Consider the following 57671-nt stretch of genomic DNA (forward strand, 5'->3'; position numbering starts at 1 on the left):
GCGTTCATCCTGAGCCAGGATCAAACTCTCTATAAAAAAATTCGCGTTATGCTCATCGCAACCGCTCATGTCGCCAACGAAATTTCTTCGAGTAAAACTCTCGAAATTTCCGTTGCTCAAAATCAGCGTTACGCTAAGCGTATATATGCTGGCTTAATTCTTACACTGTGTAGTTTTCAAAGACCAAAGTTTATTCAACCTGCCGTCAGCGTGTGCCGCCGACTCTTAATACTATATCATAACTCTTATATTCTGTCAACCACTTTTTCTCTGGTAATTTTTATTACCTTGTTTTTCGTGACGACAAAACATATCTTATCATGTTTCTTGTCCTAAGTCAACTGCTAATTTTTCCTAGCTGCTGTTCCTCACCCCTTAAAAAGGGGCGGAAAAACAATATACCACATTCAACGTCATTGGTCAAGCAAGAATTATAGACCATATTATGGAAACCAGTCTCAGTTTATAGGATAATCTCATGCCTTATTACATTTGCTCTATTTATGATTGATTAATAGCTACATATAAATCAGTCAAAATTAATCCTCCTGATAGACATAGGAGGATTAATAAGAGTCCTTATATGAAGGTACTATTTATAAACCATTGCAACAATATGCTCCGCAGCGATCTTCATTATATTGATCACAGGAATATCAATAGAATCTTCCTGAAAAGCCAAGGGGATCTCCGTACATCCCATTATAATCACTTGGGCCCCATTTTCTTTTAAATGATATGCCGCTTTTTTTAATCTCTCACTAGGCTCACCACTGACATAACCTGCTTTAATCCCCATTGTGCCATAGACAGCTTCCATTACATACTTCTCTTGATGATATTCATCGGGATATATAAGTTGAAAAGAGTCTAGGGTTCTGTCTAATATGCCGCTATTCTTGGTTCCAGTGGTGCATAGTATCCCAACCCGTTCCTTATCCTTATGTTGTACTTTTAAATATTGATGTACTATTTCAGGTAAACTTAAAATAGGAATACGAATGTTTTGTTGCACTTCTTCCAAGAAGTAATGAGCTGTCACACATGGAATAAAGATTCCATTTACGCCAAGCTTCTCAAGGGTTCGTGCAGTCTTCTTCATCTCTTCAACAGGACTTATTCCTTTCCCTAATATAGCCTGTGTCCTATCAGGTATTTGAGGATTGCTATATATAATCGTTTTGATATGATCAGAATCCTTCTGGGCAGGCGTTGCCTTGATGAGGTGTTGAAAAAAATAGGCTGTTGCTTCTGGTCCCATGCCACCGAGAACCCCTAATGTATAGTCTGTCATCTCCATCCCCCTTATTTTGTATATATACTGATATTTTAAAATATTTTATCATATTCTATAAATTCTGCCTATTCCCTTCTTTTACTCATCGTATTCCTATACTATAAAAAAACGGATACTGATGATCCAGTATCCGCCATAATTTATAGTTGTTCCATACCTCTTCTGAAAGCTTCCAGATTAATGTCTACAAGCTGTTCTTTCACATTGTTTCTAATAACCGCTTCCCAGTTCACTTCATCTATGCCCATGGCTCTTGCCATCGCGCCAACCATTACAACATTCATAGTCTTCATATTCCCTAATTCCTTTGCTATGTCTGCAGCTTTCAGCACAGTAGTATTTGCTTTCTCTTTCAGTATATCTACCACAGTCGTTGGATATTTTGCAGTCCCTACAAGAATCGGCGCTGACGGAATCTCATAATCATTTACAACCACTTTTCCTCCAACCTTTAAGTGATCCAGCCATCTTAAAGACTCCATTTTTTCGAAAGAAACAATAATATCTGCCTGACCTTTTCCAATAATCGGAGAATATACTTTCTTGCCAAACCGAACTTGTGTGGTTACGCTGCCACCACGTTGTGCCATACCGTGAACCTCTGACATTTTCACATCATAACCAGCACTAATCAAGCCCTCAGAAAGCAACTTACTTGCCAAAATAATTCCCTGTCCGCCTACACCAACCAATAATATATTTTTAATGTCAGACATATTATTCACCCACCTTTTCAATCGCATCAAAAGGACATGCTTGAAGACAAACTTCGCAACCCTCACACATATCTGCATTTATGTTAGCTTTTACATCAAATGCAATGGCTGGGCAGCCTGTTTTTGTACAAATCCGGCATGATTTGCATTTTGCTTCATCGACCTTGCAAATAATCTTCTTCATACCAAATTTCTCAATATCCTCAGGTGATGGTTTTTTCAGTACACAAGGCCACTCCGTAATGATAACGGTCGGTTCTGTTGCTTTTAAGGCAGTATCAATCGCTTTATTGCAAGCCTCTAGTTCTAAAGGATTGATTACATAAATATTTTCAGGTTTTACCCCTATAGCCTCGCAAAGTTTAGGAATATGAATGGCATGGGTCTTATCACCCTGTAGCGTATATCCTGTGCCAGGGTTTTCCTGATGCCCAGTCATGCCTGTAATTCTATTATCAAGAATTACTGTTACTGCCGTACCTCTATTGTATACGATATCCATTAAGCTGGTTACCCCAGAGTGAAAGAATGTAGAATCTCCGATTACATTTACCACTCTCTTGTCTATACCATTAAATTGGAAAGCCTTCTGAGCACCATGTCCAGCACTGATGCTGGCACCCATACAGATTACCGTATCCATAGCGTTCAACGGCTCAGCTGATCCCAGGGTATAACATCCGATATCTCCACTAATCATAATATTCTTCTTTTTTGTTAACATATAGAAGAAGCCTCTGTGGGGACATCCTGCACACAAGGTTGGTGGTCGTCCTACCACCTCTGCTTCACTATATTGAATGATCTCTCTTGACTCTCCCAGGATTGCCTTAGCAATAATGTCAGGATTCAGCTCGCCAATTCTAGGAATCACATCCTTACCAATACAGGGGATACCAGCTGCCTTTATTTGTTCTTCCATATATGGCTCTAATTCCTCAATCACATATAATGTCTCTACTTGATCAGCAAATTCCTTAATCTTCTTCATTGGCAGTGGATACGTAAACCCAATCTTTAGGTAGGATACATTATCGCCAAAAACTTCTTTGGCATATTGATAGGCAACTCCAGAGGTAATGATGCCAATCTTTTTGTCGTTCCATTCAATTCGATTTAACTCCGTTTCATTACTAAAATTCTCTAATTTTCTTAATCGTTCTTCTACCTTTACATGAAGCACCCTTCCGTTGGCTGGTGTAGCAACATACTTGGGCACATTCTTTGTATAAGGCTTCATACCTATATTTTCACGATCCCCAAGTTCCACAAGACCCTTACTGTGGCATACTCTAGTGGTTACCCTATATAGAATCGGTGTGTCAAATTCCTCACTAATTTCTAAAGCAATCTTAACAAAATCTTTTGCTTCCTGACTATCACTTGGCTCAAGCATAGCAACCTTAGAGAATTTTGCATAATATCGATTGTCCTGTTCATTCTGGGAGCTATGCATACCTGGATCATCGGCAGATACAAGGATGAATCCACCATTCACCCCCGTATAGGCATAAGTGAACAATGGATCTGCCGCCACGTTTACTCCTACGTGCTTCATAGCTGCAAGGGATCTTGCTCCTGCAATGGAAGCTCCAATAGCTACTTCAAGGGCCACCTTTTCATTTGGCGCCCATTCTGCATATATATGTTCCTTATAGGGTCCAATATTCTCTAAAATTTCTGTGCTAGGCGTACCCGGATAAGCTGATGCAAAAGATACGCCAGCTTCATATGCACCTCGTGCAATGGCTTCGTTTCCTGTCATAAACATCTTCATTGTTTACACTCTCCCCAATCTTATTCAATTAAATCTACTGATTGGCAGCGATCACACTACCCAATGCAATAGAATTCAGTTTCGCTTCATGGGTATCTGCCCGGGAAACCAATACCACTGGCGCTTTTGCGCCCATGATAATACCTGCAGAATCTGCATTGGCAAAATAGGTTAAAGCCTTTCCAATGCCATTTCCCACTTCAATGACTGGCACAAGAAGAATGTCTGCATCTCCAGCCACATCGCTTTTGAATTTCTTTATTTCAGCCGCCTCTTTTGAAATAGCTAAATCAAAAGCCAATGGCCCATCTACAATAACCCCCTGTCCGAAAGCACCCGCTTCACTCATTTTCTTAAGTTCGTCGGCGTCTACCGTAGCTTGCATTTTGGGGTCCACCTTTTCTTTTGCTGCCAAACAGGCTACTTTCACAGTCTCAATTCCCATGGCCTTTGCAACTTGAACTGCATTTTTTGTGATTTTTACCTTTTCCTCTATTCCCGGTGCTATATTCATACCTCCGTCTGTTAAGAAAAGTAACTTGTGATAATTTTCCATACCATATACCATGACATGGCTTAATTGGCTATCTGTTCTTAGACCAATTTCCTTATCTAATACTGCCTTAAGTAGGATTGAAGTATCTAAAATACCTTTCATAACAAAATCTGCTTTCCCTGAGCTAACAAGTTCTACTGCCGTCCTCGCTGCTTCATCCAAATCTTTTTTGTCTATGATTTGATATTCGCTGATATTTAAGTGATGTTCCATTGCTATTTCATTTATTTTTTCCACATCGCCAACTAAGATCGGCTCAACGATACCTAGCTCTGAAGCATTGCATACAGCTACTAATACTTCTTCATCTTGGGCCGCAGCAACTGTCAATCTCATTGTTTTCTGATTTTGAGCAACCTGAATTAATTCTTGGAAATTTGTTATCATACTATCACTCCCATGTAAAATTTTTGTTGAAGATTACAATTTTTTAATAATATCAGGGCAAAAAAAACCCCTTTTTAGGTTGAACGCATTCATTTATAGTATAAAAATTCTGTTTTATTCAGAATAATTATACTATACTTAAAAACCGAATACTAGTATAAAGGGGTAATTTATTTAATTCATTTCAATGATTACTCCATGGATTTCAGCTTAGCTAAACACATAATGGTTATCTCATCCTCAGGGTTCTCCCTTATAGATTGTTCGAATACTTCTCTTGCTGATTTGAGATTTCCCTGCTCCATATAAACCATGCCCAAATTGCATAAGATCTCACTATCATCAGGCTTGAATTGAAGGGCCTTTTTCAAATATTTTTCAGCATTTATATAATCTTGTAAAGATCCGTAGCAGATGCCCAGTTCATTTAATGTATCTACTTGGGTAGGATTAATTCTAAGTATTTTTAGGAAATACTCAATGGCTTGATCATACTGATTTAATTGTCTATATCCCAGTCCTATAAAGAACAGAAGATTCCACCATTCAGCATGTTTTTCCTCCAATGGTATCAATTTTTCTAATCCTCGTTTAGGCTCATTATTTAAAATCAAACTATAGCCTTCTTCATATTGGATGTGATTTTTCAAGCTATCTAATTGTACAAGAATTTCCCTCTCTTTTTCTTCATCAATCTGTAACTTCAATGCTTTTTCCCAAGTAAGCTGAGCCTTCTTAAAAAGTCTCTGATTTGCATAATAGAATCCCAAATGATAATAGCCTAGGGCAAAATCAGGGTGTTGTTCAACCAAAAGCTCCAGAGCTTGGTGAGCTTCATTGGAAAAGTCTTGTTCCACATCTCTTTCTTGGGACTGGTAGGCGATATCCTGGCAACATCTGGCATAGTTGAATAAGCCATTAATATTCTCCTCATTGAATAGCATCAATGCTCTAAAATAAATCAAAGCAGTATAGAACTCTTTCTGATCAGCTGCCTTCAAGCCTTCATAAACGATATAATCCTCAATGTGAGCGTCGAATGCATATAAGAAATCCTTATATTCCTGTATGTACTTAAACTGATTATCCAAGCCAAGCAAAAGGATCATAGCCCTAGCCATTGCAGCCAGAGAAATCGTCTGTTCTGTCTCTTGCTTTTTTACAATCTCAGCAAGCTCATTCACCAATATAGGTACGGGTATTCCTTTAAGCATTTTATATTGTTCATTTTTCATCGGTGTATTTTCTTTCAGTTCTATAAACACAATGCGCTCCAGCTGATTCTTTAAATATTTATCTACTTGTTGAAACATATCGATCGCCTCCTATTCACCTATCGATTATATCCTATTTAGAGATTTTATAGAAGAAAAAGTGTGAAGAAAATCCCACCGGTGGGATTTTCTTCACACTTTATAATAATTTATGAAAAATAAGGTCATCTATATATATGCCCGATGCTTCGTCATAATGATGCTGATAGACAGACCCTGCAAAAGTAAAACCACAGGACAAAACTGTATTGATAGAAGGTCTATTGTTACTATATACATAAGTCCTCACTAACTTTATTCCTGCTTCCTTCAATCGTTCAAGGCTATATAGGGTTATATCCTTCGCCAATCTGTATCCCCTATGCTTTTTTCCTACTGCTGCTGTTAAATATGCAGCATGATTTTTGTTCTGTTTTCCTCGTATTCCTCTAAATACAGCAAGCAATTCCTCTTCTCTTAAGGCTACATAGACAAATACGTCCTCATCTGTTAACCAATCTTTGATTTCATCTGCAGATAGAATCTCTGCAAAAGAAACCTCCGCCTTTTCCATCGCCAATTCCTGAAACAAATCGACTACCTTTGGTACATCGTTTAAAAACATTTCTCTGAACACGATCTCCATTTTTCGTCCCCCTATTTCTTAATTGTCCTATTATAATTCTTCATTAATAGTTCTCAATTCACCCTTATCAATAATCTTCTTCTTGAAATACTCAAAATAGTCAAACTCACCCATTCGTAGAACTTTCACATCAATATTCGCTATGGAAATCTCAATTTCAGCAATAGAATGATTCCCTAACTTTGCCCCATCATAGGCAATCATAATATCCCGAGTCAATGATTTAATAATCTCAAACTTCATTTTTGTATCCAATGGTATGATCATTGGCATTTTAAGCGGCCTATTGATGCTGTTGTCATTGGGATGAATGGGAATCAACTGGTATACTGGCAGTTCTGAATGGGTAGCCACACCACCTGCCCAAATGCCATATCCCGTCGCACCCATTGGTGTTGTTATAATAAATCCATCTCCAGTAAAATAATTAAAGGGTCGCCCATTCATAAATAATTTGGCTTCCATGAGTTTCGGCTCTAAGTGCTTGATAAGAATCTCATTAAAGGCATACTCTTCAATATACTCCCCACTGTTGGTTTTTGCGCGCACTTTGATTAAAGGGTAGTGATGAATATCATATTCTTTTGTATGTAAAGCGTTGATAAACCTATCGAAGTTCTCTATTGTAATCGTAGGTAAGAATCCTAGAGTTCCTGTGTTGATTCCAACAAATGGCTTCTGTAGAAGCTTATATTGACGAATTGCACTAAGCATGGTACCATCTCCGCCAATCACGATAATCACATCAGGATCTTCCTCTACCAGAACCATTCCAATTCGATTTAATTGTTCCTCCAGGCGTTTGCGGACTGCCATACTCTCTTGCTTGTAATTCTGATGTATCAAAACCTGTTTCAATCGATCACCTATTTTCTGGTTTTAGATATGTATTCTTTATTATGGTACAAAATTCCTTTTCCGAATCATAGCTTTTACTTATTTTTTTGCACCAAAGTACTCCAACATCCGGTCAGCCTGCAAATATTGCTGGGCGAGAAGTGTCATGCCTCCAGTCATGATCGTAAAAAGTATTAGCTTATAATTCGCACCATAAAAATTGCTAAAATAGATAGGTCCAAAGGCAATGCCTAAAAAACGACAGCTGTTATACACTGCAGTAATCACGCCGCGCTTACCTGGTGGCGCACAACTGGTCACAAGTGTATTTAAGGCCGTCAGTGCTGTTCCTGTGACAATTCCAATAATCTCTAGTATAATCAGTCTGCTCATAAATGATTTTCCATGGGGAATCCATAGCAATGCTACTATACATACAAAAAAACTGTAAGTAATCATCCTTTTATAAATTCCTCTTTTATGTTGAAGATACCCGCCGAGCCAATAGGATACAATTGACATGGTTGTTACAGGCAGGGCAACGATAAAACCTCTCTTTAAAAGATTACTTTTTAGTTCTCCACCAAGGATATCAGAAATATTTGCTAAAATACCATAAAGGATAAACAAAATACCAAAACCACCAAATAAGCACACAACCAAAGAAAGACCTTTTGCTCTGAGAATCATCCATATTTCACTGAAATAAATGCTAAGATTTTTTCGTTCTGCATGACTACGCTCTTCTTTGATAACAAACCATATCAAAATAGCTACGGGTATCGTTAGAAATGAATAGGAAAAAAATATAAAATACCAAGCAATCATGGCAATAAGGGATCCTAAAATTGGGCTTAAAACTTTTCCAATCCCATTGGATGCCTCTATAATGCCTAATGCTCTGCCTCTTTCCGTCGTGGAAAACATATCGCTCACCAGCGCCATAGCAATAGGAGAAGTGCCGGCTGCCCCAAAACCTTGAATAATTCTTCCCAATATAATTATCTTATAGGGTTCTCGGGCGAAAACACTTGCAAAACCTGATATGAGTCCTCCAATGCCATATAGAATCAATGCCGGAATCATGACTTTTTTACGCCCAATTCTATCGGAGATAAATCCGAGAAAGGGGATGATCAGTGCTGCTGAAAAAGAAAAATAACTGAGAATTAAATTGGCTTCCAAACTGGTAATGTTCAGTTCCCTCTTTATGTCTGTCAGTACTGGAATAAGCATTGAATTTCCTAAAACCATGATAAAGGGAACAAAGGATAGCGCCAACATTTTAAAAGACTGGTTCTTTATCACTATTTTCCACCCTATTTCATATCTTTATATTTTGCATAAATACTTCTTTATTTTTTCCTTATTTATGCTATTTCATGTTGAATTTGTATCACATATTTTTTCTGGGTCTACAGATAATGAAATTAAGAGGTGATATAATGAAACATACAATTGTGGCTGTGAGAAAATTTCATGATGGCCGTATTCAAAGCGTAAAGTTTAAGGATGGAAACGTCCTGGATATTGATCGTGCCGTGGATGTGGCAAAAGCAGGACTAATTGATAATGTCCGTGTTGAGCTTGATCCTACCACAGGCATTGAGCATTTGGAGCCAATCTCGCCTTCAGGTAAGCATGAAAAACTTCAAGACTTTCCTGTATTTTAATTTATATAGTTCTTAAAATGTAAGCAGGTGACCCGATAGATCACCTGCTTACATTTTATTATATGTATTTCGCATAAACATTCTTTTTCTTCGAGAAGTCGTGCTAAGAATATTAAACAGCAATCCTCTATAGACCATAATAAAGGAAAGCAACAGCTGGCCTACCGCATATCCTATAATAGATTGGGTAGATAGCGCAAACAATCCTCTCCCTAGTATAGCACTAGGATTTAATCCAGAACCAGTCAGCCAAACGAAGGCACCTAGCAATATGACATTGGGAAGAAGCCAGTCTAACCAATTTTCCTTTATAAATTCAAAAGAATAAGTAAAACTATCTGCCACATGACAATGCTTTTGATAGATCACCTCTGGCAGACAATTCAATAGAATAAAAGCTGCAATCAGAAGGATCGTCCAAAGAGAAATAAAACCCAGTTGAATATTTAGTAGTGGTCTTAGAAACAAACCTGCACCATAATTGACAAACCAAATCACCACAAGGATTCCATAGATTTTTCCTGTATATACCTTAAAACCATTTTTAAAATCCTCAAAGTCGATTTTCCCATATCGAATAATGTTTTCGATAAGGTAAAGATAGTTAGAGAACAATGCCCCTTGCACGAGGGTAATAATGATTCCCGCTAAAATTGAGAACATAAACGCCACCCGCCATAAAACGCCTAAGATTATTGCATAAACAAAACCTGTAAAAATAATGGGCCAATTGTTCAATGTCAGTTTTATACCTTTAGGTATAATTTCTTTATTTACTCCAATAATATCTTGAATGATGTTCAATGTCTTCACCCCTCCAAATCAATTTTATAAACCTTGGACTTTGCAAACACCTTATGATCCAATTCATAATCAAAGAGCAATATTGTAGGCTCCTTTTCTACAGGTGTTTTCTCTTTCTCTTCAAAACTCCTCAAAACATCATATCGAAAGCTTTCAAAGTGCACTTTTTTGATGATCTGCTTCGCAGGTAATCCTTCATATTGCGGTAGGTATTTTATCACATTGCCTTGGTCTTGCAGAAACTGGTGTATTTTATTCCTAAACCCTTCTTCGTCTATTGGATGAAAGAAATGGGGAACTGTACTTTTCCCTTGTTTCAAATAATCAAGCTTTAGGAGTTCGCAGAAATAGTCCAATTCATCCCATTTCTTCTCAGTATAAAAATTCAATAATATTTCATACAAAGCGTTTCTTCCATGGGCGGTATGATGATATCCTCTTGCTTCCCAGAATTGACCTAAATCTAAATAAAAACTTGCTGGACTATCGTAGAAACGATTAAGAATGAATTCGATGCCATGATCAAATCCATGGGTATTATAATAATGCTCTACCATTTCCTCCATCATCTTTATATGAAGCATTTCTTCATAGGTTATATAGCGATTGCCCAGTACTTCATAGGGTGGCTCCTCCCGATAAGTGTATTCATGGAGTTTTTCATCCTGCCTAATTCCTGATCCCTTTAATAGCTTCAGAAATCCTAATTGTAATTTCTCAGGCTTTAAATGATAAACCTCATCAAAGGACAATCTAAATCGTTGGAATGTTTCATAAGGTAAGCCTGCAATCAAATCTAGATGGAGATGAATATTCTTATATCCAGCGATTATCTTTACGGTCTGACTTAATTTACCAAAATCCACCTTACGATCAATGGCCTCCATGGTCATATCGTAGGTCGTCTGCACTCCCACCTCAAATTGAAACAAGCCTTCCCTGACGCTTGATAGAAAATCTAATATTTCCTCATCCAACAAATCTGCTGTGATTTCAAAATGGAAATTTGTTATACCATTGTCATTTCTATGGAGATACTTCATAATTTCTAAACAATGTGATTTCTTTGCATTGAAGGTTCTGTCCACAAATTTTACTTGTTTCACCCGCGCAGACAGGAAAATATCCATGTCCTTCTTAACGCGATCTATAGAGAAAAACCTAACGCCTTTTATGGTCGATGAGAGGCAATATCTGCAATTATGAGGGCATCCCCTAGAGCTTTCATAATAAATAATCCTGTTATCATATCCCTCCAGTCCATTGGCAAAGGGTGATGATATTGTATCAAGTTCTTGCATCAATCGTCTTTCTTCAGTCATAAAAATCGATTCATTCATACGATATGCGATCCCTTGAATTGTTCTTAAATCTCCCTGCCTTTTCGTTAAATAACTTAATAACTCTTTAAATGTAACTTCCCCTTCACCCATAACAATGTAGTCAACAAACGGATTCATCTGCAAAAGCTCCTGGGCATCAAAACTTACCTCTGGCCCACCTAGGATAATTGTGATCTTTGGATTAATTTTCTTCAAATTTCTTGCGATACTCATCGTTTGAGCAATATTCCAAATATAACAGGAAAAGCATACGATCTCATGTTTTCCCTTATAGATTTCAGACAGCACATAATCCAAATCATGATTAATTGTATATTCTTTAATGTCTATATTTTCCACCATATTTTGACAATAGTTTCTTAAATATTGTAATGCCAAAGATGAGTGAATGTATTTTGAATGCAGTGTCGTCAGCAGTATTCTCATGTTTTTAATCCTTCCATTCCTTTGTCTTATATTTTCAACGATTATCCAAGCTTTTAAACACATTATAACACAAAGTACACCAATAAATACCAAGAGATAGGATCTTTCCTATCTCCTATAGCCTAAAACATGCAGGAAGCGTATTTTTTTAAAGGCATAATTAGATACAGGATAATCAATACGGTCAATGGTATGGGCTGCAATCAATATTTTTTCTAAGCTCCGTCCTCCTGGCAACACATTCACCACCACAGGAGTATGGTTGTATATCCCATCATCTTCAAAGTCCAGTTGAATTAAATCCCCCACCTCAATCCCATATATATCCGTTTCCTCTATCACAGGTCCTGCGGATTTGTTATACATCAAAAATTGATAGAGATACTTTACACTGGTCCAGGCAGGAGAACGATCATTTATGCTTCGATAATACCATCCATACGGACTGTAGTTCATGAAACATCCTCCTGCATGGAGTACTTGAGAAGCAAAATTTGTACAATCTCCACCCATCTTTTCAAAATCGCCATAACGAGGATTTCGACCCATCGCCCATTTCCGAGCATAGGCAACTGCTGCTTCACGGTTATATGGATAAATCATTCTATCACTCCTTCATCTTGCTTCTAGGTTATTCCTTATACTATATATGTTTATTAATATATCTTTCAAAATGACCTCTTATTGTAAACAATTCTGTTAATTGTTTTTTAACATAATCATAACAGAAGTTACATTTCATCCCTTCCATCTCCATGGGAAAATGATAGTGTAAATAATTTGTTTCAGATCATCCGTGAAAGGTTGTGGTCTCTTGTTGATCCAAAGTCATAAAATGATCTCCGAGTATCTTCACAACAATATTCAAAAACACTGGGGAATTACCTTAAGTAAAAACTATTTAATTTATGGGAGTATTAAACCTGACCTCACACCTAGGCTGATGAAAATTTCCCACTACCCTGATGAGTCTTTAGATTTTCTTTGTAACGAAATCTATCGACTTGCCTCAACGCCAATTTCTCTAACCACAACAGGCATCAAGGATTTGTCTATCCAATTAGGTGTGACTACCCATTTCATCGCTGATTTTTTCTGTCAGGCTCATAACAATAAACAACAATTCAGGAACAATCTATTAGAGCATCTGATTTATGAAAATGCTCTTCATGGTCATTTTAAAAATGCTTATCACCTTCCCACAAGATTGACTAAATATACTTGTACAATGAATCAAGGTCTTATGACAATCCATGATATTTTTCAAGACTTAATGGGCATGTATATAAACAATGGGCACGGCTTTGAAAATGATATCTATTATTCATTAAAGGCTACAGCATCGATTACTCATTTCATACTGCACAATGCACTGCAATCAAAAAGACAATCACTTTCCGAAAAGGTGGCCTAAGCAATACCTAGAACTATCCCATATAAAATAAATTTCTATCAAAGCATAAAATTTCTTTGAAAAATATGGTATAATAGATAAAAGATGGTTTTAGGGGGTAGCTCAATATGGCAATTATGTCTTCAAAACAGCTTAGGCATACATTCTGTATGGAGGAACTGCGCAAGATCGGGGCACAGGTAATCAATGTTCAAGGAATCAAGTTTTATGTAAAATATACGATTGATAATCTGAACATTGAATATATCTATCATGTTAATCCTGATGATACCTATTTACTAGAACGTATCAAACCATATTTGCTCATCGTTGGAGTATATCCTACAGAAGAAGAAATTGTTACTCTTATAAAATTTGATATAGACCAATTTAAAAATGCAATGAAGAGTAAGAATTTTAATGATTTCGTGGCTATTGATCGAGATCTAACCGATATTGTACGATATTTCGAAGACTTATATCTGTACTATAATATCGATCGGGAAGACCTAACCTTGATGAAAGAAGAAATCAATCATGTGGTAGATCTAATTCAACAAATTAAAAATCGGAGCGATCGTGTTTATTATAAAAAAGATCCTGATAGCCTTCGAGAGTAAGGAGATGATAGTCATTTCCTTACTCTTTTGTTTGGATACATTTGGAATATATTTTGTAAAACATTTTATCATTTCTTGAAGGTTTTAGGCGATTTTTATCGAATATTTGAATATAACATGCTTAAGTAAGAAAGGTGGTTTATATGGAACAGTTTGACAGAATATCGATTCAAGAGATTTCCAAGACAGATATGTTAATGATTATTAAGGCCCTTGAATATACAGGTGAAAATACAAATATCCCTTCCTTCATTAGTCTTAAAAATAGTATTGTAAAACAGTTGAGCGAGTTAGCTGAAACAACAGAAGAAGAATTTTTATTGTACCTTCAGAAAAAGTAAAATTTATTTTGCTTAAACTGATTTTAAACAAAATAATAATCACAGCCCCCTGAAGGTGGCTGTGATTTCTATTTTAAACGGTGCTACTATAACCTTCTAAAAAATTCATCTCTATAGTCTTCCCCGTTCTCCATTGCTTTTTCAAGGCAGAACAGCAACTTTCTTTGATCTTGAGGCAAAATGCCATGTAAGGAGACATAATTCGATGGATGATTGCTTCGGAGCATACAATTCCCCACTTGAAGTCCCCCAATAAATAGATGGGTTTCCCTCATGATTTCTTCGGGGGTTAACAGCTGGAATGTGCCCTCTTGGACTTGATTGTATAGTTCAGTTCCTTCTTCAATCAGCAGCGTTAACAATCCTAAATATTGAGGATTAATAGCATTGATGACATGGGCTGATTCAATGGCATGCTCCCTCCACTTTTCTATACCGCCCAAGCCTGAGATGACAGTTGCTGATAGGGCAATGCCCGATTCAATAATTTTTCTTCCAGCCTCAATCATTTCTTCCGATGTTACACCTTTTTTTATGGCTTTCAGTATTTCGTTACTGCCCGATTCGATTCCCAAATAGGCAATGCCTAACCCCAGTTCCTTTAGTGTCTTTAATTCCTCTTTGCTTTTTCTGAGTATATCCTTCGGCGCGCTATAAATGCCAACGCGTTCACACTCAGGAAACAATTCATGTATTCTCATGAGAATCACTTTTAAGTCCTCAGTTCTCAACACCAAAGCATTGCCGTCAGCCAAAAATACTCTTTTTACAGACTTATAATGGCCCCTTGCAGTTTCTAAATCTCTTATAACTTCATGAACTGGTCGAATCCTAAATTTCTTTCCCTTATACATGCTGCAAAAAGTGCATTGATTATGGGAACACCCTATGGTTACTTGAACAATCAAGCTATAGGCCTCACTGGGCGGTCTGTATATCGTTCCTTCATAGCGCATGTTACTCACTCCTCTGTTTATAGTGGAAGTAGTCAGCTGACAAAAGCCAGCTGACTACTGAATATACTTACATTTTCTCTGGAGCCGCAACACCAAGGAGTGCCAATCCATTCTGAATCGTTTGTTTTACTGCATAAACTAGGGCAACTCTTGACTTCTGTAGGGCTTTGTCTTCCACAATAATCGGACAATCATGATAGAACTTATTGAATCCCTGAGCAATATCTACAATATGCCTTGAAATGATGGCAGGCTCATATTTTCTTGCCGCATCTTCAACAATGGTCGGGAACTGCTGAATCAATCTCACCAAGTTCATTGCATCTTCATTGGCTAACAAACTATAGTCAACCTTTGTATTTACTTCTACTTCAGCCTTTCGCAATATACTTGCTGCTCGCGCATGGGTATATTGAACATAAGGTCCTGTCTCGCCATCAAAAGATAAAGTTTTATCCCAAGAGAATACATAATCCTTGATTCGACTATTCGATAGTTCTTGGAATACGACAGCACCAATTCCGACTTGCTTCGCCACCTCATCTTTGTTCTCAAGATTTGGATTTTTTGCACTGATGATTTCTTTCGTTTGCTCCACAGCCTTATTAAGAACATCCTCAAGGAATACAACTCTTCCCTTTCTTGTAGACATAGTACCCTCTTCAAGGCTAACCATACCAAAAGGCACGTGAACACAGTCCTTAGCCCATTCATTTCCCATGAGCTCAATGATCTTCATCCATTGCTGGAAGTGAAGGATTTGCTGAGATCCTACTACATATACGTTTTTATAGAAATCATAATGTTCCTTTCGATAGATAGCAGCCGCAATATCCCTTGTGATATAAAGGGTAGAACCATCACTTTTTCGAATCAAGGCCGGCGGCATTCCATGGGGCTCTAGATCCACAATCTCTGCTCCTTTAGACTCCTTCAACAGCCCTTTTCCCTCCATCAGTTCCAACACCCTTGGCATTTTATCGGAATAAAAGCTTTCCCCCGCATAAGAATCAAACTTGATGCCTAGCATATCATATACTCGACCAAATTCCTTCAGGCTCTCATCTCTGAACCATTGCCACAATTTCAGTGCTTCTTCATCCCCATCCTCTAGCTTCTTAAACCACGCTCTTGCCTCATCCTCCAGTTCTGGTCTTTTCTCAGCCTCTTCATGGAATTTCACATAAAGCTTTAATAACGCAGGAATCGGTTCTGCTTCAACTTCCTTTGCATCTCCCCAATTATTAAAGGCAACAATTAGTTTACCGAACTGTGTTCCATAATCTCCAAGATGATTGATTGTAACCACATCATATCCAAGATACTCAAAGATATTGGCGATGGCATGACCGATCACGGTCGTTCGGATATGCCCGATGTGGAATGGCTTTGCAATGTTTGGTGAAGAGTATTCCACAATTACCTTCTTGTTCTCACCCATATCTGATGCGCCAAATTTCTCTTTTTTATCAAACACCTCCCCAATGACGGATTGAGCAAAGATGCTTTTGTTAATAAAGAAATTTACATAGGCAGCTGCATTTTCAACTTTCTCAAACAGTTCGATATCTCCTAGCTTTTCCGCAATTTCCTGAGCAATGAGATTTGGAGACTTTCTAAACTCCTTTGCCAATTTGAAACAGGGAAAAGCAAAGTCTCCCATCTGTGGATTTGGTGGAATCTCAATCATCTCCATTACTTGGTTAAACTCCAACTGCCCTGTTTTATCTACGAGGGCTTGCGCAATTTCCTTTTTAAAGTTAATCATATTCTATCTCCTCCAAAAATAAAATAAAAAAACCCCCATCTCCTTTATGCAAGAGACGAGAGTTATATCCCGTGTTACCACTCTTATTGATACAAATTGTATCCACTCTACACCCCGTTAACGGTGGGTATCCGTTTTACCTACTGGCTTTCAGTAAAAATCTCCGAGGTGCGCTTCAATCAAAGCTGTATATCGGACTTCCACCAACTCCGACTCGCTAAAATACTATGCCCAGATCTACTGTCCTCATCACAGATTTATATCTCATTATTGAGTATTAATGTATCATATATTTTTTACCAAATCAAGTTTTTTTATAAGCTTTTTTCATTTTCCCTAGCTTCTATGTGTTACAATAGAATAAATACAAAATTTGGAGGGTTTTTCTTGCTTGTAAAAACAACCGCGCTATTAATGAAATCCTTTATAGAACGAAAAGAGTTTTTTCTCTATCCGTATGGTTCCATCGAAGCCATTACTGATATTGTGCTGCATAAGCAGTTATGGTTTAAAGAATTTTTTATAGAGTTTATTGATGACCCTGAATTTCTGCAGAGTCCTCTGGAACATCAGAAGAATAGGATTTATCCATCCATTAAGGAGATTCAATTACGCAATCGTTATAAAAAGCTATTTTTTTATAAAATTCTACTGGTCGAACAAATCGAACATGAGGAACAACTGAATCAATTAAAAGAGCTTCATCAATGGATTTCAGAAGAGAAGGTCAACTTTCATCTCATTGTGCTAGACTTATCTACTCTGCAAGTTATTTATCACCAGTCAAACTTTGAGGATGATGAAAATATTCTTCCATCCATCCAGACATGGCTTCCCCAGGTCCCTGTTGAAAATTTGGATAGCATCGATTTGTTGGACATAGAGAGAACGACAAAACAGACAAAGGGTTATTTCTTCCCTAAAAAAAGATTCTATTTTACAAATGTGCTCTTAGCTATCAATGTTCTAATTTTCATTTATATGTCCATTACTGGAAGCACTACAGATTCTGAATACTTAATCGCCTTTGGCGCAAAATATAACCCGCTCATTGCAGCAGGTGAATATTACCGTCTGTTTACCAGCATGTTTCTTCATATTGGTAGTCCTCATTTGATGTTTAATAGCTATGCATTATATATGTTGGGAAAAGATGTGGAGGCTATTTATGGTACATTTAAGTTTCTTATCATTTACGTATTAGCAGGACTTTTTGGCAGTCTTGGCAGCTTCTTATTCAGTCATGCCGTTTCTGCTGGGGCATCTGGTGCCATCTTTGGTCTTATAGGCGCCTATATGTACTTTGGTGTACGCAGACCTGCTATCTTTTCAGCACGATATGGTCTGAATCTTGTATCAATGCTGGTAATCAATATTATTTTTGGTCTTACAGTTCCTGGTATCGATAACTTTGCCCATTTAGGAGGTTTTTTAGGTGGTTACTTATCCAGTTGGGCCCTAGGACTCCATAAAGAGAAACTTCTCCAAAAAAAACATATAGTTCCTCAGATGCTTATCATGCTTTTGATCGTGGGTTCCTTGCTAACGGGTGTAAAAATACAGCAGAGTACATGGGAATATTATTGGTATAAAGGTGTAAAGGAGCTTCAGCAAGACCACATTACAGAGGGTCAATCCTATCTTGAGAAAGGTGTATCCTTAAATCCTGAAGTAGGAGAATTCTACTATAATCTCGCCTATGTTCATTATCGAAAAGGTGATATTCCAACTGCTATAGAATATCTGAATCAAGCTATTTCTCTTGATCCCAAAGATGATAAGGCTCAGGAATTCTTACAAGAACTCATTCGTATTCAGCAATAGAACAATCAAAAAAGCAGCCCAACGGCTGCTTTTATCTACTATTTATCTGGATATAGTCCTTCCATATACCCAAATGGATGGGTCATATCAATACCATTGATCTTTTCAACGCTCTTGCCCTCCACAAGTATCTCTACTTCCTCAATTCCATCTAGTACAGTGAGGGTATTCACAATCGCTCCGATGGAAAGCAAAGTATCATTGCTGGTTCCTTTTTGGCCTACTAAAAAATCTTTAGACAAATTTACAATCACTTTTTGATTTTGCTTATCAATGGACAGTAGTTTCGTCCCCTTTGGTATTGGATTCACATAAGCTTGGAAATCTTTAAAATCAATTAATTCTTGAATGACAAATTTCTCAATAGAAATTCCCTTTAACCGTTCATCATTCTTTTTAATGCTATAGGCTTCATCTACGATATAGGGTTTATCTCTGTGTTTCAAATACAGCACATAATCAATTTCTTCCTCGTTTTGAATCTCTCCTGTGCCTTTTTCCTCTTGGCTGGTAGTTGGCGGATTGCTATTCTGAGGTGTTTTCTTCTGATCCCCTTTGCTGCACCCTACAAACAACATACTTACTACCAAAAGTCCCAATAATAAAAAGAGCATTCTTTTTTTCATTGGTATCCCCCTTTCTTGTCATTAGTACTCTTTCTCTATATATTCCCTAAAATCCTCTTCATCTAACACCAAAATTCCATGTTTTTTGAGTAAAGCTGCTGTAACACCGTCCCCATCGATCAACAACTTTTGAAAGCTTCCATCGTAAATTCTATTTTTTCCACAGGATGGGCTTCTAGCTTTTAATATAGCCTTTTTCACGCCATAAAGGGCTGCAATCTTCAATGTCTCCTCTGCCCCTTTCACAAAGGAATCCGTTAAATCCTCTCCCTCTTTATTTAAGACTCTGGCGCCTTTTTCCAATACTTTGCTTCCATCGCCATCCTTAATTTCACAGGGAATACGGGGTGTGGGTAACCCGCCCAGCTGCTCTGGGCATACAAGGATCGCCTTTCCCTCCTTAACTAGTTTTTCAATTTCATCTATTCGTTTACTGCCCCCATCATAGCGGCAGTCGACACCTACCAAACAAGCACTGATAAGAATCATAAACGCTTCCCCTCTCACTTCTTCTTTTTCTTGTTTAATATCTGGGCGATCTCATTTTGAATAATATGCTCATCCATAGGTAAGAGCGTTCTATTATCCCGCTTGCTCTTATAGTATTCTACTCCAGCAGCATGGGCTTTTTCCATGGCACCTTTATCATCAGGTTTTTTGGCTAATTCCCTAAGCTGAGCTTTATATTCTTCTAAGAGAACAAGATTTTGTTTCATTCTACTAATAACAATTAATATTGCCGATGCAACTCCTAGCAAAATTCCTAACATCGTCATCCATGAATTTTCCCAAACAGATCCCAGATAGAGTACAAAGAAACATAAAAGCAACAGAATAAATCCAGCCAATCTGCCAATCATTCCCCCACACTCCTGTCTATTTTAGTTCTACTACAGTTACGCCTGCGCCGCCTTCACCATAGGCACCTTCTCTGGAAGACTTCACATGCTTATGCCCTTTCAACAATTGCTTGATCCCATCCTTCAACACGCCGGTGCCTTTCCCATGGATAATGGTAACCTCTTGAATTCCTGCAAGATAAGCATCATCCAGATACTTATCCGTATTTAACAGAGCTTCCTCTAAAAGTTGACCCCTCAGATCAATGGAGGTTCTAATATTTTCCGCCTTACTCTTCACGATCTTGCCTGTTCCAGTTTTCTTTCCCTTTTCCTTTTCTTCTCTATCCAATCTCAAATTCTCAATATTTACATTGATTTTCATAATGCCAACCTGTACTGTTAAATCTCCATTGGCATCAGGTACTGTCACCACATTCCCTTTTTGGTTTAAAGTCAAGATCATTACTGTATCTCCTGGTTTTAACTGCTTTGGTGGTTTTGTATTTACACCCAAGGATACACCTAAGCCAAGGCCCTCATCTACTTGACCTAATTTTTCTCTTAGACCCTTTCTAGCCTCTTCAATTCTCCGATTTTTTTCCTTCTCCTCCACTTCTTGAGACAAGGTTCTCAGTTCCTTGATGATTTGATCTGCATCCTCTTTCGCTTCTTTTAATATCCTCCTTGCTTCTTCCCGAGCCTCCCGTAGCGTCTTCTCTCGTTGTTCCTCCAGCTTTTCACTTTTTCTATCATATTCCTCTTTTTGCTGTTGGATTGCTAGTTTCAGACGAATCGCATTATCTCGCTCCTGCTCCGCCTTCTGTTTATCTTTTTCAATGGTGGTTAGTAAATCTTCAAAAGCGATATCTTCATTGGAAATCGACTCTTTCGCCTTATCAATGATGTATTCTCCTAATCCGAGCCGCTTTGAGATTTCAAAGGCATTGGATTTTCCTGGCACACCGATTAACAGCTTGTAGGTAGGACTCAAGGTTTCCACATCAAATTCCACCGAAGCATTTTGTACCCCCTTGGTGGTTAGGGCATATTGCTTTAATTCCGTATAGTGGGTGGTGGCGATGGTTTTTACTCCCAGTCCGTATAAGTGATCCAAAATGGCAATGGCCAAGGCAGCCCCTTCCGTTGGATCTGTTCCTGCCCCCAGCTCATCCAATAAAATCAGAGAATTTTTCTCCACTTGCCCAAGAATTTCAACGATATTGGTCATATGGGATGAAAATGTACTCAAGCTTTGTTCAATGCTCTGTTCATCTCCGATATCAGCAAACACTTGATTAAAAATTGCAAGTTCTGTACCGAAGTCCCCAGGCACATTAAGCCCTGATTGGGCCATTAATGTAAAAAGTCCAACTGTTTTTAGTGTTACAGTTTTACCACCCGTATTGGGACCTGTAATAATCAATGTGCTAAATTCATCCCCATTCCAAATATTCGTTGGTACAACTTTTTTCTCATCAAGCAAAGGATGCCTTCCATTTTTGATCCGCAAATATCCTCTGTTATTCAATTTAGGTTCTATTGCTCTCATTTTTACTGATAGTCTGCCTTTGGCAAAAATGAAATCTAATCTCTTTAAAATTTCCTGATTAGAACGTATTTCAGTACTTTTATCTCCTACAAAAGCCGTTAATTCCCTTAAAATTCGTTCAATTTCAATCTGTTCTTTGATTTTCAATTCTCTCAACTCGTTGTTTAACTCTACAACAGCCATTGGCTCGACAAATAAGGTAGCGCCACTGGAAGACTGGTCGTGAATCAACCCTGGAACATTTCCACGGTGCTCTTGTTTTACGGGCACCACATACCGATCCTGCCGCTGAGTTACAATGGCATCCTGAAGATACTTTTGCATAGTACTTGATGAAGTAATACTGTTTAATTTATTCCGAATTGCTGTATGCTTCGATTCCATCTGCCTTCTGATGCTTCTTAGCTCTGGGCTGGCATGATCAGAAATCTCTTCATCACTGATAATACACTCATTAATGCGATCCTCAATGTTCTTCATGGTACTGATCTGCCCTACATACCCCTCAATAATAGGATACTTCCCTTCACCTTCCTTAGATTCCTTAAACATGGTCTTTAGCTTTCTTCCAGCCCGTAATGTATCGCTGACCTCTAGCAACTGTCCAGGATACAAGAAGGATCCGATTTCTGCTCTCCGCACATGATAAGATAGATCATGGACTCCACCCAAGGATACATTTCCTCTCTGAATCAAAACACTGGCAGCTTCACTGGTTTCCTTCTGCCATTCTATTACATTCTCCAAATTTACGGAGGGTTCTAATTTCTCGGCTAGTTCTCTTCCAAGGCTGGATTCAACCTTTTCCAGAAGCATATCTCTAATTTTTTCATATTCCAACACTCTTAATGTCCTTGTATTCATTTTCCTCTCCTCATACTTTCTATTTGCTATCAAAAGGGTAATTATTGTACGCCTCTATAAAAATGACCTTTCGTCAATCCACGTTCCCGCATTTCCTTTAAAAACGCTTCTGCCGCAGCAGTCATCATCCCCCTTTGAAGAACCTGTCCATAGGCTTCCATCATCTTCTCAATTTGATGTTCATCCTCTATCGTAAGATGAATTCTTAAATTTCCTACACCTCCATCTAATATCTCTTGGATATGCTCTATGAGGCATAGACTTTGAGAATTGAGTATATGAGTTCTACATTGACGATCCATCATGACTGGAAAAATCATACCCTTGCGATCCTTTAAGCCTAAACTACTATTTCTACATAGATTGCAGTTCTCCTGCTGACCCTTCTTGTTAAGAACAGCTGTCGTTGGACAATGCCGCATGATCATTAAAGGCAAATGACCTTGTACGATAACTTCCCCAGGGATAGGCACTTTCTCCATGATCTCTTTGATCTGCTTTAGCGTCAGTTCCGGAGATAAAGCAGCCTCCTCAACGCCCCATTCATGCAATAACATTAAAGCCCCATTATTAAATACATTTAGGGAGAAATCTCCATAGATGTGCTCTACCCCCATATCCCTGGCTACCTTTACGATTCCTAAGTTGGAGGCCATGATTCCTTTTACCTGATTTCGGTTTTTGGATAAAAACGTCTTGATATCTCTTAACTCCTCATCAGTAGTTATTCTTGAGAAGGAAGGTACGAGCTCCACCTCATGATTTTTCGCCAATTGACTGGCATCCTCCAGGGTGTCAAAATCCGTATAATAAATACGATTTACTGAAAACCGAAGTACAGCTTTAAGCTGCGTTAAATTATTAACGGATACCCTTAAGCTTACTTCAGATCTTTGTTCCCCTCTGGAAACGACAAACCATTGATCCATCTTCTTTCTTAACTCCCTTGTCTCAACTGGTTGTCTTCCATTGTGATTTGCTCTTAAATCATCCAATTGCTTAATAGCATCTCTTCGCAATCCATTTAATTCTCCTATGGGAATAATTCCATCTCCATCCAATTGAACTTCTAAACTTTCGAATACATAGGGCGTATTTCCAAGCTTCATGAGCTGTTCTCGAACCCTTTCTTCCTCTGTTGGCCTTTTTAGAGCCCTCTCTACCTGATATTCTCCCCGAATTTCCACATAATGCCCTTCTTGATCCCAAAGAGTCAGTAAAATATGCTCCCCTATTTTTCCATGAAAGGCTCCCTCAATAGGTATTTTTCTTTCTATTCTTTCAAAACTTTCCCTAGCCCGTTGGAACAGACTGATATCAGAGGTTTTATAAACGAATTGTCCCTTTGATACAGAATGCTTAAAGTTTACTTGGATAATTTCTTTTGCATTCCCCGTCTCTCTTTTTTCACCTCTTACAGTCAAGACTTCCACGATAGCCCCTGGACTATCGCCTTTTTCTGTCCATATCTCTATGCCATCGCCCTTTCGTAATTCATCGGTGAGCTTGATTTCAACCTTCTGCTTATTCTTATCATAGCCTACAACTTCTCCGATTTTTATTCCCCGATTGCTAGGCTTCTCAAAACTCATGATTTTCTTTCCGTAATCCCCCAAAATATAACCTTTGGTAAATTTACGGTTGAAAATTTGCTCCACATCTTTCAATGTAGCTGAATCAAGTTTAGGCTTGGATTTATTCATGGTATATTGGTCAATGGCCTTACGATAGGCACCTACAACAGTGGCTACGTATTCTGCTCTTTTTAGTCGCCCTTCAATCTTTAGAGATTTCACACCCGTATCTACGATTTGATGAATATTCTCTAATGTATTTAGATCCCTTGGGCTCAATAAATAATCTCCATCCTCATTCTTAAATACCTCTCCATTTCTCATATTGATGAGCTGGTAAGGCATTCTACAAGGTTGGGCACACCGCCCACGATTTCCGCTTCGCCCACCGATCATACTGCTCATCAAGCACTGGCCTGAATAACAAATACAAAGAGCACCATGAACAAATACCTCAATATCAGCTTTACAGTTATCCTGAACCTGTTTGATTTCTTCCACCGACATTTCCCTTGCCAGTACAACCCGCTGAAAGCCCAACTCTTCCAAGAGCTTTACCCCCTCTAAGTTGTGGACTGACATTTGGGTGCTGGCATGAATCTCAAAATCAGGAAAAAGATCACGGATAAGCTTTGCCGCACCAAGATCCTGTACGATGACTGCATCTACATCATGATTGTATAAAAATGATATATAGGTTGTGAAATCCTTTAATTCATCATTGGATACCAGGGTATTTACGGTTACAAATACTTTTACTCCTCGTATATGACAATAGCTTACAGCTTTTATAAGCTCTTCATCATCAAAGTTATTTGCACTTTGTCTTGCACTAAAGGACTTTCCTCCTAAATATATGGCATCGGCACCATTCTGCACTGCGGCTACCAATGCTTCCCAACTTCCCGCTGGCGCTAGCAATTCTATTTCTCTCAAGTGTTTCAACCCCTGTTTATAATTTATGTTCAATAAAAAAGGCACACTACGTGTGCTTCGCTAGGGGAACCTAGTTCCCCTTCGACGGCTGCCAAGCAGCCTGAGCACCCCTCTGACTGCGGCATGGGAATATTTCCCCTGCACCCCTGTTTTTTTATAGTATAAGAAAGTATACCTTCTTATACTATAAAAAAAGTAGCAATATTATTATATCACTACTTTTAGCATACTATAAAACCCATAGAATTATTTTTTCCCTTCTCCATCAAAGCCCTCTATGTAAGCTTCCAGTTCTTTTCTAGATTGTACATATTTAATCTGCATTTCAAATAGTTTGTTTTGTAAATCCTCATTCATTTTTCTAATCGTCTCAATCTCTTGCTCCTTTTCAGACAAAGCCTCTTTCAATTCTCTATTTTCAAAAAGCAGTTCCTGGCTCTCCTGTTCCATACAAGTGGCATTTCGTAAATCTTCTTCCAATCGTTGAATAATTTCAATATATTCTTGATTCTGACCTTCCGCCTCAGCTGTCGCAACCGCCAGCTGATTGCGCACCTGGTCCAATTCATATAAGGGTTGTAATGCTTCCTTTTCCAATGCTTCCAATTGAGATTTCGTCTTAAAATACTCATCGGCTATGTTTACGGAAGTTAATACTGCTGCCATAGCAGTACTTAGCTTCTTACTTTGCTTCGCAATGACCACCATCTTATCATCAACATAATTTGCGACCTTCTGCATGTATTCCCGGGGCTCAGTACCAACCAGGGTATATTCTTGCCCATTGATCCGCACAACGACCTTGCTTTTGTTGCTCATCAATATCTCTCCTTCTATGGATTGGAGTCCCTATATTAATTCTGTAAAAGAATAGCATTTCCTTCTTTTTTTTACATACCGTGGGAATTTCTATAGATTTCTTCTGACTCATAAATATATAGTACTATTATATTACATCCTTGACATGAAATAAATACTGCCATTGGCTTATATCCATGAAATTTCGTAGGTATATCTATCCAATTATGTTCTGAAGGGATGAATAAACTAAAATAGATCCGGCAGTAATCTGCCGGACCTATTTTAGTCTCTTAATTGAGCATCTAGTTTTTCTTTTAGCTGACTTAAGATTTTGTCGTGTACCTTCACTACCTCTTCGTCTGTAAGCGTACGATCTTCCCCTCGATACGTAAGGGCATAAGCAACACTCTTGTAACCTTCTTTAATCTGTTTGCCTTTATATACATCAAATAGTTGAACTTGCTCTAAAAGCTTTCCACCATTGCCTTTGATCACATCCTCTATTTGCTTCACATAAACCTCATCCTTTACTACCAAGGCAATGTCCCGAGTAATTGCAGGATACTTAGGCAACGCCTTGTATATCCTATCCAATCTGGTTAATTGAAGCACAATATTAAAGTCGATCTCTCCCAGATATGTTCTTACCTCTAAATCATAATTCTCAGCCACATCAGGGTGTATCTCGCCAAAAACACCTAAAATATGATTCTCCCAAAGAAGGTTAGCACATCTTCCCGGATGGAATGTTGGATGATTTTTTTCAGGTATAAACTCAATATTTTGAATACCTAAATTGCTGAAAACACTTTCAATAGTCCCCTTCATGGTAAAGAAGTCTACGTCTTTACCATACATCCCCAAGGCAAGTACTGGCTTTTCTATAGGCAATTGCTCCACAGGAATATTATGGGGAAGAAATACTCTTCCGATTTCAAAGGCCTTTACTGATTCTACATTTCGATTGTTATTTCTGGAGAGAACCTCAAGCATATTAGGCATCAAGGTAGTGCGCATGATACTGTTTTCTTCTCCAAGAGGATTGATTAATTTTACCGTTCTCCTCATAAAACTTTCTTCTGGCAGTCCGATCATATCAAATCCTTTTGGACTTACAAATGAGTACGTAGATATCTCTGTAACCCCAGCAGCATTTAGATGCTTTTTCGCATAATCCTCAATAATCTGTCCATTTGTCTTTGCCCCTTGAGAATTCCCTTTTGGAATCGTCACGTCAATCCTATTATAACCATAGATTCTTGCCACCTCTTCCACGATATCAATTTCTTCAGTAATATCTTGACGAAAAGTTGGTATTGTCAGTAATAAGCTTTTTTCCTCCTGAGCCACTTCGATCTCAAGCTTTTTAAGGATGGCTGCAATCTCTTCTGAAGATATTTTCGTTCCCAGCAGATCGTTGATTCGTTGTGGTCTTACTTTTAATGATCTTTTCTGAAGTTCGTTTGGATAAATATCGATGACCCCTTGCACTACTTTACCTGCACCTAGCTCCTCTATCAACTGACATGCTCGATTCACTGCACTTAGCGCAATATTAGGGTCCACACCTTTTTCAAATCTTGCTGAAGCCTCCGTTCTAAGTCCTAACTTTTTAGATGTTGCTCGTACATTGTCAGAATAAAAATTGGCTGATTCAAAGAGAATGACTTTAGTCTCATCTGTTATTTCAGAATTCTCTCCACCCATGACACCAGCAATGCCTACCGGTTTTTCTCCATCACAGATCATGAGCATGCTGCTGTCCATCTTTCTCTCTATTCCATCCAATGTCTTGAAAACAGAACCCTCTTCTGCCTGTTTCACAATGATCTTTCTGCCCGCTACCATATCTAAATCGAAAGCATGAAGAGGTTGCCCCATTTCTAGCATTACATAATTGGTTATATCTACAATGTTACTAATCGGTCGAACACCTGACTCCATCAATCTTCTCTGCATCCACTCAGGAGAGGGCTGAATAACGATATTTGTTGCCACTCTAGCAGTATATCTTCTACACAATTCTGTATTTAGCACCTCAACTGATGCAAAATCTCGAATATCTCCATACACATTGTCGATTTTAATTTCAGGATATTTTAAATCAAGATTAAAAGTTGCGGCAGTTTCTCTTGCCATTCCCAAGATGCTCAGGCAATCTGGACGATTCGGTGTAATTTCAAATTCAATGACATGCCCGTTAATTCCAAGGGCTTCCTTGATATCCGTACCTGGTATATAGGCCTGGTCTAAAATATAAATACCATCTTTCTGATAGGCTGGAATAACCTTATCAGCGATACCTAGCTCTTTAGCAGAACACATCATGCCACTGGACTCTTCTCCTCTTAGCTTTCCTTTCTTGATTTTTACGCCTCCCGGCAAAGTCCCGCCAACAAGTACGATGGGTACATAATGACCCTCACGAATATTATCCGCACCTGTTACAATCTGCACGATCTCACTCCCTACATCTACCTTGGTCACAAGAAGCTTATCAGCATTTGGATGTCGTTGGATCTCCAGTATCTTTCCAACCACAACCTTATCAATTTCCTCTCCTAATACTTCCACAGCCTCCACCTTAGACCCTGACATTTCTAAGTCTTCACTTAACCTTCTCACTTCGATATGATCTATGTCTACAAAATCCTTTAACCACTTCAATGGTACAAACATGATCCTATACCTCCTTTATTTCTATTATCTACTTACTATTTCCATCTAGAACTGCTTGATGAAGCGCATATCATTCTCAAAGAAAAGGCGAATATCATCGATTTCATGCTTCAGCATGGCAATCCTATCTAATCCCATCCCAAAGGCAAATCCACTATAGATATCTGGATCAATCCCGCATACCTTTAATACATTTGGGTGCACCATTCCTGCACCAAGAATTTCAATCCACCCACTGCCTTTACATACACGACACCCTGCGCCTTGACACTTGAAACAGCTTACATCTACTTCTGCACTTGGCTCTGTAAAAGGAAAGTAGTGTGGTCGGAACTTCGTTTTTGTTCCAACACCAAAGAACTGTTTCGCAAAATGATCTAATGTTCCTTTTAAATCTGCCATGGTTATGTTTTTATCCACCACAAGACCTTCTATCTGATGAAACATCGGTGAATGGGTAGCATCTGGTGTATCTCTACGGAAGCATCTACCTGGTGAAATGACGCGGATTGGAGGCTTTGATCTCTCCATCGTTCTAACCTGAACTGGAGAAGTCTGTGTTCTTAACAAAATGTCTTCTGAAATATAAAAAGTATCTGACAGATCTCTTGAAGGGTGATTTTGTGGTGCATTCAAGGCATCAAAATTATAGAATACTGTTTCTACCTCAGGTCCTTCCGCTATTTTAAAGCCCATACCCATAAAAATTCCTTTTATCTCGTCCAACACCACATTTAGCGGATGTCTATGTCCGATTTCTTGGGATTTACCTGGCATAGTGACATCTATGCTCTCTACAGCTAGCCTTGCATTCTTCTCGATAGATTTAACCCCTTCTACCGCACTACTTAATGCATTTTCAATGTTTTCTCTTACTTCGTTGGCAATCTGACCAACAATAGGTCTTTCCTCTGGAGACAATCCTCCCATTCCTCTGAGAACTCCAGTTAGTTCTCCTTTTTTTCCTAAGTATTTGATACGCACTTGTTCAAGTTCTTGCATGGACTGGGCTTTTACGATTTCTTCCAAAGCCAAGGACTGTATTTGTTCAAGCTTTTCTCTCATTTTCATTCTCCTTCCTACAGCATTTCTTATTTTATTTATTGAAAAGATTCCCGAAGGACCTAAACAGCATCAGTGCCAAAACATAAATCATTCCTGCATAAAAAGCATGATTTGCAATGGTCTTCAGTTCTTTTTTCTCCTTTTGTTTACTCCATCGATTTAAAATCAAACTCATCACAAAATATACACCAAAGAAGATGATAAAACTACTGATATATGTCACCTTTGATACCTCCTGTGAAAACTATACACCTATAGTATCCCTTATTTTAGACAATAAAAAAAATCCTCAATCCCGAAAGGGACGAAGATTTCTCCGCGGTACCACCCTAATAGTTGTAAAACAACCACTCATTCGACATAACGGCGTCCACCGATAGAGCCTACTGTATATTTCAGCCCTATAGTTCAAGAGGGAACTTCAAATGCTTTAAACTTAGAAATGCTCGCAGCCTCTGGCATTTCTTCTCTGTAAGTCAAACTACATTCTACTTTTCTCTATCATAACTGATCTCTATATTCATTAATTTGTCGCAAGTTCTCTATAAGCCAAGTAGGCGTTAATGTTACCAGTTAACATAAAAACTTTCCAAAACCATTCCTTTGTGGCAAACATAATCGCCGACACCCCTTTTCACTGGCTGATTTATATACATTATAGCACAGGGAAAAAAGGTTTACAAGAATTATACAGTGAATAACCGGAACTAATTTTAAAATTTTCTGACTATATCCTTATCCTATTCTTTGTCGTACAACCTCATACATAACAATAGATGCAGCCACTGATGCGTTTAAGGATTCTGCCTTGCCAAGCATAGGAATTTTAATCAATATATCAGAAGACATGATGTCCTCTTGTTGTACGCCATTGGCCTCATTTCCCACAATGATTGCGCACATTTCCCTATAATCCACTTCAAAATAGTATTTTTCACCTTCAAGACTGGTAGTAATAATTTTTACACCTTGCGACTTCAATAAAGCAATTATTTCACTGGTATTTCCAGTGGACAAGATGGGTAGGTGAAAAATGGAACCCATAGTAGAACGGATTGTCTTGCTATTATAAAGGTCTACAGAACCCTTGGTAATAAAAATAGCATCCGCTCCTGCTGCATCGGCAGTTCTAATAATCGTCCCCATGTTTCCTGGATCCTGAATTCTATCTAAAATGATATAGAAACCTCTATCTCTGCTCAATATATCTTCAATACTATAGGTATCCATAGAAACAAGCGCCATAATTCCTTGGGGATTTTGTGTGTCCGAAAGCTCTTTGAAGAGCTGAACAGGTATTTTATATAATAGTATCTCTCTTTGCATAAGCTCCTCGAGAAGTTCTTCCCCACCAGCAGTTTCATAAAGCTCATCACAAAATAAAATCTTCTTTAAGCTTTTTTCATTCTCCAAAGCATCTTTTATAATACGTACTCCCTCAATGATATATTCCTGCCATTGTTCTCTCATCTTTCGCTTCGTCAATTGTCTCGCATGTTTTACGATAGAATTTTCGGGAGAGCTTATCTCATTGATCAAGGCATACACCTCACCTTTTACCCTTACTTTTCATCCATCTGTACATCATAATAGATACTATACATTATGTAGGGGCGAACAGCGTTCGCCCACCTTCAGCAGATATCTGGCGAACACTGTTCGCCCCTATAAATTATCTGTTTTTAATATTTACATATTATCTTTCTTTTATAATATCCAAAATAGATACGAATAAAAACATTCTATAAAAAATCACACTATGTGTGCTTCGCTAGGGGAACCTAGTTCCCCTTCGACGGCTGCAAAGCAGCCTGAGCACCCCTCTGACTACGGCATGGGAATACTTCCCCTGCACCCTTGTTTTTTATAGTATAAGAAAGTATCCTTTCTTATACTATAAAAAAAGACTCTATAAAAGAGTCTATTTCATTAAGCGTTAAGCTTTTGCTTTGCTACATCCACTAGTTGCTTGAAGCCAACTTCATCATAGATTGCCATTTCAGATAGCATCTTTCTGTTGATCTCAATACCAGCTTGCTTTAATCCATTGATCAATCTGCTGTATGACATGCCATGCATTCTAGCACCAGCATTGATTCTCGCGATCCATAATTTTCTAAAATCTCTTTTTCTTAACTTACGTCCAATATATGCAAATCTTAAAGCTCTCATTACTGCTTCATTGGCAGGTCTGAAAAGTTTACTCTTCGCGCCGTATTGTCCTTTTGCAAGCTTTAAGATCTTTTTATGCTTTTTCTTAGCGTTTATCGCTTTTTTTACTCTTGCCATATATTTCTACCTCCTTTACAACTCTATTTTTATGCGTATGGTAATAATACTTTGATTCTATGCTGATCAGCGCTTGTTAATAGCGTAGCTTTTCTTAAATTTCTCTTTCTCTTTGAAGTCTTCTTCGTAAGGATATGACTTTTAAACGCCTTGTTTCTCTTAACCTTACCTTTTTTTGTTAGCTTAAATCTCTTTGCTGCGCCTCTATGCGTTTTCATTTTTGGCATGTTTGTTTCCTCCCCTCTAAGCTCTAACTATTCTTTGGTGTTAGGAACATGATCATGTTTTTACCTTCCATGATTGGCTTTTTCTCAACATTTCCTGCATCAGCAATCAATTGGGTAAACTTCTCCATAACACGATGTCCTAAATCCACATAACCAACTTCTCTACCTCTAAACCTTATAGTAACTTTTACTTTATCACCATCTTGTAAAAACTTAATGGCGTGGGTAGCTTTCACATTTAAATCATGTTCTTCGATGCTAGGGCTTAATCGAACTTCCTTTAATGTAATCACTTTTTGTTTCTTTTTGGCTTCCTTTTCTTTTTTAGAAAGCTCATACTTATACTTGCCAAAGTCCATGATTCTGCAAACAGGTGGTTTTGCCTGAGGTGCAATTTTCACCAAGTCTAATCGTTTTTCAATGGCAATCTCCAATGCCTGTTTTGTGGGCATAATACCTAACTGTTCACCATCAGCATCAATTACCCTGATTTCACGGTCTCTTATTTCTTCGTTCAACTCTAAATCTTTAATAATCGGCCACCTCCTATATTTTTCCAACAACATCCACATGCATATATAAATAAAAAGACGGATGTTCAGCACATCCGCCTCATAAGCTCAAAAGAATACTTAGAAATAAGTAACAAGCTCATATTAACCTTACGAACCCATGTTGTAAGGTGAGAAGCGGATAACTTCTACTTCATATCACTTACATAGTTTAACACCGTCTTTTTTATTTGTCAACAGTCTTTCCTAATTTTTCAGATTTATTTTGCTTTTCTTCTTGCGGAGACTTGATTTTTCCAAGCATGTAACCCTAAAGAAACACCGATAACCCCATAGGCAACAAATGCTCTGAAATATTCTCCAATTTCAGCACTTCCCAACAAGTTCTTTCCTGCCAGTGGTGATACGATAAACAAGGTATGGAACAACAACGTACCTACAATGGCATGACCAATAGTAGCCCTCGATACCGATGCGCCACCAATGAGAATAGCTGCAGCTGCAAATGTTCCAACCTGCTCATGGCTTCCGTAAGTATTCAACGTCCCTAAATTCTGTAAAAAAATGATTTGTCCCCAACCAGCCAATAGAGTCGAAATCACAATAGCTATAATTCTCACCTTATCCACATGAATCCCAGATACCTTGGCAATATGCATATCCTGTCCAACAGTTCGAAATTCTTGGCCTAATTTAGTCTTTACAATAAATACATTAAATAAACATAGTATTCCAATCACCACGAACGTTACCATAGGTACCATCACGATCTTATACATGGTGACTGCATTCATCATCACTACACCGATGGCAATCATTACACTTGCTAAAATCAGCTGAATAAATACTTTTCTTTTATTAAAAGATTGGGATTTCTTTACAACCACTTTATAAACCAAATAGCCCATCAATAAGGCAGCATAACAGCAGCCAAATACCAATAAAGCTTGAAACATATTTAATTTTACAATATTATCAAGAGAATATTTAATGGCTAAAAGATCGATAGTATTTTTAATCCCTACCCCACCACTTATTACCAATACAGGATTCTTCATTGGAATAATGGTGCCTACTAAGAAAAGGAAGAGAAGCTGATACACACCATTGGCGAAAAAGCCCAAAATCATACTGGTAACCATTTCTTGCCCTTTGGTTTTGTTTAACAGTTTTCCTGTTAGGTAACCAAACAAAATAGCAAAGGGTGTTGAGATCAGCACAGTAAGCAATAGTCCAGGTAATCCTCCCACTTGCCAATGGGTAACAGCGATAATGGCAATCTGTCCAGCCATAGCACCCAAGACAATGGCAAAATTCAATCCCATACCAGCCAACACGGGGATAATCAATGCAAGAACCACAAATACGTTTCTTGACAATCTTGTTACCAATTCATTTAAAATAAAAGGCACTGGTAATTCTGACAATTTAATCCCGATAAGGCACATGATGATAAATAACAAAGGTACCATGTTTTCAAATAGTAAATTTTTTATATAGCTCCCATGTTTTTTATTCTCTAGGCTCTTTTCTTTAACTTCTACCATTTTATTCACCCCCGCCTGCTTGAGTTAATGCATAAAGAATGATTCCATTACTGACAATAATCCTTAATACTTCTGAAAGATTTCCTTCTGTAACCATTTTATTGGCAACAGGTAGCGCGATCGTCAAAAGAGCCTGAAATAAGAAAGTTCCTAAAATAACATGACTGATCTTTGCATTTTTAATGGATGCTCCTCCAATTAAAATCGCAGCTACAGGTGGAAACCCCATATACAAAGGTGCCTGGTAAAGTTGATAAAAACCAAAGCTTTGGGCATATACAATAATACCAATACCACCAAGGATTGTTGATAGCACTGTCCCAATCAGTCTTGATTGATCCACATCGATGCCTGAAGCTACTGCAAATCTTGGATTATCTCCTACAGCCTTCAGGGCAACCCCAGTCTTGCTTCTTAAAAATAACCAGACAATGAAACAACAGAATAAAAAGAAAAGTATAAGTCCCGTTGGAATGGCCACATCTCCTATATTGAATGTCCAAAGTTTATTTAGTATCTTGTCATATCTAGATGTCAATGCAATGGTTGTTCTTAGTCCTTTTCCTGAAATCGGCCAAATGATCTCTCCATTTCTAAAAGGAAGTACCAGCCATCCGATACACATAAGAGATACTACGGAAAAGCCTACATATGTACCTACCATCATCTCTGATCCCTTTACCTTGTTTAGGAGCAGCCCATAGAAATAGCCCGAAACCAATGATAACGGTATAGAGATAATCATTGCTGCAAATATGGCAGTCATTCCCGTGAGATCCATTTCGATACTGATAAGCCCCCCTAGAATTCCACAAATAATTCCTAAAGGCAAACCGAAGTTCATTCCTGTACCTGATAAAATACAGGGTACCAGTGCTAAGGTCAATACACCATTCATTCCAAAACGCACTAGAGTATCCGTCGATAAGGCGCCCAAAGGTATTTTATAGGAAAATGCTCCAAAAATCAGTGTGATTAAAAAACCAATGATGATCATTCTAGGTATTCCAAGCTTCTGTGTTAGGGATTGAATTTTCTCTTTCATCTTTATATTGCCTCCTTGCTGTGAAGCTTTTTGTATCCACCAGCCATGGCCAAACCAAATTCTGCATCACTGGCTTCTGGCTCAAGTATACATTCAATCTTACCTTCAGTAATGATCGCAATTCTGTCACATATGGACCTTAGTTCGCCCAATTCACTGGAAGTCATTACGATCGTCATTCCAAATTCTTTATTTAACTTCACCAGTAAATCTAACACCAGCTTCTTTGCGCCAATATCAATACCCCTGGTTGGCTCAGAAACAAACAAAATATTTGGATTCAGAGTCAAGGCTCTGGCAATACAAACCTTCTGTTGATTCCCTCCACTTAATCTTCTCGTAATCTGCTGTGGACCTCGACAGCGGATATCTAAATCTTCGATCATTTTCATGGCATGCTCTCTCACAGTTTTTCCATCCATTTGGTCAAAGCAAAGGAAGTGATTTAAGAACTTTCGCTGACTCTGCATAGCTGTTATGGCGATGTTTAGCTCAATGGATGTATCTAACAAAAGTCCTACACCCCTTCGATCCTCTGAAACAAAGGCAAGACCATTTTTTAAAGACGCATTGGGGTTATTCAATTCAATTTTTCTGTCCTCTAGCTCAACTTCACCCGAGGCAGGATATAATCCCATGATTCCATTGGCAATCCCGATTTTTCCTTGACCAGCAAGACCACCAAGACCAATGATTTCGCCTTTTTTAATATCCAGATCTATACCCTTTACTTCTTCTCCGGGCATAGCGACTTCCATATTTTTTATTCTCATAATTACTTCATCGCTGGTTTTCTGCTGGATATCCTTGTCCTTACCAAGCTTATCAATCTTCCTTCCAACCATAAGCTCGGCCAACTGCATCACATTGCTTTCCTCTTTTTTAAGGGTTGCTACCAATTCTCCATCTCGCAAAATCGTAATGTTATCCGCTACGTTGATTACTTCATCCAATCGATGAGTAATAAATAGAATCGCAATACCGGATGCGGCGATTTTTCTCATTGCCTCCAATAGGGTATCTGCTTCACTTTCTGTTAGCACAGCGGTTGGTTCATCAAATACAAGAAGTTTTATATTGCTTTTGTCGATTTCTCTGGCAATCTCTACAAACTGCATATATCCCACAGGAAGTCCTGCTATTTTCATCCATTCATCAATGCCTATCCCTAATGTATCCAATGCCTTTCTGGCATCCTTATTCATCTGTTCCATATCTAAACTCTTTAAGCTAGGCCCCAAAATTCGGCTTAGCATATTATTCTTTGTTATTTCGCGATTCAATTTGATATTTTCCGTAATCGTAAACCCTGGGATCAGCATGAATTCTTGATGCACCATACCAATTCCAGCTTCCATGGCCTCTTTGGGTGATTTTAGTTGTACTGGTTTTCCATCTAGTATAACCTCTCCATTGAATCCGCCAGTGGAATGAATCACAGGCATACCGAATAGAATATTCATCAACGTCGATTTTCCAGCCCCATTTTCACCTAATAGGGCATGTATTTCTCCCTCTTTTACTGTTAGGTTGATGCCCTTAAGAACTTTATTACCAAAATAATCTTTTTCGATATTCTTCATTTCTAGTACTGTACTTGCTCCCACGGATTCGATCCCTCCTCTGTGAATTTTATGACCATAATTCAATAAAAAATTTTTATTGATATCTTTTTTAAGCGCTGTATTCAAAAGGAAATTAGAATAAGGTTGCCGCCAAGACGGCAACCCTATGTTTACTAGAATGAAATATAATCAGAAAGAACCATGAAGAAATTATCAAGCTTCTTACCACTTGTTTCACTTGTTAAGACATCTATCTTCATGTCAGCTTTTGCGATATCCTTGAAGATCTTTGCTAACTCTTCTTGGTTAACCTTCTCAGTAAACTTACCCTCTAAATAAGCTTTCGCATATTCAGCGCCACCTTCAACAAACATCATGTTTACAGGAACTGGCCATGTAGAGAATCTTCCAGTACCGCCTTTTTCAGCAATCTTAGTTTTGATTTGCTCTACTACATAATTAATATCTCCAGCTTTATCTTCAGGAATTGTGATTCCCAATGCCCCTGGATATCCATGATATGGGCTAGGACAACATTGTTGTGGGAACAATGCGCCTTGCTCTAATGTAGATTTGATCAATGGTTCTTGCATCGAACAGTTTGTGCTGAAGAACGCTGTTTCTTTTCCTAGTTCAGCAACCTTTCTTGGTACATCTTCAAGAATAAACTGCTGTGCTCCGGGAACACCGGCATCTCCTGTTGGGTCTGGTGCTGTGGCATCAACAAATTGGATACCATTCTTTTCGCACTGCTCTTTGAAGATATCTCTTCTCATAGCAAGTAATTGATAAGACATATGTCTTGGGAAAGAATAGTGAACAAATGTTTTTGCTCCCATTGCCTTCGCTTGCTCAATGATGGATACACCCATTCCAAGCTCATCCGCTTGAAGAACCACATCAGCTTTAGAAGCGATCATGTCTGGGTCTTCACCAGGAACCGCAGCAACGAAAAGAAGGTCTGATCTTACTTCTCTTGCCTTGTCGATGGCAGCAGATGTACCAGGAATTGCCTGACAAATTACGATGGCTTTCACTTCTGGATCAGATGCCATACTTAATACATTGGCAATCGTTGTTTCTTGCTCTTTCATGAAGTTATCAGGATATGTTTGCAATACAATCATATCGCCATACTTCGCTTTTACCTTTTCAGCCGCTCTAAACTCCTCTTCATTCTGAGAAACTGTACCTGTCATGATACCGATTTTAAAACTCTCTGCTTTTTCAGGCTCTGCAGCAGCAGGTTGCTCTGGACTTGCTGGCTTTGGACCACAAGCAGCTAAGCTGAGCATCATTAAAACTGCTAAAATAATTGCTAAACTCCTTTTTAACATTTAGATTCCCCCCATTTAAATTATATATTTCAAAGAAAGGACTGGATCATTTCCATTCCCCTTTAAAATCAGATGTATATACTGCACTATGCTGCACCCCTCGTCCAATTCATAAACGAAGTTCATCATTAAAATACAAGGATTAATTTACCATGGAAAATTATATTCTATATTGGTCATTAAAATCCTTTATTTTTTTGAATTTTTTTAAATATTTGACATATTTATTATTTTTTATATATTTAATTTTTTTACGTAGAATTTTCAACCATCCACATTTCGCAAATATCTTATCTATTATTAGAAAATTTTCATCTTTTTTTATATATTTTTCATAGGACATTGGGCAAACTAATGATGAATAAAAAGGGAAGGAAGGTGATGAAACATTTCAAAGCATAAGATCATTTCTATTTCAATCGTGATTGGACTCGTTCTCTCCTGCTTTTTGCTATTGGGCTCTTTTGCAGGGGATCCACCCTTAGTAAACATCAGCAACGCCAATCGAATCTTTTTATTACTCATGGCGGGAAGTCTATTCACACTCTACATGAAATGGGGGGATAGTTCACCTGAGTTGGAGCCTGTTCATATTAAAAGTGAAAGAAAAGAAAAAGATGAAAAACGGGGTGAAAGCTCTGATCGGCCTGCTATTCGTTTCAAAGACGTCGCTGGTCTTGAAGAAGTAAAAGAGGAACTTGCAGAAGTCATCGACTTCATTAACAGTCCTGAAAAATATTACAAAATGGGCGCAAAGATCCCTAAAGGAATTCTTTTTTATGGTCCTCCAGGAACAGGTAAAACTTTACTAGCTCAAGCTATTGCGGGAGAAACCAATTCAGCCTTTTTTCCTGCCAGTGGCGCTGAATTCGTAGAAAAATATGTGGGTGTTGGAGCAAAACGTGTGCGAACTCTTTTTGAAAAAGCAAAAAAAGATGCTCCCAGTGTCATATTTATTGACGAGATTGATGCCATTGGTGCAAAAAGAAGCTCGGAAAGCAATAATGAAAAAGATCAAACCCTTAACCAGCTTTTGATTGAAATGGACGGTTTTCATTCTAATCAGACGGTTATTGTGGTTGGTGCCACAAATCGTCTAGATCTCTTAGATGAAGCCCTGCTTCGACCTGGAAGATTTGATCGCCATATGTTCATTGGCAATCCTGATATACGGGCACGAGAAGAGATTCTAAAAGTTCATATTAAAAATAAACCCATCGATTCCAAGGTAGACATAAAAAGTCTTGCCAAAAGAACCCATGGCATGTCTGGTGCCCATCTTTCAAATATTGCCAACGAAGCTGCTATTTTAGCAGTAAGAAACAATAAAAAGCATATTGGTATTGATGAGTTTAATCAAGCTATTGAAAAAGTTATGGCTGGGCTTCAACGTAAAAATGCAGTGGTTATGGAAAAAGAGAAGAAAATTGTGTCCTATCATGAAGCAGGTCATGCTTTGATAGGTAAGCTTTTAAATACAGATTTAATCTCGAAGGTTTCTATTATCCCAAGAGGCGAAGCCCTAGGATACGTGATGTATTCTCCAGAGGAAGATCGCTATCTTATCACAAAAAGAGAATTGCAAAATAAAATAAAAGTGCTCTTAGGTGGTCGTGCTGCTGAGGAAATTATTTTTGGCGAAGTTTCCACGGGCGCTCGTGACGATTTAAAAAAAGCCAACAGCATCGCTTATCAAATGGTATGTGAATATGGCATGAGTACCTTAGGCAACAGAATATTTGATCCTCATTTGGCAAAAAACTGCTACCCTATGATTGATCAGGAGATAAAAACCATTATTGATGGATGCTATACCGATTCCTTAGAGCATATAAAAGGGAATCTAGAGATTCTTGAAGAAGTGTCCAAAACATTATTTGATCGAGAAACATTAACAGGCGAAGAGTTTGATGCCATTTTCGAAGAAGCTCAAAAAAAGCTGGCATGCAGCACGCTAACATAAAAGAGTCGTTTTGAAACCAAAACGACTCTTTTTTTCTATCATTTTTCTATCATTTTTCTATAATGCTCTTGAATGAATCTCTTCTTGTACGCCAGCAATAAATGTTTGGAAATCTTGGCTGCCTAGCTCTCCCTTATCCCTTGATCGAACAGAAATCGTATTTGTCTCCATTTCTTTTTCCCCAACAATAATCATATAAGGTACTTTTTCCAATTGGGCTTCACGAATTTTGTAGCCGATCTTCTCATTTCGATCATCTAGTTCCACTCGAATATTTAAATCCTGCAGCATTTCTGTAATCTTTTCTGCATAGTTCAAGAACTTATCGGCAATTGGTAGTATTTTCACCTGCACTGGTGCTAACCATACTGGGAATTTTCCTGCAAAGTGCTCAATCAATATACCGATAAATCTTTCAATACTACCAAAGATTACTCTATGGAGCATAACTGGTGTATGCTTCTCGCCATCTCTACCTACGTAAGTGAGATTAAATCTTTGCGGCATCTGGAAGTCTAACTGAATTGTCCCACACTGCCATGTTCTTCCGATACAGTCTTCCAAATGGAAGTCAATCTTAGGACCATAGAATGCCCCGTCTCCCTCATTAATTTTATACTTAAGTTCCTTTTCTTCTAATGCCTCTTTTAAACCATTAATCGCAAGCTCCCATTCTTCATCTGTGCCCATGGAATCCTCTGGTCTTGTAGAAAGTTCAATATGATATTTAAAGCCAAAGATGTTGTAGACATAATCTACAAAATCAATTACACCTTTGATTTCATCTTTAATCTGCTCAGGAAGCATAAAGATATGGGCATCATCTTGTGTAAAACATCGGACTCTCATTAATCCGTGAAGAGCACCTGAAAGCTCATGTCTGTGAACAAGTCCCAACTCACACATTCTAATCGGGAAATCACGGTAGCTGAACATTTTTCTGTCATATACTAGCATAGCTCCAGGACAGTTCATGGGTTTTACTGCAAAATCTGTTTCATCTATTTCTGTAAAATACATATTGTTTTTATAATGGTCCCAGTGCCCTGATGTATGCCACAACTGCTCATTTAAAATAATAGGTGTCTTTATTTCTTCATATCCTCTTTTTACATGGGCTTTTCTCCAAAAATCTTCCAATATATTTCGAATGACCATACCTTTTGGATGGAAGAATGGGAATCCTGGTCCTTCCTCTTGAATACTAAATAAATCCAATTCTTTTCCAATCTTTCGATGGTCTCTCTTCTTCGCTTCTTCCATTCTATGGATATATTCCTCTAACATTTTCTGTTTTGGAAAGGATGTTCCATAAATCCGCTGAAGCATCTTATTCTTCTCATCTCCACGCCAATAAGCGCCAGCCACACTCAGTAACTTGAATGCCTTTACAGGTTTTGTTGTTGGTAAATGAGGCCCTGCACACAAATCTACGAATTCACCCTGCTTGTAGAATGAGATCACCGCATCTTCAGGCAAATTCTCAATAAGTTCTACCTTATAAGCTTCCCCTTTTTCTCCCATATATTTCAAAGCTTCATTTCTTGGCAACTCAAATCTTTCTACACTCAAATCCTCTTGAACTATTTTCTCCATCTCTTTTTCAATCTTTACAAGATCTTCTTGTGTAAATCGATGTTCCGAATCAAAATCATAGTAATACCCATTTTCAATGGCAGGTCCTATGGCTAATTTTGTTTCAGGAAACAATCTTAGCACGGCTTGAGCCAAAATGTGAGCACTTGTATGCCTAAAAACATCTTGCCCTTCTTCATCTTCAAATTTCAAAATACTCAGTTCCGCATCTTCATTTACAGCGTACTTTAGTCCTACTGTTTTGTTATTCACTTCTCCACCTACAGCTTCCTTTGCAAGCCGTGGACTAATACTCTCTGCAATTTCCATAACTGTTGTACCCCTAGGAAACTCCTTTACCGATCCATCTTTTAGCGTAATTTTAATTTTGTCCATGTGGTATACCTCCTTCATCTTTATAAACACTTTACAAAATTTAATCAGAAAATATAAAATCCTCCCACCCCAAAGCCTTAGCTAAGGGACGAGAGGTTATTCCCGCGGTTCCACCCTAATTGAATCAGATCCACTCTTTGACATTAACGCTGTCAAAACGAACACCCTTTCATTGAATAATTATTCAGGTATAGCTCGGAGTTAGTTTTTCCTATAGCCATATCCAAGGATGCTCTCAGCCACGACATCCTCTCTCTGATGATTGGGTTTATAGTACTTTGTCTCTTCATTGCCTTTTCATATTATTATGATTTTTTTAATATTATATGTGTATTTTCTATCCTTGTCAATCATTTTATCCACTCTTTTTCCTTATTATACCACAATTCTTCATCATATAAACAAAATGATCAACCCCTGCAAAATACCAATCACAAAGCCGATAACGCCTCCCAAAATCTCAATATGCTTCAATTCTTTTTGCGCAATAGCCAATATGATGTGTTCTAGCTTGTCTATCTCAAAATTATTGATTTTCTCCTCAATAATTTTGGCAATGCTCACATTACTGGTTGCCTTGTGAATTATTTTTTCCGTTAACTCCGTTAGGGCGATTTCAGCTTCTTTATCAATCACATCGTCTATATAATCCATAAGCATTGATTTGATGGCGCTGGGTATAATCCCAGGAAGCTTTTGCTCTATAATCCGCTTGATCTTTCTCTTAATGCTAAAAATAATCTCACTTTTGTTTTCATTTTCTATAAACTTATCAATAATTTCTTCAATGGAGATCAACTCAGATTCTACAATTTCTCCTATACTTTTCGCCAATTCTGATTTTCTCTTTGGAATTAATCCTTGAAGCGTTATATTCAATATAGGTATTTGTATAGGCTGTAAAGGTCTGAAAATAAGCTTAATCGCCAACACATTAGTAAACCATCCAATTGCAGCACCGATCAAAGCCAGAATTAGTAGTTTTGTCCAGAACAATGTACTCACCTCAAGTTTATCATCTTTTGCTTATAAAGCTAAGGCTAGAATAATCGACATATTTCTACCTGAAAACAAGTATATCATAGACATTGTTCCCATTCAACTTTAAACACCATCATAATAGCTCAGAAGAGTAGAGATATCTCTACTCTTCCTTCACATGCTGTATCAATGTACAGAAATCACATCCACTACATACGCTTACTCGATCAGAGAATACATTTTTTATTGTTTTTATAATTTCTTTATTATGAATTTTTCCACTAAAATGAATGATGATCTTTTTCGGTGCAATGGTAATGAGAGAACTAATCAGTAAATCATCATAACCGATATCATTATCCAGCATTTCTGCCGCCAAATCTTCTATATACTCATTGTTGATGCTTCTTCTTAACTTATCAAATAAATGATATTTCCCATCTTCGTGAATAAGTACATTGATTGTATCTATTTTTGCTTCCTGAATATCCACAAAATATCTTAAGAGCCGAATAAACTCGTTATATTCCTTTTCCATGAGAAAATCCTCTACGGCCTTATCTATGCTATCTTCCAGTTCCATGATATAATTTTTCAATCGAAAACGTATAAATCCGTCCAGATGTATAAAGTCATTTTCTTTCAGATAGTCCATTATTTGCTGCAATATTTTTGCTTTCCGACTGATTCGATAGGTAACGCCCTCATGATACTTATACTCTTCACTTTTAAGTACATTCTCCAAATGACCTAAAATACTTTCCCTTTCCACAGGGCTAAAATAGTAATATTGCTCTTGAAGAATCTTTCTGGCTAGTTTTATTTCCTCGTAATATATGATAATATCTGAAAAAGCATTGGCTAAATAATGCTTAAAGATATTCTGAAAGTCTTTCTTGGTATAATTCTTTAGACTTGATGTCTGTACTTCGAAGGTGATATATTCATTTTTACCTTGTTTTTCAGTATGCTTCTCAATGATAATTCCCTCTTTTTCAAAACAATGAATTTCTTTATCTATTCGATCGAAAATATACTGGGCTGTTTCGGAAAATAAAACAGAAAGCAGGTACATTCCTTTTCACTCCTTTCTACGCTATTAGTAGTATATGTGTAATAAGAAGTGATATTCAAAATGAACGATTACATTTATTTCTTAAGCTGCCATTTGCAATATAGGTATCATCGAGCCAATATCTATTGCTTCGTCATCTGAAAGAAATATAGGATTCATTTGCTGTTCATCCAAAAAATTAATAATCCGTCCATAATCTGGATGATGCGTCAACTTTCCAGAGAATGCGATTTGATCTTTTCCCAATAGTCCAGAAGCGCCTCCTATGAATCCATATGAAAGACCTGTCAATGATATGTATCCTGGCGAAATCAATAACGTCTCAATTCCGTGCTTTTTCACCGCCTTGGCTATTCCATGGTCAGCTGTAATGATCGCCCTCTCATTCACGATACAGATGGAACATTTTGAATATCCCTGTTTTACATCAATAAATTCGACTCCCTGTTGCTGTAAAAGCTCTAGCAAAATTGGATCCGTATACTTAAAACAATGAATTGCAAAGTTTGAAAGCCTTGCTACATTATATGCAATATTATGGGGATAGTTACTCTTTAAATTCGTATTCCCTCTGATTGCATGGAGCCCCAATTGTGTAATAACAGGCGCTAATTCGTTATAAACATTAGGTGCAATGACAATATCTCTTTCATTTACAGGGTGTAATAGAATGTCAGGGTGATATGAAATCGCTGGGTATAGCTCCTCACAGCATGGTGCTTTTAGTATATGTATACCCATTTTTTCTAAACTATTCGAAACGATCGCAGGTGCTCTTCCATCTATAATCATAGTTGTCACTGTTTTTTTAGGGATAAAGGGAATTTCTAAATATATACTATTTTTCATATACTTCACCGCCTTATTAGTATTTGTATTTTGATGTTCTGTTATCATTTAAATTCTTGTTTTATGAACCTAGAATTGCCTGTCATTCTGCTCAAAGTAAAGCAGCTGAAAAAGTCCAGATTTTTTTTAAGGAAGCGAAATGAAAAAGCTCTAAATCTTTAAATGAAAAAGCTCTAAATCTTTATAAATAGTTAGATTCTTTTTGGCGCTCAGAATGACGAGCCCTTTATAATAACTATTTTGATATATAACGCTATACAAAAACTAAAAAAATCCTAGTTCACTAGGATTTGATATACATTTGGAGGCGGCATCCAGATTTGAACTGGAGAATAAAGGTTTTGCAGACCTCTGCCTTACCACTTGGCTATGCCGCCAGAATTATGGAGCGGAAGACGAGATTCGAACTCGCGACCCTCGCCTTGGCAAGGCGATGCTCTACCCCTGAGCCACTTCCGCATGTTTGGTTATTGGTTGTCAGTTATTCATTATTTAGAATCATTCTCTTAGGTCTCTTGATCCCAATACTTTCCAAAGGAACCGCGAACCGTATTTTATGGTGCCCAGAGCCGGAATCGAACCAGCGACACGAGGATTTTCAGTCCTCTGCTCTACCGACTGAGCTATCTGGGCAATATGGCGACCCGGAAGGGGCTCGAACCCTCGACCTCCAGCGTGACAGGCTGGCATTCTAACCAACTGAACTACCGGGCCAAATATGGTGGGCGCAATAGGGATCGAACCTATGACCCCCTGCTTGTAAGGCAGGTGCTCTCCCAGCTGAGCTATGCGCCCTCATCAACAAAACTGACAAAATATATATTACAACATTTTGAGCGTTAAGTCAATGTTATTTTCATCATTTCTTCTCACTTATTTCCAACTAAAATAAGTATATTCATCTTTTATTTTCTTTAGTATTAGTTTTTTCTTTTTTCTATCTCGTTGCCTCTGCATACAATCTTTCTAGATGCTCTCGATCGAAATGATATTTTGTATTACAAAAATGGCAAGTTAATTCTGCCTGTCCATCCTCGTCAATAACCTCTTTCAAATCCTTAGCACCGATGCTCATCAACGCCTTTTCTAGTCTCTCTACAGAACAATCGCAATTCAAATGAATTTCTTTTTTCTCAAGAATCTCTACATCCATGCCATCCAAAATCATTTCCAGTACTTCTTCAGCACTTTTCTTACCATCTATTATTTCTGTAATGGGAGGCATATAACTTAATCGATCTTCAATAATTGTAATAATCTCATCCCGTACACCAGGTAAAGGCTGAATAATAAATCCACCACTTGCCTTTACGGTCTGATCACGATCTATCAAGACTCCCAATGCCACAGCGGATGGCTGTTGTTCCGAAACAGCAAAATAGGCTGTAATATCTTCTGCAATTTCTCCAGATGTCAATTCTAATTGTCCAATATAAGGCTCTTTCAAACCAAGATCCTTAATCACTACAATCTTTCCGTCTTTACCCACAGCACTACCCACATCTAACTTTCCATCTTCTCGCAGCGGTATATCAACAAATGGATTCGCCACATACCCCTTCACATTTCCTTTGGAATCTGCCGCAACGAGAATTTGCTTCAGTGGGCCATCTCCTTTAATCTGAATAGATATTTTATCGTGATCTCCCTTTAACATAACACCCATCATTGCTCCAGCTGTTAGTGTTCTCCCCAAAGCCGCAGTAGCCACAGGTGTAGCATCATGAATTTGTCTTGCTCTCTCAACCATATCTGTAGTAATAGCAGCAAAAGCCCGAATGCCCTGGTTTGCCGCTACGGCTCTTACAACGTAGTTTTTCATCGTTTCTCCTCCTAGCTGCATCTCATATATATTATAAACAATATTTCTTATAGTAAACCACATTTTTCAATATTTACCTATATCTCATAGATCCATAACAAAAGCCCTGATGTAAGTCAGGGCTTATTCGCTACTCGTCTAGAACCGATTGGACTATGCTCTTGAAACGTTTGTAGCTTGAGGTCCTTTTTCTCCTTGAACTACTTCAAATTGAACAGTTTGACCTTCTTCTAATGTTTTGTAGCCATCCATCATGATAGCGGAGAAGTGTACGAATACGTCATCCCCATTTTCTCTAGAGATGAATCCGTATCCTTTTTCTGAGTTAAACCACTTTACTGTACCTTTTTCCATGCAAACAATCCTCCCAACCAAAATCTAGCGTAAGTATTGCACCTACTTACTAAAGTTTACCATAGGCAATAATTTCTGTCAAATGATAAAAGGTTTTCCTTCCCTCTATTCTTCTTATCATTTCTGACAGATAAAATAGATTCTTTCACTTTCCAGATTGGGTTTCTGAAATGTAAAAGCATCAAAGAAATCCATTTTTTTGAAGGGAATCTTGTCAAGCATACTTGTAATTTCTTCTTCCCTATAAGCTCTTTGGCTATGACTCTCTGTATGCTTTCTATATAGCTTCTCTTCTTGCACGAAAAGGGTTAAATCAAAATCACATACGCCTCTTTTTTCATCGTAATAATTTTCCCAGATATAGGATACTCCTTTATGATTCTCTGCAAAAGTGTTTCTCCCAAGAATATGAGAAAGCTTGTAATGAGAACTAATGTCGAATATAAATAGGCCTCCATCCTTCAAGTGCTCATAAACGGATTGAAATATCTGTTTCAAATCGCTTTCTTTCAAGATATAATTCATACCATCACAAACGCACAAAATGCAATCTAGCTCGTTCGGCAGCATCATCTCTTTCATATCTTGATGAAGATAGATCACAGGCACCTCCAGATCAGCAGCCTTTTCTTGGGCAACCATCAACATATCCTCCGATAGGTCTGTTCCAATCACATTATAATCTCTCTTCGCCAACCGATTTGCAATATTTCCCGTCCCACAGGCTAGTTCCACAATGTTTCGTGGCTTCAGCCCATACCTATTAAAAATTTGTTCTATGTAGTCTATCCAACCTTCATAATTCACATCCCTCATGAGGATATCATATACATAGGCAAAACTGCTATAAGCACTCATTCAATCTCTCCCTATTCTAGTGTAATTTTTCATAAATCTGTTCAAGGACTTGACTTGCAGCTCCCTGGATGATCAAATCAGCCCGTTGGTCATAGGTTGTTGTCCCAAGATTTATAATCATAAGTTTCTTACATAGATTTGCAAGATAATTCACAGGTCCAACCTCCAAGCTTGAACCAATAACAATTAGCAAATCTCCCTTCTCCACCTCACTCCATGCTCTATCAAAACATGGTGGCAAGGAATCTCCAAATAATACGACCCTTGGACGCAAAGTACCTCCACACACTGGACACCTAGGAGGAATCTCCCCCTTTCGGACGATTCTGTTCATCTCTTGGATTGATACTTCATCGTCACAGTTCAAGCAATACCCACTTCTTGTATGTCCATGGACCTCCAAAACTTCCTTTGAGCCCGCCTTTTGATGTAAATTATCAATGTTCTGGGTGACAAGGAGATGGATGTATCCTTCTTCCTCTAATTTTGCCAATATTTCATGAGCTTTGTTGGGCACCGCATCAGCCATAGAAGTTAACAGCTGAAATCCCACCTCATAAAAATATTTAGGATTTTGATATAGAGCCTTCGTTGATAAAGCCTCCATAGGATCAATTTTTTCCCATAGTCCCGTACCTGGACTTCTAAAGTCTGGAATTCCACTCTCTGTTGAAATGCCTGCTCCTGTTAAAACAATTGTCTTCCTACTGCTTCTAATAAGCGCCGCCGCTCTTTCAATTTTATCCATGGCTTCTCCCCCATTTCACCCAAATTTATATATCCCATTTGATCTGCTCTTCAACAGAAGCAGCTTGTATTAATTCTGGATAATCATTTCTTACTGAGTTCACAGCCTCAGAAACCCTTTGTTTTTCAAAAAATCGACTTGGATAAGGCTTCAATATACCGTTGAGATCATTCAAGTTATCAATCTCTCCATCCAGCCATCTGTCTTCGTCTTCTTTGTGTAAAATTACAGCCATCCTGTGATGATAGGGGCGTATATATTCATTAGGTTCAGTAGTGATAATAGTAAAAGAATATATTTTTTCTCCTTTTAGATTTGTCCATACATCCCACAGTCCTGCCATAGAAAATATTTTATGATTGGATAAGTGGAATTCATAGGGCTGTTTATAATTTCCAATTTTCTCCCATTCATAAAATCCGCTGGCAGGTACAAGACATCTTCTTTTATAGAAAGCATCTCGAAAACTCTTCTTCTCCAATAAAGTTTCCACTCTAGCATTGATCATTTTCGTCCCTATACTGAGATCCTTGGCCCAGGAAGGAATAAGACCCCATTTAAAAAGCTTCAATTGCTTGGTACCGTCCTTTATAATCACAGGGGCATATTGAGTGGGCGCTATGTTGTATCTAGGCATATAGCTTAAATCGGTATAGGTTAAATGATATCGCTCCTCTAAGGAACGGATATTTTCTGCTAAATAATACCTTCCACACATATGGCACCTCCTATTATTCACTACAGATATTATATCCCATTTTTTTGTATTAGAGAATTCCATATCAGAAATAGGAAAAAGAAAATACATATTTTTCTACAACTGCTTTACACTTGTAATTCCGTATGTTTCAAATTTATTCTAAACCAAATAAAAAGAGGAATAGCATTTCCTATCCCTCCATAGTATTTTTCTGATTAGATTGTTTCTTTCGCACCGTAATGAGGCCGCCGATTCGACCTGTCTCTTTTGCGGTTAAACCTCCCCAACCAAATTGCTCTACCTTGTCTGCTAATCCCAACTCGGCTGCAATTTCATATTTCCATTGATCCTCTATGGTTTCAATTTTCTTTTTTTTGTTTTTAAGGCTATTTTTCTTTGACAATTTCTACCCCTCCCCTCTTCTGTATTATGGGTAATCGGGGTAGCTTTTATACATAGTATCTCATTTTAAATTTTTTAATAATTCCAGCACGCCTTTGAAGCAATTTATCTGCTCATCTATGGGTATCCTGTTCAAACCGCTGCTGGAAGAGCATACATAATCCAATACGCCTTCCACAATGGAGTTAGACTGCAAACCTGGTTTTATTTCCTTCTTTTTTGCAAATCTTTGATAGACGCCAATCCCTACATAACATGCAATTTTAGGATGGTATTTTCTCAATAGCCCCTTCAGCTTTTCCCGTCCTACCTCATACTCTTCATCGGTTAATTCAGCTGCACTCTTTGTTTCTCTATCAATAATGTTTGTAGACCCATATCCATAGTGTAGGAGTTCCCTATCCTCGTAGGGATGCAACTTTCGCGGGGTTAACCCTGCATCATATAGGAGCTTCCAAAATCGATTGCTTTTTCCCGCATAATGATGCCCCTCTTGAGCAGATTTCAAACCCGGATTATATCCTATAAAAAGCACATCAAGATCCTCCTTGATGATATCTGGTAAGGGTTTATTGCTTTCGCTCTTTGAACTATACATAGATTATTCACATTCCTTTCCTAAAACAATGCTCTATCGCCCTTAGGTTATTCCCTATCTACCTAACTTATACCGTATGTAGAAAAACTGCTGAATCATTTTCAGCAGTTTTTCACCCTCTTCTTCCTCTAAACACACTATGATAATCTTTGAATCTGCATATATCCTAAAGAAACAAATATGATTAGAGTAATAAATACAGGTATAAAAGACAATATTGATACGTTCCCTTTTTGTGGCAGATCTTCTATTGGTTCATCTAATAGAATTTCTTCTAGCTTTTCTCTATATTCCACTTCTTTTGTATCTCGAATGATGATTCTCAGAAGCAAAAATGCGGCAGTCCCGCCCAAAACAGCAACAAAACCGATCACCAGTGTCGCCATCATCAATTGTATCGTGTTGGGCATGGCCTGAGCACTTGCATCCACAGTATTTCCTAAAACCTTCTGAAGCTGCATCATCCCATAACCTAAGGTTACAGCAAATCCATTATTGGCCATATGACCAATCACGCCTGCATAAAGTGAATCGGTCTGATAGACTAGATAGCCAAAGATAAGCCCCAATACAATCGGTCCCAATAGGTTTTGTAAGTTAAAATGAAATACACCAAATAGTACGGCTGACAACACAATAGCATTAACTTTCCCCAAGCGTTCATAGCTCCGCATCATCAATCCCCTAAAAAATGTCTCCTCACAGATACCTGCAGACACTGAAATAATCAACATTAAAATGATATAGTCCCTAAAATTATCCGCGACTGGAATCGGTAGTTGCTCCAATTTTCCAAAGGTACTCATGATGGTCATGGCAATCAAATTAAAAAACAAAGCTACGGGGTAACTAAAGATGGTAATCAACACGATGAGGAATCCGTGCTTTGCCCGCAACGGCTTTAATCTCAGCACTTTTTTTATGCTCTCACCCTTTATTTTTAAAAACAAAATAACTGGCAATAACACAAGGATATATTCTGTAATAATCAGCCCAATTTTAACATCCTTATATTGGACAAAGGCGCCAACGGTGAGCAGCATCAGTGCAACCACCAGATAGAGAATATTTACACTGAGTACCTGCATTCCCTTTTTTTTCTCCAATCCATTCCCTCCTTTACGAATCCTGCTTTATGCTATTCTTCCATGATATTTTTCAGTCTCATATAATTCAAATATACTTGAATACCCGCCAGCAGTATCTCTTCATTAAGATTAAAACAACTGTTATGCAATGGATAAACATAACCTTCTTGCTCATTTCTCGTCCCTAGAAAGAAAAACAAACCTGGAACCACTTTCTGAAAATATGAAAAATCTTCGGCAATCATTTGAGGCGCAATAATCTCTAGATTCTCTTGGCCAACAGCTGTCTGCAGTTCATAGAACATCTCTTCATCGTTTACCACCGCTGGATACATATCTCTAAAAACAATATCAATCTTGCATTGATAAGATAATGCAACACCCTCAGCAATCTCTTTCATTCTTTGCTGCATTGTTCTATAGACTTCCTCCGAAAAAGCCCGCATGGTTCCTTCTAAAACTACCTGCCCAGCAATGATATTTCTTCGCTCCCCACCCCACATCTTTCCGATAGTCATAACAGCCCCTTCAACGGGATCTATGTTACGACTCACAATGGATTGATAATTCATAATCAAATTCGATGCGATTACGATGCCATCAATAGCCTTATGAGGAATAGCACCATGACCACTTTTTGCCGTTATCGTGATATCAAATTCCCCTGTTTGGGCCATCACAGGACCAGGTCTACATGCCACCTTTCCCTCAGATACCTCAGGGAAAACATGGAGACCCATAATGCGATCGATCTTAAACTTCTGGATAATACCCTCTTGAATCATAGGTTCAGCGCCGCCAGGACCTTCCTCTGCTGGTTGAAAGAGAAATACAACATTCCATCTCACGATGTCTTTATTCTTTGAAAGAAATCCAGCAAGCCCCAAAAGAATTGCCATATGGGCATCATGCCCGCAAGCATGCATCATTCCCTTATGGGTGGATGCATAAGTCAAATTTGTCTTTTCTTCAACGGATAATGCATCCATGTCTGCTCGAAACGCAATGGTTTGGTCTCCCACGGTTCCTTTTAGATATCCAATCACGCCTGTACCTGCGATATTTTCATGAACTTCTATACCATATTCCTTTAGCTTCCCTATGATAAATGCACTGGTCTTATATTCCTCAAATCCACTCTCCGGTATTTGATGGAGTACTCTTCTTAACTCGATAATTTCTTCTTTCATTGCTGCTACATGCTCTTGTATTTGAACCATATCGATCACCTCATATTTATTATCTGTCAACCTTCATAAATTCATTTTATCCTTTTTTATTTTCTTAGAAAAGAAAAAGTTTATTATGGGTTGACTTATTTTTCAAGGCGTGTTAAGATACATTAAATTGAATATATATTAAACATTCAACGAATTTGTTGTGTCTTAGAGGTTGCGATCGACAAAGAGTACTTTTGGTTAGGTCCAGGGAACCGTTTATACCAAAAGGAAAGGTGTCTTCGCCGAAGCAAATATTCCACCCTCGGAATATTCGCTGGGACTGTGCTGAAAAAGCATAGGACTGTCATCGATAAATCACCCAGTTTATCGACGAAGCGCTACTACACACAGGGTGAAAGTTGTATTCTATTGACGTTTTCAAAACGGCGAAGGGTACCTTTTACTCTTACGCCGTTTTTTTATATCCATTTTTATGCTACTTTTTACATGTTTACCCATATGCACCATCAAACTCCACGATTGAATATAATGTATGAACCCGCGCAAAATATTCATTGTACCAATACTTTAAAAATATTTGCAAATGTACCTACCCCATGGTAAGATAATTGTAACCATAATTTGATAATTATATTATAATAATATTAGCAAAATATAATCATATAGTATGAATTTGGAGGCGTAGGATTTGATTACAGAAGCGCGACGAAAAAAGATATTGGAAATGATTGAACGGGAAGGAATTGTCAATCTGCAACAGTTAACAGAAGCCTTTGATGTATCTATCTATACAATCCGTAGAGATTTAACAGACCTAGAAGAAAAAGGACTTTTGAAAAAAACTCATGGTGGCGCAACGCGAATTGAAAAAACCAAATGGATTCCTTCTATGGAGGAGGGAAAAAGCGAAGCTTTGGAGGAAAAAAAGGCCATTGCAGCAAAGGCAATAGAGTTTATTGAAAATGGCGATACCATCATGCTCATGGGGAGTACTATCGGATTATTTATGATCCCCATGATGCGGGATAAAAATATCACCGTTGTTACAAATTCTCTGGATGTAGCTAAAGAGCTTTCCCACATTGACTCCATCGAAACCATCGTCATCGGCGGACGCATCAAAAATTATAAAGGCAATATCTTAGGTTCCAGAGCAGTGAACGATCTTAGAAATTACTATTTTGACAAGGCGTTCATCCCCTGCGCTGGCATTAAAGATGACTTTGGCATCAGTACATCTACCATTGAAAGCGCAGACTTTTTAAAAACGCTGATGGAATGTACTAAAAAAAATATTGTCATAGCCGATTACAGAAAAATTGGTCGCATTACATTTTCCAAGGTGTGCGATGTACAAAAAATTGATATGCTGATTACCGATGAAAATGCAAACAAAGAGGAGTTGCACCGTATCTCAAAACACGGTGTGAAAGTGGAAGTAACAAAAATGTTACACAATTCGAATAAACGATAAATTTTGAAAGGAGCTATTCTAAATGAAAAAAATCAATTTGGCTGTGGTTGGAGCAACTGGCATGGTAGGAAGAACGTTTTTAAAGGTTTTAGAAGAAAGAGATTTTCCTTATGATCAACTGCATGTATTTGCCTCTGCAAAATCTGCTGGTGAAAAAGTAACTTGTAAGGGGATTGAATATACTGTTCAAGAGCTTACAGAATCAAGCTTCGATAGGAATATTGACATCGCTTTATTCTCAGCAGGCGGAGATATCAGTAAAAAATTTGCTCCTATCGCTGCATCCAAAGGGGTCATCGTGGTGGATAACAGCAGTGCATGGCGAATGGATCAAAACGTTCCACTTGTTGTTCCCGAGGTAAATCCAGAGGATATCTCGTGGAATAAAGGCATTATTGCAAATCCTAATTGTTCCACAATCCAAGCTGTGGTGGCATTGAAGCCCCTTCATGACCAGTATGGCATCAAAAGAATTATTTATTCTACTTATCAGTCCGTCTCTGGTACTGGCGTAAAGGGTGTTAAGGACCTTGAGGAGGGCTTAAATGGAAATGACCTTTTGTTGGCTTATCCCCATCCAATTGCCCATAACTGCCTACCTCACATCGATGTTTTTTTAGAAAATGGTTATACAAAAGAAGAAATAAAAATGATTGAAGAAACGAAAAAAATTCTCGGCGACTATAACTTGAAAATTACTGCTACAACGGTAAGAGTTCCTGTTTTTAACAGTCACAGCGAATCTATCAATATAGAATTAGAAAAATCCTTTGACGTAAATGAGGTTCGTGAGTTGTTGAAAAATAGTCCTGGCATTATACTTCAAGATGACCCATCGGCCAACGTATATCCATTGGCTCGAGCAGCAGCTGGAACAGATGCAGTGTATGTAGGAAGAATACGTAGAGATGAAAGTATCGAAAATGGATTAAATATGTGGGTCGTAGCAGATAACATTCGAAAAGGTGCTGCTACCAATGCTGTTCAAATTGCTGAACTCGTTACCCAATCATTATAGTTGTATCCTTTTGTGCAGCCATAATGCCAAGTCTTACCATTATTCCCCTCGCTGGCATTGGTAGCCAGTGAAAACTATAAAAGGAAGGATGTTATAGATGAGTCTATTTACTGGTTCTGGCGTAGCCATTGTTACACCCTTTAAAGATGGTAAAGTAAACTACAGTAAAATGGAAGAAATCTTAAACTGGCATATAGAACAAGGTACAGATGCAATCATCGTATGTGGTACCACTGGTGAAGCTTCTACCATGAGTGACGAAGAACAAAAAGAGATGATTAAATTTACAGTTGAAAAAATTAATGGCCGTATCCCAGTTATCGCAGGTACAGGAAGCAACAACACTGCCCATGCTATCGAGATGAGTAAATACGCTGAGGCAGTTGGGGCAGATGGTCTTTTGGTGATCACTCCTTATTACAACAAAGCAACGACAAAGGGTCTATTGGCACATTTTACTGCAATCGCCGATGCTGTTAGCATTCCTATTATTCTGTACAACGTTCCTGGTAGAACGGGTGTAAATATTCTCCCTGCAACGGTGGCTGAACTGGCAAAGCATAGAAATATACAAGCGATCAAAGAGGCTAGCGGTAATATTGCTCAAGTAGCTGAAATTGCTAGACTTGTTCCATCGGACTTCCATATATATTCTGGAAATGATGACATGATCGTTCCCCTAATGTCCTTAGGTGGGCATGGTGTCATCTCCGTTGTGGCCAACGTGGCCCCAAGGGATACCCACAATATGGTTCAAAAATTTATTGATGGAGATGTCAAAGGAGCTTGTGCCCTTCAGCTTCAAATGAAGGCTTTGATCGATGCATTGTTTATTGAAGTAAACCCCATTCCTGTAAAGACCGCCATGAATCTCATGGGTTTTGAAATGGGAGAATTACGATTGCCACTCACGGAAATGAGTGAAGGAAATTTGAATATCTTGACTGCTAGAATGACTGAATATGGCTTGCTAAAATAGGAGGGATTCCTTTGATGAAAGTAATACTTCATGGATGCAATGGAAAAATGGGTAGGGTGCTTGTGAAGCTCATGAAGGAAGACCCAGAAATAGAAATTGTAGCTGGTATTGATCATAATCCTGAAAAATATATGAACACCTTTCCCGTGTACGGTCAGGCAGGTGCTTGCAAAGAGAAAGGCGATGTAATCATCGACTTTTCTCATCATAGTGCACTTTCTGCCCTCATCGATTACTGTATCAGCACAAAAACGCCATTGGTTACAGCAACTACTGGATTAAGCGGCGAAGATTTCACCAAGCTCGTGGATTGCTCTAAAGATGTCCCGATTTTCCACTCTGCCAATATGTCTGTGGGGATTAATTTGGTAACAGATCTTGTGGCTAGGGCTGGTAAAACATTGGGTTCCTCTTTTGATATCGAAGTGATTGAAAAGCATCATAACAAAAAGGTTGATTCTCCCAGTGGAACTGCCTTCATGTTAGTCAATGCTATCAATGAGGCCTTTGAAAATAATAAGGAGTTTATTTATGGAAGACACGGTAAAACTGACGTAAGGAAAGATACCCACATTGGTATCCATGCCGTTCGAGGTGGTACTATCGTTGGTGAACATACTGTTATTTTTGCTGGACCTGATGAAATAATTGAAATCACTCATACCGCCCTGTCAAAAGATATTTTTGGTCTGGGTGCAATACAAGCAGCAAAATTTATCACGAAACAAACACCGGGCTTTTACAATATGAATAGTATCATTCAGCAAAATACAATATAAGATTAAAATTATGCCATAATATAAATCCCTTATAAATCAATAGGGATATACCACAGTTTTTCCGATTGAATAATGTATGAAAGGAATGATTTCACCAATGACAATAGAAAAGGATACCACACAGGAACAATTAGACTTAACAAATCCTTATGAAATTGCAAAATTTATCAAACAAGCTAAGAAATCTACACCTGTCAAGGTATATGTTCAAGGAGACCTAGGTACTGCAACCCAAGAAGGGATTAAGAAATTTGGCAGTGAAGATTTCTGGATTCTCTTTGGTGAACATGTAGAAATAGCAGACTTTTTAGCAACCCATCAGCACGTCATCAAAGATTATGTTATGGAAAATGATCGTAGGAACTCTGCTATTCCTATGCTAGATCTTAAGCACATCAACGCCCGCATTGAACCTGGCGCGATTATTCGAGATCGAGTAAAAATCGGAGATAACGCTGTTATCATGATGGGTGCCGTCGTCAATATCGGTTCTGAAATCGGCGAAAATACCATGATCGATATGAATGCTGTATTGGGCGCCCGCTCCATGATAGGCAAAAACGTTCATGTGGGTGCAGGGGCTGTCGTTGCTGGGGTTTTAGAGCCGCCAAGTGCTACGCCTGTTATTATTGAGGATCATGTAATGATCGGTGCCAATGCTGTCATATTAGAAGGCGTTCGTGTAGGGAAAAATGCTGTGGTAGCAGCAGGTGCCATCGTTACAAAGGATGTTCCACCAGATTCTGTTGTAGCTGG

The 57671-nt window shown here is 38.1% G+C and carries 56 protein-coding genes, 5 tRNA genes, 1 riboswitch and 4 other annotated features (1 of these 66 running past the window's edge); of the genes, 11 read left to right on the plus strand and 50 right to left on the minus strand.

Annotation, left to right across the window (positions count from 1 at the left end):
* Nucleotides 1-592: 592 nt before the first annotated feature.
* From cuyB to HNQ80_RS21400, 8 genes are all read right to left on the minus strand, one after another.
* On the minus strand, nt 593-1294 hold the full coding sequence (gene cuyB / locus HNQ80_RS21365; RefSeq protein WP_184312718.1) for a cysteate racemase: 702 nt from the start codon (nt 1292-1294) through the stop codon (nt 593-595).
* A gap of 143 nt (nt 1295-1437) precedes the next feature.
* Nucleotides 1438-2013, minus strand: a complete 576-nt coding sequence (locus tag HNQ80_RS21370) for an indolepyruvate oxidoreductase subunit beta (RefSeq protein ID WP_184312719.1) — start codon at nt 2011-2013, stop codon at nt 1438-1440.
* A 1-nt stretch (nt 2014) separates the two neighbouring features.
* The gene (iorA, locus tag HNQ80_RS21375) at nt 2015-3790 is read right to left on the minus strand and encodes an indolepyruvate ferredoxin oxidoreductase subunit alpha (RefSeq protein WP_184312720.1); all 1776 of its coding nucleotides are present in this window, start codon (nt 3788-3790) and stop codon (nt 2015-2017) included.
* Between the two features lie 34 nt (nt 3791-3824).
* Nucleotides 3825-4733 (minus strand): bifunctional enoyl-CoA hydratase/phosphate acetyltransferase, encoded by a 909-nt coding sequence (locus HNQ80_RS21380; protein ID WP_184312721.1) that lies wholly within the window; start codon nt 4731-4733, stop codon nt 3825-3827.
* Between the two features lie 191 nt (nt 4734-4924).
* The gene (locus HNQ80_RS21385; protein ID WP_184312722.1) at nt 4925-6046 is read right to left on the minus strand and encodes a tetratricopeptide repeat protein; all 1122 of its coding nucleotides are present in this window, start codon (nt 6044-6046) and stop codon (nt 4925-4927) included.
* A 100-nt stretch (nt 6047-6146) separates the two neighbouring features.
* Nucleotides 6147-6632, minus strand: coding sequence for a GNAT family N-acetyltransferase (locus HNQ80_RS21390; protein WP_184312723.1), 486 nt, complete (start codon nt 6630-6632; stop codon nt 6147-6149).
* A 30-nt stretch (nt 6633-6662) separates the two neighbouring features.
* Entirely contained in the window at nt 6663-7448 is a 786-nt protein-coding gene (locus HNQ80_RS21395) for an NAD(+)/NADH kinase (protein ID WP_207727142.1), read from the minus strand.
* A gap of 120 nt (nt 7449-7568) precedes the next feature.
* Complete coding sequence (locus HNQ80_RS21400) at nt 7569-8777, minus strand: MFS transporter (RefSeq protein WP_184312725.1); 1209 nt, start codon at nt 8775-8777, stop codon at nt 7569-7571.
* Nucleotides 8778-8914: 137 nt separating this feature from the next.
* Between HNQ80_RS21400 and HNQ80_RS21405 the strand changes: the two genes are divergently transcribed.
* Nucleotides 8915-9142, plus strand: coding sequence for a DUF3892 domain-containing protein (locus HNQ80_RS21405; RefSeq protein ID WP_184312726.1), 228 nt, complete (start codon nt 8915-8917; stop codon nt 9140-9142).
* 48 nt (nt 9143-9190) lie between these two features.
* Here HNQ80_RS21405 and HNQ80_RS21410 read toward each other — a convergent pair whose 3' ends face one another.
* The 3 genes from HNQ80_RS21410 to HNQ80_RS21420 all read right to left on the minus strand — a co-directional run bounded on the left by HNQ80_RS21410 (nt 9191) and on the right by HNQ80_RS21420 (nt 12318).
* The gene (locus HNQ80_RS21410; protein WP_184312727.1) at nt 9191-9946 is read right to left on the minus strand and encodes a hypothetical protein; all 756 of its coding nucleotides are present in this window, start codon (nt 9944-9946) and stop codon (nt 9191-9193) included.
* Nucleotides 9947-9951: 5 nt separating this feature from the next.
* A complete protein-coding gene (locus HNQ80_RS21415) occupies nt 9952-11715 on the minus strand; it encodes a B12-binding domain-containing radical SAM protein (protein ID WP_184312728.1) in 1764 nt (587 codons plus the stop codon).
* A 108-nt stretch (nt 11716-11823) separates the two neighbouring features.
* The gene (locus tag HNQ80_RS21420) at nt 11824-12318 is read right to left on the minus strand and encodes an amidase domain-containing protein (protein WP_184312729.1); all 495 of its coding nucleotides are present in this window, start codon (nt 12316-12318) and stop codon (nt 11824-11826) included.
* 211 nt (nt 12319-12529) lie between these two features.
* On the opposite strand from HNQ80_RS21420, the gene HNQ80_RS21425 reads away from it, so the two are divergent.
* From HNQ80_RS21425 to HNQ80_RS21435, 3 genes are all read left to right on the plus strand, one after another.
* Nucleotides 12530-13129 (plus strand): zinc dependent phospholipase C family protein, encoded by a 600-nt coding sequence (locus HNQ80_RS21425; protein WP_184312730.1) that lies wholly within the window; start codon nt 12530-12532, stop codon nt 13127-13129.
* A gap of 107 nt (nt 13130-13236) precedes the next feature.
* A complete protein-coding gene (locus HNQ80_RS21430) occupies nt 13237-13728 on the plus strand; it encodes a hypothetical protein (RefSeq protein WP_184312731.1) in 492 nt (163 codons plus the stop codon).
* Between the two features lie 143 nt (nt 13729-13871).
* Nucleotides 13872-14069, plus strand: a complete 198-nt coding sequence (locus HNQ80_RS21435; RefSeq protein WP_184312732.1) for a hypothetical protein — start codon at nt 13872-13874, stop codon at nt 14067-14069.
* 86 nt (nt 14070-14155) lie between these two features.
* Here the strand turns inward: HNQ80_RS21435 and HNQ80_RS21440 are convergent, their stop codons facing one another.
* Together HNQ80_RS21440 and argS are read right to left on the minus strand one after the other, a co-directional pair.
* Nucleotides 14156-15025, minus strand: coding sequence for a radical SAM protein (locus tag HNQ80_RS21440; protein WP_184312733.1), 870 nt, complete (start codon nt 15023-15025; stop codon nt 14156-14158).
* 67 nt (nt 15026-15092) lie between these two features.
* The gene (argS, locus tag HNQ80_RS21445) at nt 15093-16793 is read right to left on the minus strand and encodes an arginine--tRNA ligase (RefSeq protein ID WP_184312734.1); all 1701 of its coding nucleotides are present in this window, start codon (nt 16791-16793) and stop codon (nt 15093-15095) included.
* A 48-nt stretch (nt 16794-16841) separates the two neighbouring features.
* Nucleotides 16842-17055: a binding site (T-box leader), on the minus strand.
* Between the two features lie 125 nt (nt 17056-17180).
* Here argS and HNQ80_RS21450 point away from each other — a divergent pair.
* Nucleotides 17181-18617: a rhomboid family intramembrane serine protease gene (locus HNQ80_RS21450; RefSeq protein ID WP_184312735.1), complete on the plus strand. Its 1437-nt coding sequence runs from the start codon at nt 17181-17183 to the stop codon at nt 18615-18617.
* A gap of 38 nt (nt 18618-18655) precedes the next feature.
* Here HNQ80_RS21450 and HNQ80_RS21455 read toward each other — a convergent pair whose 3' ends face one another.
* The 19 genes from HNQ80_RS21455 to HNQ80_RS25735 form a co-directional block, all read right to left on the minus strand.
* On the minus strand, nt 18656-19243 hold the full coding sequence (locus HNQ80_RS21455) for a GerMN domain-containing protein (protein ID WP_184312736.1): 588 nt from the start codon (nt 19241-19243) through the stop codon (nt 18656-18658).
* A 21-nt stretch (nt 19244-19264) separates the two neighbouring features.
* Nucleotides 19265-19732, minus strand: a complete 468-nt coding sequence (locus HNQ80_RS21460) for a DUF523 domain-containing protein (RefSeq protein WP_184312737.1) — start codon at nt 19730-19732, stop codon at nt 19265-19267.
* 14 nt (nt 19733-19746) lie between these two features.
* Nucleotides 19747-20103 carry a hypothetical protein gene (locus HNQ80_RS21465; RefSeq protein WP_184312738.1) on the minus strand — a complete coding sequence of 119 codons (357 nt, stop codon included), beginning with the start codon at nt 20101-20103 and terminating at the stop codon, nt 19747-19749.
* Nucleotides 20104-20119: 16 nt separating this feature from the next.
* Nucleotides 20120-22498, minus strand: coding sequence for an endonuclease MutS2 (locus tag HNQ80_RS21470; protein WP_184312739.1), 2379 nt, complete (start codon nt 22496-22498; stop codon nt 20120-20122).
* Between the two features lie 41 nt (nt 22499-22539).
* The gene (locus HNQ80_RS21475) at nt 22540-25008 is read right to left on the minus strand and encodes a DUF3656 domain-containing U32 family peptidase (protein ID WP_184312740.1); all 2469 of its coding nucleotides are present in this window, start codon (nt 25006-25008) and stop codon (nt 22540-22542) included.
* 246 nt (nt 25009-25254) lie between these two features.
* Entirely contained in the window at nt 25255-25827 is a 573-nt protein-coding gene (gene zapA / locus HNQ80_RS21480; RefSeq protein ID WP_184312741.1) for a cell division protein ZapA, read from the minus strand.
* A gap of 264 nt (nt 25828-26091) precedes the next feature.
* A complete protein-coding gene (gene pheT, locus HNQ80_RS21485; RefSeq protein WP_184312742.1) occupies nt 26092-28488 on the minus strand; it encodes a phenylalanine--tRNA ligase subunit beta in 2397 nt (798 codons plus the stop codon).
* A 45-nt stretch (nt 28489-28533) separates the two neighbouring features.
* A complete protein-coding gene (gene pheS, locus HNQ80_RS21490) occupies nt 28534-29553 on the minus strand; it encodes a phenylalanine--tRNA ligase subunit alpha (RefSeq protein WP_184312743.1) in 1020 nt (339 codons plus the stop codon).
* Between the two features lie 31 nt (nt 29554-29584).
* On the minus strand, nt 29585-29776 hold the full coding sequence (locus tag HNQ80_RS21495) for a hypothetical protein (RefSeq protein ID WP_184312744.1): 192 nt from the start codon (nt 29774-29776) through the stop codon (nt 29585-29587).
* Between the two features lie 74 nt (nt 29777-29850).
* Nucleotides 29851-30067, minus strand: a binding site (T-box leader).
* A gap of 9 nt (nt 30068-30076) precedes the next feature.
* Nucleotides 30077-30169 carry a YqzL family protein gene (locus HNQ80_RS26740; protein WP_184312745.1) on the minus strand — a complete coding sequence of 31 codons (93 nt, stop codon included), beginning with the start codon at nt 30167-30169 and terminating at the stop codon, nt 30077-30079.
* A 119-nt stretch (nt 30170-30288) separates the two neighbouring features.
* Nucleotides 30289-31092 carry a 23S rRNA (guanosine(2251)-2'-O)-methyltransferase RlmB gene (gene rlmB / locus HNQ80_RS21505; RefSeq protein ID WP_184312746.1) on the minus strand — a complete coding sequence of 268 codons (804 nt, stop codon included), beginning with the start codon at nt 31090-31092 and terminating at the stop codon, nt 30289-30291.
* A 390-nt stretch (nt 31093-31482) separates the two neighbouring features.
* Nucleotides 31483-31842, minus strand: a complete 360-nt coding sequence (gene rplT, locus HNQ80_RS21510; protein WP_184312747.1) for a 50S ribosomal protein L20 — start codon at nt 31840-31842, stop codon at nt 31483-31485.
* A gap of 29 nt (nt 31843-31871) precedes the next feature.
* The gene (gene rpmI / locus HNQ80_RS21515) at nt 31872-32069 is read right to left on the minus strand and encodes a 50S ribosomal protein L35 (protein WP_184312748.1); all 198 of its coding nucleotides are present in this window, start codon (nt 32067-32069) and stop codon (nt 31872-31874) included.
* A 23-nt stretch (nt 32070-32092) separates the two neighbouring features.
* Complete coding sequence (gene infC / locus HNQ80_RS21520; RefSeq protein ID WP_243183479.1) at nt 32093-32641, minus strand: translation initiation factor IF-3; 549 nt, start codon at nt 32639-32641, stop codon at nt 32093-32095.
* A gap of 4 nt (nt 32642-32645) precedes the next feature.
* Nucleotides 32646-32781: a sequence feature (ribosomal protein L20 leader region), on the minus strand.
* A gap of 60 nt (nt 32782-32841) precedes the next feature.
* The gene (locus HNQ80_RS21525; RefSeq protein WP_184312749.1) at nt 32842-34128 is read right to left on the minus strand and encodes an ABC transporter permease subunit; all 1287 of its coding nucleotides are present in this window, start codon (nt 34126-34128) and stop codon (nt 32842-32844) included.
* A gap of 1 nt (nt 34129) precedes the next feature.
* A complete protein-coding gene (locus HNQ80_RS21530; RefSeq protein ID WP_184312750.1) occupies nt 34130-35173 on the minus strand; it encodes an ABC transporter permease subunit in 1044 nt (347 codons plus the stop codon).
* 2 nt (nt 35174-35175) lie between these two features.
* Complete coding sequence (locus HNQ80_RS21535) at nt 35176-36780, minus strand: sugar ABC transporter ATP-binding protein (RefSeq protein WP_330602987.1); 1605 nt, start codon at nt 36778-36780, stop codon at nt 35176-35178.
* 131 nt (nt 36781-36911) lie between these two features.
* Complete coding sequence (locus HNQ80_RS21540) at nt 36912-38075, minus strand: DUF3798 domain-containing protein (RefSeq protein WP_184312751.1); 1164 nt, start codon at nt 38073-38075, stop codon at nt 36912-36914.
* A gap of 351 nt (nt 38076-38426) precedes the next feature.
* Nucleotides 38427-38600 (minus strand): hypothetical protein, encoded by a 174-nt coding sequence (locus HNQ80_RS25735; protein WP_207727143.1) that lies wholly within the window; start codon nt 38598-38600, stop codon nt 38427-38429.
* 25 nt (nt 38601-38625) lie between these two features.
* On the opposite strand from HNQ80_RS25735, the gene ftsH reads away from it, so the two are divergent.
* Nucleotides 38626-40038 (plus strand): ATP-dependent zinc metalloprotease FtsH, encoded by a 1413-nt coding sequence (gene ftsH, locus HNQ80_RS21545; protein WP_207727144.1) that lies wholly within the window; start codon nt 38626-38628, stop codon nt 40036-40038.
* A gap of 57 nt (nt 40039-40095) precedes the next feature.
* On the opposite strand, the gene thrS is transcribed toward ftsH, so the two are convergent.
* The 18 genes from thrS to HNQ80_RS21635 all read right to left on the minus strand — a co-directional run bounded on the left by thrS (nt 40096) and on the right by HNQ80_RS21635 (nt 52704).
* Entirely contained in the window at nt 40096-42009 is a 1914-nt protein-coding gene (gene thrS, locus HNQ80_RS21550) for a threonine--tRNA ligase (protein WP_184312752.1), read from the minus strand.
* A gap of 81 nt (nt 42010-42090) precedes the next feature.
* Nucleotides 42091-42308, minus strand: a binding site (T-box leader).
* A 94-nt stretch (nt 42309-42402) separates the two neighbouring features.
* The gene (locus tag HNQ80_RS21555) at nt 42403-43005 is read right to left on the minus strand and encodes a DUF445 domain-containing protein (protein WP_184312753.1); all 603 of its coding nucleotides are present in this window, start codon (nt 43003-43005) and stop codon (nt 42403-42405) included.
* A 148-nt stretch (nt 43006-43153) separates the two neighbouring features.
* Nucleotides 43154-44065, minus strand: a complete 912-nt coding sequence (gene ytxC / locus HNQ80_RS21560) for a putative sporulation protein YtxC (protein ID WP_184312754.1) — start codon at nt 44063-44065, stop codon at nt 43154-43156.
* 81 nt (nt 44066-44146) lie between these two features.
* Nucleotides 44147-44914: a DUF6873 family GME fold protein gene (locus HNQ80_RS21565; protein WP_184312755.1), complete on the minus strand. Its 768-nt coding sequence runs from the start codon at nt 44912-44914 to the stop codon at nt 44147-44149.
* 302 nt (nt 44915-45216) lie between these two features.
* A tRNA-Cys gene (locus HNQ80_RS21570) sits at nt 45217-45291 on the minus strand.
* Between the two features lie 7 nt (nt 45292-45298).
* Nucleotides 45299-45373 (minus strand) — tRNA-Gly (locus tag HNQ80_RS21575).
* Between the two features lie 98 nt (nt 45374-45471).
* A tRNA-Phe gene (locus tag HNQ80_RS21580) sits at nt 45472-45547 on the minus strand.
* A gap of 4 nt (nt 45548-45551) precedes the next feature.
* Nucleotides 45552-45628: transfer RNA gene (locus HNQ80_RS21585), tRNA-Asp, on the minus strand.
* 5 nt (nt 45629-45633) lie between these two features.
* Nucleotides 45634-45709: transfer RNA gene (locus HNQ80_RS21590), tRNA-Val, on the minus strand.
* A 142-nt stretch (nt 45710-45851) separates the two neighbouring features.
* On the minus strand, nt 45852-46736 hold the full coding sequence (gene hslO / locus HNQ80_RS21595) for an Hsp33 family molecular chaperone HslO (protein WP_184312756.1): 885 nt from the start codon (nt 46734-46736) through the stop codon (nt 45852-45854).
* A gap of 153 nt (nt 46737-46889) precedes the next feature.
* Entirely contained in the window at nt 46890-47090 is a 201-nt protein-coding gene (locus HNQ80_RS21600) for a cold-shock protein (RefSeq protein WP_184312757.1), read from the minus strand.
* Nucleotides 47091-47207: 117 nt separating this feature from the next.
* The gene (locus HNQ80_RS21605) at nt 47208-47948 is read right to left on the minus strand and encodes a class I SAM-dependent DNA methyltransferase (RefSeq protein ID WP_184312758.1); all 741 of its coding nucleotides are present in this window, start codon (nt 47946-47948) and stop codon (nt 47208-47210) included.
* Between the two features lie 16 nt (nt 47949-47964).
* On the minus strand, nt 47965-48696 hold the full coding sequence (locus HNQ80_RS21610; protein ID WP_184312759.1) for an SIR2 family NAD-dependent protein deacylase: 732 nt from the start codon (nt 48694-48696) through the stop codon (nt 47965-47967).
* A 25-nt stretch (nt 48697-48721) separates the two neighbouring features.
* Nucleotides 48722-49414, minus strand: coding sequence for an SOS response-associated peptidase (locus HNQ80_RS21615; protein WP_184312760.1), 693 nt, complete (start codon nt 49412-49414; stop codon nt 48722-48724).
* Nucleotides 49415-49586: 172 nt separating this feature from the next.
* Nucleotides 49587-49799 carry a small, acid-soluble spore protein, alpha/beta type gene (locus tag HNQ80_RS21620; RefSeq protein WP_184312761.1) on the minus strand — a complete coding sequence of 71 codons (213 nt, stop codon included), beginning with the start codon at nt 49797-49799 and terminating at the stop codon, nt 49587-49589.
* A 60-nt stretch (nt 49800-49859) separates the two neighbouring features.
* On the minus strand, nt 49860-50396 hold the full coding sequence (locus HNQ80_RS21625; protein ID WP_184312762.1) for a mismatch-specific DNA-glycosylase: 537 nt from the start codon (nt 50394-50396) through the stop codon (nt 49860-49862).
* 137 nt (nt 50397-50533) lie between these two features.
* A complete protein-coding gene (locus tag HNQ80_RS21630; RefSeq protein ID WP_184312763.1) occupies nt 50534-51502 on the minus strand; it encodes a type II CAAX endopeptidase family protein in 969 nt (322 codons plus the stop codon).
* Between the two features lie 32 nt (nt 51503-51534).
* A complete protein-coding gene (locus HNQ80_RS21635) occupies nt 51535-52704 on the minus strand; it encodes a M20 metallopeptidase family protein (RefSeq protein ID WP_184312764.1) in 1170 nt (389 codons plus the stop codon).
* 158 nt (nt 52705-52862) lie between these two features.
* A riboswitch (Lysine riboswitch) is annotated at nt 52863-53053 on the plus strand.
* Between the two features lie 300 nt (nt 53054-53353).
* Between HNQ80_RS21635 and HNQ80_RS21640 the strand changes: the two genes are divergently transcribed.
* The 5 genes from HNQ80_RS21640 to dapD form a co-directional block, all read left to right on the plus strand.
* A complete protein-coding gene (locus tag HNQ80_RS21640; RefSeq protein WP_184312765.1) occupies nt 53354-54139 on the plus strand; it encodes a DeoR/GlpR family DNA-binding transcription regulator in 786 nt (261 codons plus the stop codon).
* 22 nt (nt 54140-54161) lie between these two features.
* Nucleotides 54162-55157 carry an aspartate-semialdehyde dehydrogenase gene (locus HNQ80_RS21645; RefSeq protein ID WP_184312766.1) on the plus strand — a complete coding sequence of 332 codons (996 nt, stop codon included), beginning with the start codon at nt 54162-54164 and terminating at the stop codon, nt 55155-55157.
* Nucleotides 55158-55254: 97 nt separating this feature from the next.
* Nucleotides 55255-56136 (plus strand): 4-hydroxy-tetrahydrodipicolinate synthase, encoded by an 882-nt coding sequence (gene dapA, locus HNQ80_RS21650; protein WP_184312767.1) that lies wholly within the window; start codon nt 55255-55257, stop codon nt 56134-56136.
* A gap of 14 nt (nt 56137-56150) precedes the next feature.
* On the plus strand, nt 56151-56915 hold the full coding sequence (gene dapB / locus HNQ80_RS21655; protein WP_330602988.1) for a 4-hydroxy-tetrahydrodipicolinate reductase: 765 nt from the start codon (nt 56151-56153) through the stop codon (nt 56913-56915).
* A 76-nt stretch (nt 56916-56991) separates the two neighbouring features.
* Nucleotides 56992-57671, plus strand: partial view of a 2,3,4,5-tetrahydropyridine-2,6-dicarboxylate N-acetyltransferase gene (gene dapD / locus HNQ80_RS21660; protein WP_456298215.1) — the 5' portion only. 79 nt of this gene lie beyond the right edge of the window; only the first 680 of its 759 coding nucleotides appear in the window; its start codon is at nt 56992-56994; its stop codon lies off the right edge, out of view.

It is taken from the genome of Anaerosolibacter carboniphilus (assembly GCF_014205875.1).
Classification (GTDB): Bacteria; Bacillota; Clostridia; order Peptostreptococcales; family Thermotaleaceae; genus Anaerosolibacter; species Anaerosolibacter carboniphilus.

Bases quoted from the DNA above. Each gene is read 5' to 3' on its own strand.
- cuyB (WP_184312718.1), bottom strand. From the start codon at position 1,294: ATGACAGACTATACATTAGGGGTTCTCGGTGGCATGGGACCAGAAGCA.
- HNQ80_RS21370 (WP_184312719.1), bottom strand. From the start codon at position 2,013: ATGTCTGACATTAAAAATATATTATTGGTTGGTGTAGGCGGACAGGGA.
- iorA (WP_184312720.1), bottom strand. From the start codon at position 3,790: ATGAAGATGTTTATGACAGGAAACGAAGCCATTGCACGAGGTGCATAT.
- HNQ80_RS21380 (WP_184312721.1), bottom strand. From the start codon at position 4,733: ATGATAACAAATTTCCAAGAATTAATTCAGGTTGCTCAAAATCAGAAA.
- HNQ80_RS21385 (WP_184312722.1), bottom strand. From the start codon at position 6,046: ATGTTTCAACAAGTAGATAAATATTTAAAGAATCAGCTGGAGCGCATT.
- HNQ80_RS21390 (WP_184312723.1), bottom strand. From the start codon at position 6,632: ATGGAGATCGTGTTCAGAGAAATGTTTTTAAACGATGTACCAAAGGTA.
- HNQ80_RS21395 (WP_207727142.1), bottom strand. From the start codon at position 7,448: ATGGCAGTCCGCAAACGCCTGGAGGAACAATTAAATCGAATTGGAATG.
- HNQ80_RS21405 (WP_184312726.1), top strand. From the start codon at position 8,915: ATGAAACATACAATTGTGGCTGTGAGAAAATTTCATGATGGCCGTATT.
- HNQ80_RS21415 (WP_184312728.1), bottom strand. From the start codon at position 11,715: ATGAGAATACTGCTGACGACACTGCATTCAAAATACATTCACTCATCT.
- HNQ80_RS21420 (WP_184312729.1), bottom strand. From the start codon at position 12,318: ATGATTTATCCATATAACCGTGAAGCAGCAGTTGCCTATGCTCGGAAA.
- HNQ80_RS21430 (WP_184312731.1), top strand. From the start codon at position 13,237: ATGGCAATTATGTCTTCAAAACAGCTTAGGCATACATTCTGTATGGAG.
- HNQ80_RS21435 (WP_184312732.1), top strand. From the start codon at position 13,872: ATGGAACAGTTTGACAGAATATCGATTCAAGAGATTTCCAAGACAGAT.
- HNQ80_RS21440 (WP_184312733.1), bottom strand. From the start codon at position 15,025: ATGCGCTATGAAGGAACGATATACAGACCGCCCAGTGAGGCCTATAGC.
- argS (WP_184312734.1), bottom strand. From the start codon at position 16,793: ATGATTAACTTTAAAAAGGAAATTGCGCAAGCCCTCGTAGATAAAACA.
- HNQ80_RS21455 (WP_184312736.1), bottom strand. From the start codon at position 19,243: ATGAAAAAAAGAATGCTCTTTTTATTATTGGGACTTTTGGTAGTAAGT.
- HNQ80_RS21460 (WP_184312737.1), bottom strand. From the start codon at position 19,732: ATGATTCTTATCAGTGCTTGTTTGGTAGGTGTCGACTGCCGCTATGAT.
- HNQ80_RS21465 (WP_184312738.1), bottom strand. From the start codon at position 20,103: ATGATTGGCAGATTGGCTGGATTTATTCTGTTGCTTTTATGTTTCTTT.
- HNQ80_RS21470 (WP_184312739.1), bottom strand. From the start codon at position 22,498: ATGAATACAAGGACATTAAGAGTGTTGGAATATGAAAAAATTAGAGAT.
- zapA (WP_184312741.1), bottom strand. From the start codon at position 25,827: ATGAGCAACAAAAGCAAGGTCGTTGTGCGGATCAATGGGCAAGAATAT.
- pheT (WP_184312742.1), bottom strand. From the start codon at position 28,488: ATGTTTGTACCATTGAAGTGGTTAAAGGATTTTGTAGACATAGATCAT.
- pheS (WP_184312743.1), bottom strand. From the start codon at position 29,553: ATGAGAGAAAAGCTTGAACAAATACAGTCCTTGGCTTTGGAAGAAATC.
- HNQ80_RS26740 (WP_184312745.1), bottom strand. From the start codon at position 30,169: ATGTTTGCCACAAAGGAATGGTTTTGGAAAGTTTTTATGTTAACTGGT.
- rplT (WP_184312747.1), bottom strand. From the start codon at position 31,842: ATGGCAAGAGTAAAAAAAGCGATAAACGCTAAGAAAAAGCATAAAAAG.
- rpmI (WP_184312748.1), bottom strand. From the start codon at position 32,069: ATGCCAAAAATGAAAACGCATAGAGGCGCAGCAAAGAGATTTAAGCTA.
- infC (WP_243183479.1), bottom strand. From the start codon at position 32,641: ATGTGGATGTTGTTGGAAAAATATAGGAGGTGGCCGATTATTAAAGAT.
- HNQ80_RS21525 (WP_184312749.1), bottom strand. From the start codon at position 34,128: ATGGTAGAAGTTAAAGAAAAGAGCCTAGAGAATAAAAAACATGGGAGC.
- HNQ80_RS21530 (WP_184312750.1), bottom strand. From the start codon at position 35,173: ATGAAAGAGAAAATTCAATCCCTAACACAGAAGCTTGGAATACCTAGA.
- HNQ80_RS21540 (WP_184312751.1), bottom strand. From the start codon at position 38,075: ATGTTAAAAAGGAGTTTAGCAATTATTTTAGCAGTTTTAATGATGCTC.
- HNQ80_RS25735 (WP_207727143.1), bottom strand. From the start codon at position 38,600: ATGAGTAATAAAAAGATTCGATTGGCGTTGCTGATGTTTACTAAGGGT.
- ftsH (WP_207727144.1), top strand. From the start codon at position 38,626: ATGAAATGGGGGGATAGTTCACCTGAGTTGGAGCCTGTTCATATTAAA.
- thrS (WP_184312752.1), bottom strand. From the start codon at position 42,009: ATGGACAAAATTAAAATTACGCTAAAAGATGGATCGGTAAAGGAGTTT.
- ytxC (WP_184312754.1), bottom strand. From the start codon at position 44,065: ATGTACCTGCTTTCTGTTTTATTTTCCGAAACAGCCCAGTATATTTTC.
- HNQ80_RS21565 (WP_184312755.1), bottom strand. From the start codon at position 44,914: ATGAAAAATAGTATATATTTAGAAATTCCCTTTATCCCTAAAAAAACA.
- hslO (WP_184312756.1), bottom strand. From the start codon at position 46,736: ATGAAAAACTACGTTGTAAGAGCCGTAGCGGCAAACCAGGGCATTCGG.
- HNQ80_RS21600 (WP_184312757.1), bottom strand. From the start codon at position 47,090: ATGGAAAAAGGTACAGTAAAGTGGTTTAACTCAGAAAAAGGATACGGA.
- HNQ80_RS21605 (WP_184312758.1), bottom strand. From the start codon at position 47,948: ATGAGTGCTTATAGCAGTTTTGCCTATGTATATGATATCCTCATGAGG.
- HNQ80_RS21610 (WP_184312759.1), bottom strand. From the start codon at position 48,696: ATGGATAAAATTGAAAGAGCGGCGGCGCTTATTAGAAGCAGTAGGAAG.
- HNQ80_RS21615 (WP_184312760.1), bottom strand. From the start codon at position 49,414: ATGTGTGGAAGGTATTATTTAGCAGAAAATATCCGTTCCTTAGAGGAG.
- HNQ80_RS21625 (WP_184312762.1), bottom strand. From the start codon at position 50,396: ATGTATAGTTCAAAGAGCGAAAGCAATAAACCCTTACCAGATATCATC.
- HNQ80_RS21635 (WP_184312764.1), bottom strand. From the start codon at position 52,704: ATGGTTCAAATACAAGAGCATGTAGCAGCAATGAAAGAAGAAATTATC.
- HNQ80_RS21645 (WP_184312766.1), top strand. From the start codon at position 54,162: ATGAAAAAAATCAATTTGGCTGTGGTTGGAGCAACTGGCATGGTAGGA.
- dapA (WP_184312767.1), top strand. From the start codon at position 55,255: ATGAGTCTATTTACTGGTTCTGGCGTAGCCATTGTTACACCCTTTAAA.
- dapB (WP_330602988.1), top strand. From the start codon at position 56,151: ATGAAAGTAATACTTCATGGATGCAATGGAAAAATGGGTAGGGTGCTT.